The 45,308-nt window shown below is 55.8% G+C and carries 48 protein-coding genes; 37 read left to right on the forward strand and 11 right to left on the reverse strand.

The window, feature by feature from the left end; genetic code table 11:
* The first annotated feature begins 121 nt into the window (after positions 1-121).
* Entirely contained in the window at positions 122-340 is a 219-nt protein-coding gene (locus NP590_RS16060) for a hypothetical protein (RefSeq protein ID WP_256603640.1), read from the forward strand.
* A 1,324-nt stretch (positions 341-1,664) separates the two neighbouring features.
* Here NP590_RS16060 and NP590_RS16065 read toward each other — a convergent pair.
* The 3 genes from NP590_RS16065 to NP590_RS16075 form a co-directional block, all read right to left on the reverse strand.
* Complete coding sequence (locus NP590_RS16065; RefSeq protein WP_256603641.1) at positions 1,665-2,117, reverse strand: hypothetical protein; 453 nt, start codon at positions 2,115-2,117, stop codon at positions 1,665-1,667.
* Between the two features lie 400 nt (positions 2,118-2,517).
* The gene (locus NP590_RS16070) at positions 2,518-3,591 is read right to left on the reverse strand and encodes an alkene reductase (protein ID WP_256603642.1); all 1,074 of its coding nucleotides are present in this window, start codon (positions 3,589-3,591) and stop codon (positions 2,518-2,520) included.
* 41 nt (positions 3,592-3,632) lie between these two features.
* Positions 3,633-4,511: a pirin family protein gene (locus NP590_RS16075; protein WP_256603643.1), complete on the reverse strand. Its 879-nt coding sequence runs from the start codon at positions 4,509-4,511 to the stop codon at positions 3,633-3,635.
* Positions 4,512-4,616: 105 nt separating this feature from the next.
* Here NP590_RS16075 and NP590_RS16080 point away from each other — a divergent pair, with 105 nt between their 5' ends.
* The gene (locus NP590_RS16080; protein WP_256603644.1) at positions 4,617-5,522 is read left to right on the forward strand and encodes a LysR family transcriptional regulator; all 906 of its coding nucleotides are present in this window, start codon (positions 4,617-4,619) and stop codon (positions 5,520-5,522) included.
* Between the two features lie 255 nt (positions 5,523-5,777).
* On the opposite strand, the gene NP590_RS16085 is transcribed toward NP590_RS16080, so the two are convergent.
* Positions 5,778-7,412: a methyl-accepting chemotaxis protein gene (locus NP590_RS16085; RefSeq protein ID WP_256603645.1), complete on the reverse strand. Its 1,635-nt coding sequence runs from the start codon at positions 7,410-7,412 to the stop codon at positions 5,778-5,780.
* A 223-nt stretch (positions 7,413-7,635) separates the two neighbouring features.
* On the opposite strand from NP590_RS16085, the gene NP590_RS16090 reads away from it, so the two are divergent.
* The 18 genes from NP590_RS16090 (at position 7,636) to NP590_RS16175 (ending at position 22,033) form a co-directional block, all read left to right on the forward strand.
* Positions 7,636-8,172 carry an alpha/beta hydrolase gene (locus NP590_RS16090; RefSeq protein WP_256603646.1) on the forward strand — a complete coding sequence of 179 codons (537 nt, stop codon included), beginning with the start codon at positions 7,636-7,638 and terminating at the stop codon, positions 8,170-8,172.
* The gene (locus NP590_RS16095; RefSeq protein WP_256603647.1) at positions 8,159-8,332 is read left to right on the forward strand and encodes a rubredoxin; all 174 of its coding nucleotides are present in this window, start codon (positions 8,159-8,161) and stop codon (positions 8,330-8,332) included. Before NP590_RS16090 ends, NP590_RS16095 begins: the two co-directional genes overlap by 14 nt.
* Positions 8,333-8,475: 143 nt before the next feature.
* Positions 8,476-8,685 (forward strand): hypothetical protein, encoded by a 210-nt coding sequence (locus NP590_RS16100; RefSeq protein ID WP_256603648.1) that lies wholly within the window; start codon positions 8,476-8,478, stop codon positions 8,683-8,685.
* Positions 8,686-8,771: 86 nt separating this feature from the next.
* Positions 8,772-9,932: a D-alanyl-D-alanine carboxypeptidase family protein gene (locus tag NP590_RS16105; RefSeq protein ID WP_256603649.1), complete on the forward strand. Its 1,161-nt coding sequence runs from the start codon at positions 8,772-8,774 to the stop codon at positions 9,930-9,932.
* Entirely contained in the window at positions 9,932-10,771 is an 840-nt protein-coding gene (locus NP590_RS16110) for an aminotransferase class IV (RefSeq protein ID WP_256603650.1), read from the forward strand. The genes NP590_RS16105 and NP590_RS16110 overlap by 1 nt, the downstream gene beginning before the upstream one ends.
* Positions 10,768-11,034: a YbeD family protein gene (locus NP590_RS16115; RefSeq protein WP_256603651.1), complete on the forward strand. Its 267-nt coding sequence runs from the start codon at positions 10,768-10,770 to the stop codon at positions 11,032-11,034. The genes NP590_RS16110 and NP590_RS16115 overlap by 4 nt, the downstream gene beginning before the upstream one ends.
* A gap of 7 nt (positions 11,035-11,041) precedes the next feature.
* Entirely contained in the window at positions 11,042-11,656 is a 615-nt protein-coding gene (gene lipB, locus NP590_RS16120; protein WP_256603652.1) for a lipoyl(octanoyl) transferase LipB, read from the forward strand.
* Entirely contained in the window at positions 11,653-12,627 is a 975-nt protein-coding gene (gene lipA, locus NP590_RS16125) for a lipoyl synthase (RefSeq protein WP_256603653.1), read from the forward strand. The genes lipB and lipA overlap by 4 nt, the downstream gene beginning before the upstream one ends.
* A gap of 57 nt (positions 12,628-12,684) precedes the next feature.
* Positions 12,685-13,686 (forward strand): M14 family metallopeptidase, encoded by a 1,002-nt coding sequence (locus NP590_RS16130; RefSeq protein ID WP_256603654.1) that lies wholly within the window; start codon positions 12,685-12,687, stop codon positions 13,684-13,686.
* Positions 13,687-13,842: 156 nt separating this feature from the next.
* Complete coding sequence (gene rpsF / locus NP590_RS16135; protein WP_256603655.1) at positions 13,843-14,268, forward strand: 30S ribosomal protein S6; 426 nt, start codon at positions 13,843-13,845, stop codon at positions 14,266-14,268.
* A 23-nt stretch (positions 14,269-14,291) separates the two neighbouring features.
* Positions 14,292-14,522 carry a 30S ribosomal protein S18 gene (gene rpsR / locus NP590_RS16140; RefSeq protein WP_013818223.1) on the forward strand — a complete coding sequence of 77 codons (231 nt, stop codon included), beginning with the start codon at positions 14,292-14,294 and terminating at the stop codon, positions 14,520-14,522.
* 24 nt (positions 14,523-14,546) lie between these two features.
* Positions 14,547-15,458: a hypothetical protein gene (locus tag NP590_RS16145; RefSeq protein ID WP_256603656.1), complete on the forward strand. Its 912-nt coding sequence runs from the start codon at positions 14,547-14,549 to the stop codon at positions 15,456-15,458.
* 45 nt (positions 15,459-15,503) lie between these two features.
* Positions 15,504-15,950 carry a 50S ribosomal protein L9 gene (gene rplI, locus NP590_RS16150; RefSeq protein ID WP_256603657.1) on the forward strand — a complete coding sequence of 149 codons (447 nt, stop codon included), beginning with the start codon at positions 15,504-15,506 and terminating at the stop codon, positions 15,948-15,950.
* A gap of 4 nt (positions 15,951-15,954) precedes the next feature.
* Entirely contained in the window at positions 15,955-16,899 is a 945-nt protein-coding gene (gene rfaD / locus NP590_RS16155) for an ADP-glyceromanno-heptose 6-epimerase (RefSeq protein ID WP_256603658.1), read from the forward strand.
* A gap of 124 nt (positions 16,900-17,023) precedes the next feature.
* Positions 17,024-17,779, forward strand: coding sequence for a retropepsin-like aspartic protease family protein (locus NP590_RS16160; protein WP_256603659.1), 756 nt, complete (start codon positions 17,024-17,026; stop codon positions 17,777-17,779).
* Positions 17,780-17,906: 127 nt separating this feature from the next.
* Positions 17,907-20,300: a phosphoenolpyruvate synthase gene (ppsA, locus tag NP590_RS16165; protein WP_256603660.1), complete on the forward strand. Its 2,394-nt coding sequence runs from the start codon at positions 17,907-17,909 to the stop codon at positions 20,298-20,300.
* 68 nt (positions 20,301-20,368) lie between these two features.
* A complete protein-coding gene (locus NP590_RS16170) occupies positions 20,369-21,166 on the forward strand; it encodes a transglutaminase-like domain-containing protein (RefSeq protein ID WP_256603691.1) in 798 nt (265 codons plus the stop codon).
* Between the two features lie 6 nt (positions 21,167-21,172).
* Positions 21,173-22,033: a transglutaminase family protein gene (locus NP590_RS16175; RefSeq protein WP_256603661.1), complete on the forward strand. Its 861-nt coding sequence runs from the start codon at positions 21,173-21,175 to the stop codon at positions 22,031-22,033.
* A gap of 304 nt (positions 22,034-22,337) precedes the next feature.
* Here the strand turns inward: NP590_RS16175 and NP590_RS16180 are convergent, their stop codons facing one another.
* Both NP590_RS16180 and NP590_RS16185 read right to left on the reverse strand, forming a co-directional pair.
* Positions 22,338-22,778 (reverse strand): lysozyme inhibitor LprI family protein, encoded by a 441-nt coding sequence (locus NP590_RS16180; RefSeq protein ID WP_256603662.1) that lies wholly within the window; start codon positions 22,776-22,778, stop codon positions 22,338-22,340.
* Entirely contained in the window at positions 22,771-24,288 is a 1,518-nt protein-coding gene (locus NP590_RS16185) for a cyclic-di-GMP receptor FimW-related protein (RefSeq protein ID WP_256603664.1), read from the reverse strand. Before NP590_RS16185 ends, NP590_RS16180 begins: the two co-directional genes overlap by 8 nt.
* 129 nt (positions 24,289-24,417) lie before the next feature.
* On the opposite strand from NP590_RS16185, the gene lnt reads away from it, so the two are divergent.
* A complete protein-coding gene (gene lnt, locus NP590_RS16190; protein ID WP_256603665.1) occupies positions 24,418-25,941 on the forward strand; it encodes an apolipoprotein N-acyltransferase in 1,524 nt (507 codons plus the stop codon).
* Positions 25,942-26,042: 101 nt separating this feature from the next.
* On the opposite strand, the gene lpdA is transcribed toward lnt, so the two are convergent.
* Positions 26,043-28,190 carry a dihydrolipoyl dehydrogenase gene (lpdA, locus tag NP590_RS16195; RefSeq protein WP_256603666.1) on the reverse strand — a complete coding sequence of 716 codons (2,148 nt, stop codon included), beginning with the start codon at positions 28,188-28,190 and terminating at the stop codon, positions 26,043-26,045.
* A 232-nt stretch (positions 28,191-28,422) separates the two neighbouring features.
* Here lpdA and NP590_RS16200 point away from each other — a divergent pair, with 232 nt between their 5' ends.
* Complete coding sequence (locus NP590_RS16200; protein ID WP_256603667.1) at positions 28,423-28,929, forward strand: winged helix-turn-helix domain-containing protein; 507 nt, start codon at positions 28,423-28,425, stop codon at positions 28,927-28,929.
* Positions 28,930-28,957: 28 nt separating this feature from the next.
* Positions 28,958-29,917, forward strand: a complete 960-nt coding sequence (locus NP590_RS16205) for an alcohol dehydrogenase catalytic domain-containing protein (protein WP_256603668.1) — start codon at positions 28,958-28,960, stop codon at positions 29,915-29,917.
* 6 nt (positions 29,918-29,923) lie between these two features.
* Here the strand turns inward: NP590_RS16205 and NP590_RS16210 are convergent, their stop codons facing one another.
* Positions 29,924-30,427, reverse strand: coding sequence for a YgjP-like metallopeptidase domain-containing protein (locus NP590_RS16210; protein WP_256603669.1), 504 nt, complete (start codon positions 30,425-30,427; stop codon positions 29,924-29,926).
* A gap of 218 nt (positions 30,428-30,645) precedes the next feature.
* Positions 30,646-30,963 carry a hypothetical protein gene (locus NP590_RS16215; RefSeq protein WP_256603670.1) on the reverse strand — a complete coding sequence of 106 codons (318 nt, stop codon included), beginning with the start codon at positions 30,961-30,963 and terminating at the stop codon, positions 30,646-30,648.
* Positions 30,964-31,226: 263 nt separating this feature from the next.
* Between NP590_RS16215 and NP590_RS16220 the strand changes: the two genes are divergently transcribed.
* Positions 31,227-31,883, forward strand: coding sequence for a DUF1614 domain-containing protein (locus tag NP590_RS16220; RefSeq protein WP_256603671.1), 657 nt, complete (start codon positions 31,227-31,229; stop codon positions 31,881-31,883).
* 193 nt (positions 31,884-32,076) lie between these two features.
* Complete coding sequence (dctA, locus tag NP590_RS16225; RefSeq protein WP_256603672.1) at positions 32,077-33,375, forward strand: C4-dicarboxylate transporter DctA; 1,299 nt, start codon at positions 32,077-32,079, stop codon at positions 33,373-33,375.
* On the opposite strand, the gene NP590_RS16230 is transcribed toward dctA, so the two are convergent.
* Complete coding sequence (locus NP590_RS16230; RefSeq protein ID WP_256603673.1) at positions 33,372-33,662, reverse strand: DUF5710 domain-containing protein; 291 nt, start codon at positions 33,660-33,662, stop codon at positions 33,372-33,374. The genes dctA and NP590_RS16230 overlap by 4 nt on opposite strands.
* A gap of 351 nt (positions 33,663-34,013) precedes the next feature.
* Here NP590_RS16230 and NP590_RS16235 point away from each other — a divergent pair, with 351 nt between their 5' ends.
* Complete coding sequence (locus tag NP590_RS16235; protein ID WP_256603674.1) at positions 34,014-34,409, forward strand: DUF5658 family protein; 396 nt, start codon at positions 34,014-34,016, stop codon at positions 34,407-34,409.
* A gap of 83 nt (positions 34,410-34,492) precedes the next feature.
* Positions 34,493-34,987 (forward strand): ProQ/FinO family protein, encoded by a 495-nt coding sequence (locus NP590_RS16240; RefSeq protein ID WP_256603675.1) that lies wholly within the window; start codon positions 34,493-34,495, stop codon positions 34,985-34,987.
* A 35-nt stretch (positions 34,988-35,022) separates the two neighbouring features.
* On the opposite strand, the gene NP590_RS16245 is transcribed toward NP590_RS16240, so the two are convergent.
* Positions 35,023-35,730: a double zinc ribbon domain-containing protein gene (locus tag NP590_RS16245; RefSeq protein ID WP_256603677.1), complete on the reverse strand. Its 708-nt coding sequence runs from the start codon at positions 35,728-35,730 to the stop codon at positions 35,023-35,025.
* Between the two features lie 68 nt (positions 35,731-35,798).
* On the opposite strand from NP590_RS16245, the gene bioB reads away from it, so the two are divergent.
* The 10 genes from bioB to NP590_RS16295 all read left to right on the forward strand — a co-directional run bounded on the left by bioB (position 35,799) and on the right by NP590_RS16295 (position 45,268).
* Entirely contained in the window at positions 35,799-36,791 is a 993-nt protein-coding gene (gene bioB, locus NP590_RS16250; RefSeq protein ID WP_256603679.1) for a biotin synthase BioB, read from the forward strand.
* A complete protein-coding gene (gene bioF / locus NP590_RS16255) occupies positions 36,788-37,948 on the forward strand; it encodes an 8-amino-7-oxononanoate synthase (protein ID WP_256603680.1) in 1,161 nt (386 codons plus the stop codon). The genes bioB and bioF overlap by 4 nt, the downstream gene beginning before the upstream one ends.
* Positions 37,945-38,706, forward strand: coding sequence for a pimeloyl-ACP methyl ester esterase BioH (gene bioH / locus NP590_RS16260; RefSeq protein WP_256603681.1), 762 nt, complete (start codon positions 37,945-37,947; stop codon positions 38,704-38,706). Before bioF ends, bioH begins: the two co-directional genes overlap by 4 nt.
* On the forward strand, positions 38,703-39,500 hold the full coding sequence (gene bioC, locus NP590_RS16265) for a malonyl-ACP O-methyltransferase BioC (protein WP_256603682.1): 798 nt from the start codon (positions 38,703-38,705) through the stop codon (positions 39,498-39,500). Before bioH ends, bioC begins: the two co-directional genes overlap by 4 nt.
* The gene (bioD, locus tag NP590_RS16270; protein ID WP_256603683.1) at positions 39,497-40,162 is read left to right on the forward strand and encodes a dethiobiotin synthase; all 666 of its coding nucleotides are present in this window, start codon (positions 39,497-39,499) and stop codon (positions 40,160-40,162) included. The genes bioC and bioD overlap by 4 nt, the downstream gene beginning before the upstream one ends.
* 84 nt (positions 40,163-40,246) lie before the next feature.
* The gene (locus NP590_RS16275; protein WP_256603684.1) at positions 40,247-40,642 is read left to right on the forward strand and encodes a bacteriohemerythrin; all 396 of its coding nucleotides are present in this window, start codon (positions 40,247-40,249) and stop codon (positions 40,640-40,642) included.
* Between the two features lie 241 nt (positions 40,643-40,883).
* The gene (gene coxB / locus NP590_RS16280; protein ID WP_256603685.1) at positions 40,884-42,014 is read left to right on the forward strand and encodes a cytochrome c oxidase subunit II; all 1,131 of its coding nucleotides are present in this window, start codon (positions 40,884-40,886) and stop codon (positions 42,012-42,014) included.
* A gap of 55 nt (positions 42,015-42,069) precedes the next feature.
* Complete coding sequence (ctaD, locus tag NP590_RS16285) at positions 42,070-43,683, forward strand: cytochrome c oxidase subunit I (protein WP_256603687.1); 1,614 nt, start codon at positions 42,070-42,072, stop codon at positions 43,681-43,683.
* A 154-nt stretch (positions 43,684-43,837) separates the two neighbouring features.
* Positions 43,838-44,380: a cytochrome c oxidase assembly protein gene (locus NP590_RS16290; RefSeq protein ID WP_256603689.1), complete on the forward strand. Its 543-nt coding sequence runs from the start codon at positions 43,838-43,840 to the stop codon at positions 44,378-44,380.
* A 12-nt stretch (positions 44,381-44,392) separates the two neighbouring features.
* Positions 44,393-45,268 (forward strand): cytochrome c oxidase subunit 3, encoded by an 876-nt coding sequence (locus tag NP590_RS16295; protein WP_256603690.1) that lies wholly within the window; start codon positions 44,393-44,395, stop codon positions 45,266-45,268.
* Positions 45,269-45,308: the final 40 nt, after the last annotated feature.

Genomic DNA, 45,308 nt, shown 5'->3' on the forward strand with positions numbered 1-45,308 from the left:
TTATACCAATTTTCAAAGTCTCCAAAATGCTCTTCAGGAGATCTTTCGAAACTACGGTGCAGAATCAAAATACCAGGTTAATTTTGCGTGAGTACTTATATATGATCAGGAAATTAGATTTTTGGGTAAATTAACTTATCATGGCTCATATTTTGTTCTGGATTTGATTGGCAATAATAGTCTTTTTGGCGAAGTTAAAGTTAAAGCAATTATAGATCGGGAGTGTCCGAAAGATGGAGATGGTATCGAGCACTATGAAGGTAAGTTTGAGAATTTTTTTGCAAATACAGGTGATAAAAATTCTGGGTTAATAAATGCTTTTCGTTATCCAACCCACTAATATGCGCAGCCGGGTAGGGTGGGCACGGTTTATGTGCCCACGCGGAATCAAATGCTTGCATGAATATTGTTTCGCTATCGCGAAGCCTGATTTAACACCGGTTCGCGGACCGGCAACCGCGATACTTTCTTTTGCGTGGCCAAAAGAAAGTATCCAAAGAAAAGGCCAGCCCGATGCTGCTTTGATCCTGCGCGCCGGAGGGTTTGAGCGGGGTTTTCGGAAGGGCTGTCCTAGCCCTCCGAAAACGCGCGGCATCCTTGCCGCGCCCCTGTCGGGCTGATCCGTTCAAACCCTCCGGTGCTCGGCGCGGCATCAGGGGCGAAAAAACCCTCGGTAGTGGCGTAGGGCGGGCACGGTTTTTGTGCCCACGCGGAATTAAAAGCTTGCATGAAACTTGTTTCGCTCTCGCGAAGGCCGATTTAATGCCGGTTCGCGGACCGGCAACCGCGATACTTTCGCTACGAAAACCATCCGTGGTTTTCGCCCTGCGGGCCAGCCTATCGGCTGTTTAAATTCGCTCCCGGCGAATTTGTGTTTGGCCAAAAGAAAGTATCCAAAGACAAATCCGCCGGGAGCGGATTTGGACGCCAACGGCGCACGAAGTGCGAGCGCCCGGATGGCGCGAGTCAGCAGGCCACCCCATGCCGCGTTTATCCTGCGCGCCGAAGGCTTTGAACGGGGTTTTTCGAAGGGGCTTCCCAGCCCCCACGAAAAACGCGATGCATCCCTGCATCGCCCCGGCGGGCTGATCCGTTCAAACCCTCCGGTGCTCGGCGCGGCATCAGGGGAATAAAACCACTCGTGGCGCGAAGAATCGAACGAAATTAAGGGTCGTAGGATGTGCTGAACGGATGTGAAGCGCATCGTTCGCGATTTTCGAAGTTGTGCAAATCCAATAATTCGCTACCGCGAAGCCTAATTTAATGCCGGTTCGCGGACCGGCAATCGCGATACTTTTTCATCGCTCCCACGTTTCAACGTGAGAACGTCTGCCCAAGATACTCTGCGTCACATTGAAACAGTGATTCATTATCACAAGACATTTGGACGGTGCGAGTCACTACCTTAAACGGTGCACCTTGCTATTTCGGCTTCTGTAACTAGTTTGCGAAGAACAAAATCAGCAGCGTAGGGTATGTATCGCATACCATTTTCAAGGCTACCGATGAATCAAACGCCAGAAAAGGTACGCGGTGGGTAACCTACACGGCTTGTTTGAATTGTGGTGAGAGCAAATGCGGGTGATGTAGGGCGGTTTCGCGGTAGCAAACCGCCATTGTGCCTATTCTTGGCAAACCAATCGCAGTCCGCTTGCGCGATAGGCTTATCTGACTTTATCGCTGCGGATATTGTGCTGGCTTTCAAGGGATTCGGTCAGGTTATAGCCTTGGTCGTTGAACAGGTCGCCGACGAAAAACAGCCGCATGTCGATAATCCAGGCAATGCGTTTTTGCCGGTTGTTTTCTATGATGACGGTGGCAACTTTCTGATTGTTATCGACTATTTGACTCACAATCGTTTTCGGGTTGTTAGGGTCTTCCTTCAAGGCGCCGGAAATGATTCGTTGCGCGGTATCCATGGTCAGCACCGTGCGGGTGACGGGTATCGCCGCTATTTTGTCGTTTATCAGTGATTGCGCTTTAAACTGGCCAATGTCATAGGAGAGCTTGGAAATCAGGCTGATCAATATGGCCAAACCCCAAACGGACAGGCCGATTTTCAAGCGTCTTCTGACGCGGGGATGGGAAAGTCTTTTGACAAAAACGCTAAATTTCATTCTGTTGCGGTTCTATTGAGTAGGCGGCAAGGATAGCGAGTGGTTTCAATGTCGGTCTTTTCATTGAAGCGGGAGGTGTCGGCAGAATCTCCCCGCATATCGACAGGCAAACGGTTTTACGGGTGGATAAGGTGAAGACGATACCTGGTGTTTTTGCGTTGCCATTGACAGTGGCGTTCGGAAATCGGCTGTTTACCAGCGAGCGCCCGGTTTCGGTCTCCATTTCAACGGGCCGCAAGTAACCGGTGTTAACAGTTTGTATCTTTATGGCGCATTCTACCAAAACGCGCCTTTCAAGATAAGACTGAATCTGATGAGCGGGCAGGATGAAAATCGCGCCCGAAAAGGGCGCGTGGATAAGGTGGCGGGTATTGCCGGCGAATGTGCCCGAGCGGCGGCCTTATTCGCTCATATGACATGGGTAATCGGTGTAGCCTTGCGCGCCGCCGCCGTAAAAGGTGGCCGGGTTGGGGGCGTTTAGCGGAGCGCCGAGTTTGATGCGCCGCGGCAGGTCCGGATTGGCCAGAAAGCCCGCGCCGAAGGCGACTGCGTCCAATTGGCTGCCCGCAATGGCCGTTTCGGCTTCTTCGGCGCTGTAACCCATGTTGCCTATTAGGGTTCCGGCGAAATGTTCGCGGATCGGCGTCATGATGTCGCCGCTTTGTTCGGACAGAAAGTCGCCGCGCATCACGTGCAAATAGGCCAAGCCGAAGGGATTCAACTGTTTTGCCAGCCAGACCGAGAGACCTATGGGGTCGCTGTCCCGCATGCTGTTATAACTGTTCAGCGGCGAGATTCTCAGGCCGACACGTTGCTTGCCGATGGCGGCGCAAACCGCTTCGATGACTTCCAGCAGCAATCTGGCCCGCTTGTGCAGCGAACCGCCGTAATTGTCCCGGCGCTGATTGCCGCCATCGCGTAAAAATTGATCCAGTAAATAACCGTTGGCGGCGTGAATTTCCACGCCGTCGAAGCCGGCCTCGATGGCGTTCAGGGCAGCCTGGGTAAAGCCGTCCACTATGGCCGGAAGTTCATGTTCCGCCAACGGGCGCGGCACGGTATAAGGTTTTTTGCCGGCCGGCGTGTGTACCTCGTCGTTGGTAATGGCTAGCGCACTGGGCGCTACCGGTTGCGCGCCGGCGTTCAACAGCGGATGACAAGCACGGCCGCCGTGCCAGATTTGCAGAAAGATTCTACCGCCGGCGGCGTGCACGGCGTCGGTGACGAGGCGCCAGCCGGCTATTTGCGCGGCCGAATAGATGCCCGGTTCGGTGCCGAAGGCGGAATGCCCGGCCATCGCCATGGTGGCCTCGGCAATCAGCAGGCCGGCGCCGGCGCGTTGGGCGTAGTATTCAGCCATCAAGGCGGTGGGTACGTGTTCGGCGTCCGCCCGGCAACGGGTCAAGGGCGCCATTAAAATACGGTTGGGCAGTGTCAATTCGCCCAATTGCAAGGGCTGAAATAAGTTGTTCATGGTCGGTTTGCTCCCGTGGGCTCGGTTAAGGTTTTTTTCGGTCAGGCCGACGTCAGCCGGCCGGTTCTATAGTCATCGATGGCTTGTTGAATTTGTGCCGGGGTGTTCATGACGAACGGTCCGTGCTGCGCGATGGGCTGCCTTAGCGGCGCTCCGGACACCAGCAGGACGCGGCTGTCTTGCGGCGCCCGCATGCGGACGCCGTCGGCGGCGGGGTCGTCGGCTAAAATTGCCAGCCGGCCCCTGGCGACCGCTTGGTCGCCCACCGTCACTTCGCCCCGGTAGACCACGAAGAATGCCGTATGCGTCGCCGGCAAAGCTTGGCTGAAACCGCTGCCGGCCGGCAGGCTGATATCCAGGATCGTCGGCTCGGTGACGGGACGTTGTATCGCGCCGGCCAGTCCGTGGCTGTCGCCGGCGATGACTCGCACCGTCACGCCGTCAGCCGTCGCCAGTTCCGGCAACTGTTGCCGATCGACATCGCGGTAGGCGGGGGGCTGCATTTTGGCGTCCGCCGGCAAGTTGATCCACAGTTGAAAGCCTTCCAACAGACCGTCTTGCTGTTCCGGCATCTCGGAATGAATGATGCCGCGGCCGGCCGTCATCCACTGCATGCCGCCTTCTTGCAGCAGGCCTTGGTGGCCGGCGTTATCGCTGTGGCGCATGCGGCCGGCTATCAGGTAAGTCATGGTCTCGAAACCCCGGTGCGGATGGTCCGGAAATCCGCCGATGTAGTCGCGAGGCGAGTCGCTGCCGAAAGCGTCCAGCATTAAAAATGGGTCCAGTCTTTTTTGCAGTGCTTGGCCGAACAATCGGGTCAATTTAACGCCGGCGCCGTCGGCGGTTGTCTGACCGGTCAGCTGTTGTTCGATAATGCGGCTGTTCAGCACGCTGTCGGTGATGGTTTGGGAGTTGTTCATGGCGGTGTCCCCGGCTTGGTTGAAATGCGCTTACACTATATTCCGCTATAAAATAGAACGGTAGTCCGTAAAATGGATAACACTGTTCCGCTGAAGGAACAAACGATGCATATAGAACCCAACGATTTATGGCTGTTTGCCAAAATTGCCGACATCGGTAGCTTTTCCAAGGCCGGCGAGGCTATCGGTCTGCCCAAGTCCACGCTGTCGCGCCGGATTAGCGGTTTGGAAAAACAATTGGGCGAACGGTTGTTCCAGCGCACGACGCGACAGTTGAATCTGACCGAATTCGGTTTGAAATTGCTGCAACACGGCCGGCAAATCGGCGAAGACACCGACGCCGCAATCGCGCTGGCTCAGCATAGGCAATTGCAGCCAAGTGGGGTGCTGCGGGTGTCCATGCCGAACGACTTTGCCAATCTGGTGTTGCTGCCCTTGTTGGCCGGGTTCATTTCAAGCCATCCGGCCATTAGCCTGGAGCTCGATTTGTCGGCCCGGCGGGTGGATTTATTGGCCGAGCAATACGATCTGGCGATTCGGATGGGCGATTTGCCCGACGATACCGCCCTGGCGGCCAAGCCCGTTTACCGTTACAGATGGGGGCTGTACGCGTCCGCCGAATATCTGGCCCTGCATGGCGCGCCGCAACAGCCCGACGATTTGCGCCGGCACGGCATTTTGCAATTGTCGGCCATGCTGCGCGAGCCGCGGCCGTTTCGCTTGACCCGGAGCGACGAAATCTGGTCGGGCGCCTTGCCGGCCAAGGTGGCTGCCAATTCGCCGGAACTGCTGGTAAAGCTGGCCTTGCAACATTTGGGCATTGCCGCTTCGCCCACCGTGTACGCCGCTGTTTACGTCAAGTCCGGCCGATTGGTTAGAGTGTTGCCGGAATGGGAGTTTCCCGCCGTCACCGCCTGGGCGGTGTTTCCCGCCGGACGCTTGATGCCCGGCAAAACCCGGGTCTTGCTGGATTTTTTGGATGCCGGTTTGCGCGAACTGGGTCCGGGGTAAGGATTCCGTTCCATTGATACCCTTACCTTCTTCCGCGAGGTGAGTGGGGGTTTACGATAGCCTTCGGAGGAGGGTGTCGTAAAAATCGAAACAGTTCCTTCTCCCACCGGGAGAAGGTTAGGATGAGGGTATATAAAACAGTAGTTTACTGGTTTTCACCCCCTCTCCCTAACCGCGAGGAGAGGGAGCTTTTGCGACACCCTGCGGAGTGGGAGCAAAAGTACGGCAGTTATTTCGGGCGGGTTCTCAGGCGGTTTAAAGCTTGAATTTGCCGGCCGTGGCCCGCATGTGACCGGCTAGTTTTTCCAGGTGCTTGGCCTCGTCGGCGGTTTGCTCGGCGGCGGTATTGCTGGCTTTGGCCATTTTTGCAACCTGTTCGATATTGTCGGCAATATCGTTGCTGGCGCTATTTTGGTCTAGCAAGGCGGCGGATATGTTGTTGACCACTTCAACCACCTTGGACGATTCTTGTTTTATTTCGTTGATGGCGTCGCCGGCCCGCCGGGCGATCACTGCGCCATCGTCGGCTTTACCGACGGCATCGGTCATGGCGCTGATGGCAAGCTGGGTGCTCTTTTGCATCGACGCTATCATTTGGGAGATTTCCTCCGTGGCGTTGGTGGTGCGCTTGGCCAGATTGCGCACTTCATCCGCCACCACCGCAAAACCGCGGCCCTGCTCGCCGGCCCTGGCTGCTTCGATGGCGGCATTCAGCGCCAGCAGGTTGGTTTGGTCGGCAACGGCCTTGATGACCTGGACGACGGATGAAATTTGCTGGGATTGTTGTCCCAGCGCTTCGATGGTGCCGGAAGTTTTTTGCACGCTGGCGGCAATTTGCAGCATCGCGGCGGCGGCGTTATGAATGATGTCGCCGCCCTGGTGGGATAAGTCTCCCGATTTGCAGGAAATGTCCAGCGCCACTTGGGCGTTATCGCTTAACTGGCTGACGTTGGCATTGACTTGATCTATCGTGGTGGCTATCGAAGTGGCGGCACCGCTTTGCTGGCGGGAACCGACCACCGTTTGCGCGGAAGTGGCCGCCAGCAATTGCGCGGCCTGGGCAAGTTCGTCGGCATCTTCCAAAAGTTCTTTCAGCATCTGTTGCAAACTGCCGATCAAGCCGTTGAAGGTTGCGGCGGTTTCGGCTATTTCGTCGCGGCCGCCGGTATCGAGCCTGAGGGTAAAATCGCGGTCGTTCTTGATTTGCAGCATCATTTTTTGCATTTCCGCCAAGGGGCGGGTGACGGAGCGCGAGATCGTCAAGGCTACGGCTATCGTCACGGCCAAGGTCAAGGCCAATACCGTCCACAGTAGGGTGGTGGCGGCGCCGATTTGCCGGTTGGCGGCGGCTTCGTCCTCGGTCACCCGCAGGTTGGCGATTTGCACCACCCGGTCTATGCCGGCGCGATGGCTTTCGTAAGCTGCTTCCATTTTGGCGAGGGCGGAAGTGGCGGTCTCGCTATCGCCGTTATGCAGAGCGGGTATGAATTCGCCGAAGGCTATGTCGTAAAACCGCAGGGCCGGCTGATGGGCTTGGTTTAAAAATGTCTCGCGTAGTTGATCGTTCAGATTGGAACGGGTCCAAAAGTCATGGCGGGCGTTATACTCCGCTCGCAGCTTATGCAGGCGTTGGACTAGATCGGTCCTATCGTGTTTACCGCCGGCAAGCTGCAAGCCGACCAGATAGGATTCGATGATGTACTCGGGCGGCGGCAGAATGTCGGCGACCAGATCCTTGCCCTGCACGATCTGTCGATAGGTGGGACCGGTGATTTTAAGCTCGTTCAGGGTTTTGAAGGACCAGAGTCCGTATACGGCAAATCCCGTCACGACGCAGGCGATCAACAAGGCGAAACGATAAACCAGGCTGAGTGAGTTCAAAAAATTCATCACATTGTCCGCGATTAAAATTATTATCGATAGAGCTTGCGGCCCGGCCGCCAGCACTTGCATGGGGGCGCCGGCAGCAAGCGGCCGCGCGGGGTTCTTTGCCCGAAATCTAGTAAGCAGGTTAGGTATTATAGGATGTCTTTAAAAAAACATCCGGCCGCCGCTTGAACGCGATGCTTTCCGCCCGGTGCGGCTACGCAAGCAAATATTAGGAGTATGGTTTATGCAAAAACTGGTTATTTACAATCACGGCAAGGACAGCATTCCCTGGGGCGAAAAGCCCTTGGCCTTGGCCGAGGTGGCCCGTCGGCGCGGCTACCTGTTTCTAAGCCCGGATTACCGAGATAGCAACGATCCGGACGCGCGGGTCGCCAAGCTGTTGAGCCTGCAAATTTCCGCGTATGAGACCTTGGTGTTGGCCGGTTCCAGCATGGGGGCTTACGTGGCTACCGTGGCGGCGGAGCGCCTCGGGCCGGCCGGTTTGTTTCTCATCGCCCCGGCCTTTTATTTGCCGGGTTATGCCCTTAGCGATTTCCGGCCCGGCAGCGCCGAAATCGAAGTGTTTCACGGTTGGGCAGACGAGGTGGTGCCGCCGGAAAATGCCTGGCGGTTTTGCCGGGCCCAGCGGGCAACTCTGCATATGCTGGATGGCGATCATCGTCTGTTGAGCGGCTTGCCGCAAATGACCGCCGCGTTCGAGGCATTTTTAAGCCGCTGCGACCAGCGCGACAGCCAGGGGGATGCGGATGAGCGATTATAAGAAGTACCATTGCCTGGAATGCGAGCATATTTATGACGAGGCCAAGGGCGACCCCGACAGCGGCATAGCGCCTGGAACCCGTTGGGAGGACATTCCCGAGGACTGGTCCTGTCCGATTTGCGGGGCGCCGAAAAGTTTTTTCCAGCCTTTGCATTATTGAGTTGGAGCCGGTGGGGCGGCCGCGTCACGGCAATGTCGCGTCGCCGAATGATGGATGCATAAGGTATTGTATTGAAATATATTTATTGGTTTTGCATGCTGTTTGCTGCGGTTTTGCCGAAAGCCCCAGGCAGGAGAAACGTCATGAAAACCTACTACCAACAACATACCGAAGTTGCCCACGCGGCATTCCTGGACGCATTGAGCGGCGAATTCATCGCCCGTACCGGCTGCGGCGCCTATGTCTATCTGAATCCGTTCGATATTCACCAGATGTTTAAGGATTATCTGAAACACGGCACGCCGATTCGCGATTACGTTAAACATTACGTTAAAAGCTTTTTGTCGGCCTGAGGAATGCCGGTTTTCCAGCGGTTTTTCTAAGCGGGGCTTGACGGTGATACAATGGCGGCTCCCAGAATGACTTACCAATTGCCATCATGATGTTATCTTTCCGTTCAGCGGCGGGCCTGTTTGTTGGGCTATCGCTATTGCTGACCGCGCAGGCCTTGCGGGCCGCCGGTCCGATTTTTACCCCTGCGGCGCCCAGCGTGGCCGCCAAAAGTTTCTACCTGATGGACTTCGATAGCGGCCGCGTTTTGGCGGAGAAGGATGCGGATAAGCGTGTCTCTCCGGCTAGTTTGACCAAAATCATGACGGTGTATGTGGTGTTTCGCGAATTGAAATCCGGGCACCTGACCCTGGACGAGAAGGTCACCGTCAGTCAAAACGCCTGGGAAACCGGCGGCTCCAAAATGTTTATCGAGGTCAATAAACAGGTATCCGTGCAGGATTTGCTGCAAGGCGACATCATACAATCGGGCAATGACGCCAGCGTGGCGCTGGCCGAGCACGTGGCCGGCAGCGAACAGACTTTCGCCACCATGATGAACGAACAGGCCACCCGCCTAGGCATGGTGAACAGCCATTTCGAAAACAGCACGGGTTTGCCCATTTCCAATCACTACAGCAGTGCGCATGACTTGGCCTTGTTGGCGCAAGCCCTGATTAAGGAATTTCCGGATTATTACCGTTGGTTTTCGCAAAAAGAGTTCACTTTCAACAATATCACCCAGAAAAACCGCAATCAGTTGCTGTGGCGGGACGAGACCGTCGACGGCATTAAAACCGGTTTTACCGACGATGCCGGTTATTGCATGGTGGCTTCCGCCAAGCGCGACGACATGCGGTTGATTTCGGTGGTGATGGGTGCGGCCAGTCCCAATGCGCGCGCCAATGAAAGCCAGTCCTTGTTGAACTACGGTTTTCGTTTTTTCGAAACCCACAGGCTTTACGAAGCCGGCACGGCGCTGACCGAAGCCAGGGTCAGAAAGGGCGAAACCTCCAAACTGTCCGTCGGGGTGGCCGAGGATGTCTACGTCACCGCGCCGCGCAAGCATTTCAATGAGTTGAAAGCCGAATCCCAGGTGGATAAAACCATCATAGCGCCGGTCAACAAGGGCGATACGGTGGGCAGTCTGAACGTGGCGCTGGCCGGCGAGACCATACTCAGCCGGCCGTTGGTGGCGATGGACAGCGTGCCGGAAGGCGGTTTTTTCCGCCGCCTGTATGACGCCGTCGTGGTTATGTTGGAGAAGTGATGTCGGATACGGTTTATTTGAACGGCGACTACCTGCCGTTGGCGGATGCCAGGATTTCGGTAATGGATCGCGGCTTTTTGTTCGGCGACGGGGTTTACGAGGTGATTCCGGTCTATAACGGCCGCCTGTTTCGCTTTGAGGATCATATCCGGCGCTTGAACAACAGTCTGCGGGCGATTCGGCTGGAGCTGGAAAAAAGTCCGGACCAGTGGCGCGGGATATTCCAGCCCATGCTGGACGGCGACAAGGACCAGTACATTTATCTGCAGATTACCCGCGGTTGCGCGCCCAGGCGCGATCACGGCTTTCCCGAGCACGTGGTGCCTACCGTGTTCGCGATGTGTAACGACATCAAGCCCTTCGCCGGCCGGCTGACCGGGATCAAGGCCGTCACGCTGGACGACACCCGTTGGCAAATGTGCCATGTCAAGGCCACCGCGTTGTTGGCGCATTTGCTGTTGCGCCAGGAGGCACTGGATCGGGATTGCGCGGAAGCGATACTGGTCAGACACGGTTATGTCACCGAAGGGGCGGCCAGCAATTTGTTCGCGGTAATTGATGACGAATTGATCACGCCGCCCAACAGCCACGAGATCTTGCCGGGTATTACCCGCGATGTCATTCTGGAGTTGGCCCAAGCAAACGGGATTGCCTGTCGCGAAGACATTATCGCGCTGGAAGCGTTGCAAAATGCCAGCGAAGTCTGGGTAACCAGTTCAACGCGGGAAATCGTGCCGGTGGTGGAACTGGACGGTCAAACCGTTGGCGCCGGCACTCCCGGGCCGCTGTTTCACAGGATGGATCAACTGTTGCAAGCTTACAAACAATCCCAGGCATGAGCGAATCGCAAACTCTTTTGGAATTTCCCTGTCAGTTTGCCATCAAGGCCATGGGTAAAACCCGCGACGATTTCGATGCCATCGTGGTGGAAATCGTGCGCCGGTATGTCGGCGACATCCGCGAAGGCGCGGTCAGCAGTCGGCCCAGCAAGGCCGGTAACTATACCTCGGTGACGGTGATGATAGAGGCGACCAGCCGGGAACAGCTGGATGCCATCTATCAAAGTCTGTTCGACCACCCTGATGTGCTGATGACTCTGTAGCGCGACGATGAGGCGGCAAACCGTTCTCAGACAGTTGGGCTTGCGGGATTATGGCCGCGTTTGGCAAGACATGCGGGAATTCACCGCCGGTCGCAACGCGCAAACCGCTGATGAAATCTGGATTACCGAGCATCCGCCGGTATTTACCTTGGGTCTGAACGGCAAGCCTGAACACGTGCTGCGCCAGGGCGATATCCCGTTGATTCAGACCGACAGGGGCGGGCAGGTGACCTATCACGGGCCTGGGCAGCTGGTAGTGTATCTGTTGATGGATTTGCGCCGCTTGGCTTTCGGTCCTCGCCAAGCCGTCAGCTTGCTGGAAAATGCCATGTTGACCGCGCTCGGACAATACGGTGTGCGAGCCGCGGCCAGGGCGGACGCCCCTGGTGTGTATGTAGAGGACAGGAAAATAGGCGCCCTTGGGCTGAGAATCAGCCGGGGTTGCAGTTATCACGGTTTGAGTTTGAATAACGCCATGGATTTGACGCCGTTCAGTGCCATCAATCCCTGCGGTTATGCCGGCATGCAGGTGACCCAGCTAGCCGATTTAGGCGTGCGGGTAGACATCCACGAATTGGCGGTGCCGATTGTTCATCATATTATCAAGGTCATCGAATCATGAAACCGCATAACCCGCATGCCATCAATGCGCCGTCGCGCGCCACGCCCGAGACCCATCAGCGCAATGCCGACAAATTGTCGCGCATCCCGGTCAAGGTGGAAAAGCCGGAAACCTTGTTGCGCAAGCCGGATTGGATCCGGATCCGCTTGCCGGCCGGCGAAAAGGTCAATCAGATCAAACAGACCTTGCGGGAAAATCGCCTGCATACCGTCTGCGAGGAGGCCGCCTGTCCCAATCTGGGCGAATGTTTCAGTCACGGCACCGCCACCTTCATGATCATGGGCGATTTGTGCACCCGCCGTTGTCCGTTCTGCGACGTGGCTCACGGCAAACCCGCCGCGTTGGATGCGGATGAGCCGGAAAATCTGGCGGCAACCGTCGCGGCGATGGCGTTGAAATATGTGGTGGTCACATCGGTGAATCGCGACGATCTGCGCGATGGCGGAGCCGGACATTTTGCGGCCTGCATAGGCGCGATCCGACGTCTATCGCCCGACACCACTATCGAAATTCTGACCCCGGATTTTCGCGGGCGCATGGATGCGGCCTTGCAAATCTTGCAACAACAAGCATGCGACGTGTTTAACCATAATCTGGAAACCGTGCCGCGCCTGTATCCGGAAGCCCGGCCCGGCGCGGACTATCTGACTTCCTTGCGCTTATTGCAGCGGCATAAACAATTGTTGCCGGCGGTGCCGACCAAATCCGGCCTGATGCTGGGCATAGGCGAAACCGAAGCCGAGGTTGTGCAAGTCATGCGGGATTTGCTGGCTCACGGCTGCGGCATGCTGACCTTGGGTCAGTATCTGCAGCCCAGTAAGGAGCATCTGGCTGTGCGGGAATACATTCATCCCGATCAGTTCAAGCGCTATGCCGGGATTGCCCGCGAACTGGGATTTCAACAGGTGGCCAGCGCGCCGCTGGTGCGTTCGTCCTATCATGCCGATTTACAAGCGGCCGGCGTCTTTTAAACCTTAAACCGCTCGGGCGCGGGTCGAGATTGGTACTCTTAAACAAGCGATACTCACGTGCTTAAACAGTTTGAAACTTTGCCCGCCGGTCTGCTGGATATTACCGTCGACCAGCTTCATAGCTTGATTCCGGAGCCGGCCCTGTTTCATTTGCCGGGCAAGCGCCAGGACAGCTTGTTTGTATCCGTGCTGTTGCACGGTAACGAGCCCACCGGTTTTCTGGCGGTGCAACAGTTGCTGCGCAAATATCACGGTCAAGCGCTGCCGAGAAATTTAAGCCTGTTCTTCGGCAATACTCAAGCCGCCCGCCACGGGCTGAGACGCTTGGAGCATCAGCCCGATTACAATCGCATCTGGCCCGGTACCCCGTTGGCGGATTTGCCGGAAGCCGCCTGGGCGAGGCGGATTTGCGAGGTGATGAGTCGGCGCGAGTTGTTTGCCAGTGTCGATGTGCACAATAATACCGGGCTTAATCCGCATTACGCCTGCTTGAACAAGCTGGACGAGGCTTTTCTGCATTTGGGGGCTTTGTTTGGACGCTTGCTGGTGTATTTTACCCATCCCAAGGGCGTACAGTCTGGCGCTTTCGCTGAATTTTGTCCGGCGGTGACGCTGGAATGCGGTCGTCCGGATCAGCCGCACGGCGTTGAGCATGTGTTCCAATTTATAGACGGTTGTCTGCATTTGCAGGCGTTTCCGCTGCAGCCGGTCGCCAGACAGGATATCGATCTTTATCACACCGTCGCGCAGGTGACGGTCGACGAGCGTTTTAGGTTTAGCTTCGAGGACGGCGGGGCGGATTTATGTCTGGATCGCGAACTGGAACGTTTGAACTTCACCGAAATACAGGCGGGCACGGTATTCGGTAGGGTAAGCGGAACGCAAATGCCCGTGATTGCCCGCGACAATGAGGGCGGGATCATTACCCAGCGGTTTTTTGCCCTCAAGGACGGCCAGCTGCAAATAAGCAGACCGACCATGCCGTCGATGTTGACCTTGAACGAGCAGGTGATACGGCAGGATTGCTTGTGTTACTTGATGGAACGGCTGTCGGTTTGATGGCCGCCAGCCGGCCGAAGTCCGGCGGTGATTGAAAAATAAGTTTGCAAGAATCCTGCCTGATTTTATAATGGCCGGCTTTTGGGATGTTTCATCTCAAATCCTTGCTTCACCGTTCGCGCGAATGGGAAGCTTTTTAAACCGTAAGGAGAAATCATGCGTCATTATGAAATCGTCTTCCTGGTACACCCTGATCAAAGCGCTCAGGTGCCTGCCATGATAGAACGTTATAAAACCACCATCGAAGAGGCCGCCGGCAACATTCACCGCCTGGAAGACTGGGGCCGCAGACACCTGGCATTTCCGATCAAAAAAATTCATAAGGCACATTATGTGTTGATGAATATCGAATGCGATCAAGCCACTCTTGAAGAACTGGAAGCGGGCTTCCGTTTCAACGATGCCATCCTGCGCAGCCAAACCCTGCTGCAAAAAGAAGCCATTACCGCGCCTTCCGCCATTGCCACCAGCGGCAACGACGGTCAAAAAACCGCCGGCCGCGTGAAAGAAGTTGAGGAAGAGACCGAAGAAACGGATGCGGCTGAAGAAGCCGTCAGCGAAACCGAAGCGGCTTCCGAATAAACTTTAAACCCAAGAGAATCAATATGGCACGTAACAATATCAGACGTAAAAAAGGCTGCCGTTTCAGCGGTGAAGATGCAATCGTGATCGACTATAAAGATCTGGATTTGCTGAGCGAGTACATCACCGAAACCGGCAAAATCATTCCCAGCCGCATCACCGGTACCAGCGCGAAATACCAAAGACAGTTGACATCGGCTATCAAGCAGGCCCGTTTTCTGGCCTTGTTGCCTTTCTGCGACGCGCACAAATAATCTAAGGTAAGCCGGAGAGCGGGCGTGAGATTTTTGGCGGCCTATATCATGAAGGGACGCTTGCAAGCCATGACGGTTGCGGCTGCCTTTGCCTTGCTGTCATTAAAGTTTCCTCCGGCAAGTATCGTAAGTTCGGCTTCCGTTGCATTGGTCACATTGCGCCGCGGCGGCACGGAAGGCTTGTATGTGTTGGCGTGCGCCTGTTTGGCGGCGGCCATACTGAGCGTCTTCCTGGGTATCGGTTATCAATTTGCCCTGCTGTACGGCTTGGTGCTGTGGACGCCGGTTTGGCTGATATCCATTGTGCTGCGCGAAGGCAGAAATCTGGCCGTGGCGATAGAGATTGCCGTGTTGCTGGGCGTGGCGGCCGTGGTGGGTTTTTATGTCTATCAGGCGCAGCCGGCTCAGGTATGGGCCGGCGTGTTGTCGGTCATGATGCAACCCATGCTGGAAGCGAGGCCGGATGTACCGGTCGAACAAATCAAGCAATCGGCGCAAGCCTTTGCCCATTTCATGACCGGAGCCATTGCCGCCGGCAGTGTCTACGGTTTGTTGTTCGGGCTGTTTCTGGCCAGATGGTGGCAGGCGGCGCTCTACAATCCGGGCGGTTTCAGGGTCGAGTTTTTGGCCATGAAAAGCCATGCCAAGCTGGCCATGGCGACCCTGGTATTGCTGGCGGCGGCGGCTTTGTCGTCCGGAATGTTGGCTGAAGTCTGCTGGAACATGTTGCTGGTAATGTTCGTGCTGTATACCTTCATAGGCACCGCCGCATTGCATGCCTGTTTCGCGGAGATGAAGGGCAGCCGCTTCATGGTGCCGTTTCTGTATCTGACGCTGGTAGTCATTCCGCACATGATGGTAATCATAGCCGTGGTGGGCTTGCTTGATAACTGGTTGAACTTACGTAATAAAATTTCAAATAAAACGGCTGATTGAATTCGGCCATCATTCGACATCGGTCGATTAACGAGGTAAGTAAAGATGGAAGTCATTCTTCTTGAGAAAATAGCAAACCTGGGTAACCTGGGCGACAGAGTCACCATCAAGGCAGGTTACGGCAGAAACTTTTTGATTCCGCAAGGCAAGGCCGCCAAAGCCACCGCCGCCAAAATCAAGGAATTCGAAGAGCGCCGCGCCGAACTGGAAAAACAAGCCGCCGAGAAACTGGCCGCCGCCAATGCGCGCGGAGAAGCCATCGGCAAATTGAGCATTACCATCGCCCACAAAACCGGCGACGAAGGCCGTCTATTCGGTTCCGTCGGCACCCAGACCATCGCCGAGGCCATTACCGCCGCCGGCGTCAAGGTCGAGAAAAGCGAAGTGCGCATGCCTAACGGCGTGATTCGCCAAGTCGGTAGCTACGACATCGATATAAACCTGCATACCGATGTAGTGGTTAGTCTGCCGATCAAAATCGTCTCGGAATAATCCCGTGATCATCGTAACCGGTGGCGCCGGTTTTATCGGCAGCAATCTGGTACTGGGTTTAAACGCTCGCGGTTACGATGACATTCTGGTAGTCGACCATTTGGCCAACGGGGTCAAATTCAAAAATCTGGTCGATTGCCGGATAGCGGATTATATGGATAGAAGTGCTTTTCTGGACAAAATCCGGCAAGGCGCTTTTGCCGCCGAAAGTATTGAAGCCGTTTTCCATCAAGGTGCCTGCTCCAGTACCACCGAGTGGGACGGCCGCTACATGATGGACAACAATTATGAATACAGCAAAGTGTTGTTTCATTATTGCCAAAGCCACAAAATTCCCTTCATCTACGCTTCCAGTGCCGCTACATACGGCTCGGACCTGACGTTTAAGGAAGAATTGGCCTACGAAGGCCCCTTGAATGTGTACGGCTATTCCAAATTTCAGTTCGACCAATATCTGCGCCGGCATTTGTCCAAATTGACCGCGCAAGTGGTTGGCTTGCGTTATTTCAATGTCTACGGCCCGCGCGAAGCGCACAAGGGCGGCATGGCCTCCGTGGCCTTTCATTTGAACCAGCAGATCAAGGATTCCGACAGTCTGCGCCTGTTCGAAGGTTGCGACGGTTACGGCGATGGCGAGCAACGCCGCGATTTTGTCTATGTCGGCGATGTGGTGGACATCAACCTGTGGTTTTTGGACAGGCCGCTGGTATCCGGTATCTACAACTGCGGTACCGGCCGCAGCCAGACCTTCAACGACGTCGCCAATGCCGTGATCGAATTTCACCGTCGCGGCCAGATCCAATACATTCCATTTCCCGAACACCTGAAGGGTTGCTACCAAAGCTTTACCGAAGCCAATCTGGAAAAATTGCGCGCCGCCGGCTGCCAGCATCAATTCAAAACGGTTGAAGAGGGCGTGCGCTTGTATATGGAGTGGTTGAACCGCTAAGCCGCGGTCGTGGCGTTACCCGCCGTTCGGTATCCCTCAACCTGGTTCTCAATTGATAGGCGGACTTGGTGCGATAATCCGCGCATGATAACCGACGTTACTATTCAGCGAGGGCGATATGGGCATGCAAGACCGCGATGATTACCGGGAAAATTATCCGAAAAACGCCGGCGCCGGCCGGCCCGCTTGGTTGGCAAGCAGGCTCGACAGCGCCCGAAAGCGGCGTGGCCGTTCCGCCAAGACCGCCGGTTTGCGTTATCTGTTCTATTTGCTAATGATGGGGCCGTTATGGGGCGGCGCCCATGCCGATTATGCCCAGCCCCCCGGCCAGGATAACCGGGCGGCGTCACGCAACATCTCAAGCGATATAGGCCCCGAAGCGAAAGGCGTGATTATCAAGGCCGATGCCAAGGGGCATTTCAGGGGCGTGGTGCTGATCAACAACGTTCCCATGCCGTTTTTAATCGACACCGGCGCCACCGACACCGTGGTGCCGGCCAAAATGGCGGTAGCCGCGAAGCTGCCCTACGGCCGCTATGTTCAGGCCAGTACCGCCGGCGGCAAAGTCGCGATACGCGAGACCTCCATCAACAGCCTGAGATTGGGCAACGCGGAACTCAACAATCTGCACGCGCAATTGAACGATCACTTAAATGAGGTCCTGATAGGGATGAGCACCCTGAGGTATTTCAAAATCAATCAAGCCGGCGACACCATGACGCTGATTTCCGATATCCGTACCATCCCCGCGCAAAGCCTTTCCGGCGCCGAATTGCAAAACGAAACCTCCCGTGGCGCGGGATCGAAAACATCCAATATCAAGAAAACAGTGGTCTGCGACGAACGCAAGGTATGCATTACCAAATACAGCGATCGTTGAGCGGATAATGGCTGGTCCCGGGGTTTCAGGGTTTGATCCTATCCGCGCCATTCAAATCAGCGCTTGCCGATCCAGCCGCGCTTGCTTATGCTAAATCGTCGCATAATAACTAGCCAAGGAGCGCCGCATGTCCATTTCCACGCCATATATCCGCTGGTTTAACGAACTTACCCTAGACGATATTCCGTTGGTGGGCGGCAAGAACGCGTCCCTGGGCGAGATGTACCGGGAACTGGCCGGGCAGGGCGTGGTGGTGCCGAACGGGTTTGCGATTACCGCCGAAGCCTATCGTTATCTGTTGGATCGGGCCGGAGCCTGGGACAAACTGCATGAATATCTTGACGGCGTGGACGAAACCGATGTCGGCGATCTGGCCCGCCGCGCCCGCCAGGCCCGCGAGTTGGTGTATGCGGCACCCCTGCCGGAAGATTTGCAGCAGCAAATTCTGGCCGCCTTCGAGCAACTGCGGCAGCAGTACGGCGAAGATTTGACCGTCGCCGTGCGCAGTTCGGCAACCGCCGAAGACTTGCCCACCGCCAGCTTTGCCGGCCAGCAGGATACCTATCTGAATATTTGCGGCGGCCATGCGCTGCTGGATGCCTGCAAGCGCTGTTTCGCCAGCCTGTTCACCGATCGGGCCATCCATTACCGGTTGGATCAAGGCTTCGATCATTTCAAAATAGGCTTGTCCATCGGCGTGATGAAAATGGTGCGTTCGGACTTGGCGGCCAGCGGGGTGATGTTTTCGCTGGATACCGAATCCGGTTTTGACGATGCGGTATTCATTACCGGCGCTTACGGTCTGGGCGAGAACGTGGTGCAGGGCGCGGTCGACCCGGACGAGTTTTACGTGCACAAACCCACCTTTGCGCAAGGCTATCGGGCCGTGTTGCGCCGCAGCCTGGGGGCGAAAAAAATCAAAATGGTCTACAGCGACGGCCGCACTCGCGAGCCGGTGCGCAATATGGCCACCGCCAACAGCGAACGCGGCCGCTTTTGCATAGATGACGGCGATGTCCTGACGCTGGCCGATTATGCCTTGAAAATCGAACGCCACTACGGCCGGCCCATGGACATGGAGTGGGCCAAGGACGGCCTGGACGGCAAACTGTATATCGTGCAGGCCAGGCCGGAAACAGTGGCCTCGCAACGCAGCGGCAATCTGCTGGAGCAATACAGTCTGCGGGAAAGCGGCGAAGTCATCGCCAAGGGCCATGCGGTGGGTAGCAAGATAGCGGCGGGCGCGGCGCGGGTAATCGATAGCGTGGCCAACTTGCATGCGTTTAAACCCGGCGAAGTGTTGGTGGCGGATATGACCACGCCGGACTGGGAGCCGGTAATGAAAACCGCCGCCGCCATCGTCACTAACCGTGGTGGCCGTACCTGTCATGCCGCCATTATCGCGCGGGAATTGGGTGTGCCGGCGGTGATAGGCTGCGATAATGCCACCGCCGCCATCGAATCCGGCCTGGATGTCACGGTGTCCTGCGCCGAAGGCGATGTCGGCAAGGTTTACCGCCGCCGCTTGAATTTTGCCGTCCGGCATACCGATTTGGCCCGGATGCAACGGCCCAGGACCAAGATCATGCTCAATCTGGGCAATCCCGAACTGGCTTTCAAGCACAGCTTTCTGCCCAACGACGGCGTCGGCTTGGCCCGCATGGAGTTCATCATCACCGAGTATATAAAGGCCCACCCGATGGCCTTGATCCATCCGGAAAAAGTCGAAGATGCCGGCGAGTTGTCGAAACTGCGGGAACTGACCGAAAATTACCATAGTCCGGCGGAGTTTTTCATTCAGCGTCTGGCGGAAGGCGTCGGCACGATTGCGGCGGCGTTTTATCCCAAACCGGTGGTGGTGCGGATGTCGGACTTCAAAACCAACGAATACGCCACGCTGTTGGGCGGACGCTGGTTCGAGCGCGACGAGGCCAACCCGATGATAGGTTTTCGCGGCGCCTCGCGTTACGTGCATCCGGCCTACGCCGAGGGCTTTGCGTTGGAATGCGCGGCGATGAAGCGGGTACGCGAACAGATGGGGCTGAAAAACGTGGTGCTGATGATTCCGTTCTGCCGCCGAATCGAAGAGGCGGAAAAGGTGTTGGCTTATATGGCCGATTGCGGCCTGAAACGGGGTGAAAACGGCCTGCAAATCTACGTGATGTGCGAGATTCCGAATAACGTGATTCAGATAGACGCGTTTGCCGAATTGTTCGACGGCTTTTCGATCGGTTCCAACGATTTGACCCAATTGACGCTGGGAGTGGACCGGGATTCGGAAATCGTCGCCAACGATTTCGACGAACGCGATCCCGGCGTCAAGGAAATGATCCGTCTGGCGGTGGAAGGTTGCCGGCGCAACGGCAAACATTCCGGCCTGTGCGGGCAGGCGCCGTCGGATTATCCGGAAATGGCGGCGTATTTGGTGGAAATCGGTATAGATTCCATGAGCCTGAATCCGGATACGGTATTGCAAACCACCCAAAGCGTGCTGGAACTGGAGCAACGTCTGGGACGTTGAATATTTTAATGTGGCGGCGCTAGCCGCCGCGACCATCTGGTGAGAGCCTTGAAAGGAAAATTATTGTGATGTGGCTACGTACCAGCTGTGAAATACGTTTTGAAGTCAGCGTGCCGACGCCGTTCATTTTGATGCTGCGGCCGCGTAACGGCGCCAATCAATGGGTGGCGCGCGAGTCTTACATGATCAAGCCCAGCGTGCCGGTGTTCGAGTTTACCGACGACTACGGCAACCTGTGCCAGCGTCTGATCGCGCCACCCGGACTGTTTTCGGTGCATACCAGCGCCGACATTCAGACCAGCGAACACATCGATGTCTGCCCCGGCGCGCCGTTCGAGGAAGTGCAAAATCTGCCGACCTCCGTGTTGACCTATTTATTGCCGACCCGTTATTGCGAGTCGGACCGCTTTGTCGATCTGGCCCAGGAACTGGTAGCGGGCGTAAGGCCCGGCTACGATCAGGTGGTGGCGGTGAATCAATGGTTGCGCGACAACGTGCGTTTCAACCCGGATTCGCCTTATTTCCAAATGTCGGCGGTCGAAGTCAATCAGGCCAGGGAAGGGGTGTGCCGCGAACTGGCGCATTTGGGCATCGCCCTGTGCCGGGCCCTGTGCATTCCGGCCCGCATGGTGGTGGGCTATCTGTACGGCTTGCGGCCCATGGATTTTCACGCCTGGTTCGAGGTCTACGTCGGCGGTCGCTGGTACAGCTTCGATCCTACCCAGGCGGAAGCGCGCGGCGGCCGGGTGATCGTGGCTTACGGGCACGATGCCGCCGACGTGGCCATCTTTACCCAATTCGGTCCGGCCTTGTCGCCCATCCATATGGCGGTTACCGTCGAGCAATTGAGCGGGCCGCCGGAGTAATTTGCCATGCAGCGCTTGCGAATTCTGCATGTGACGGAATATCGGTTCTTCAACACCGTTACCCTCAACCAACATCAATTGCTGTTGCGGCCGCGGGAAGGCCACGACGTGCGTATCGAGTCGTCCAAACTGACCATCAGTCCGGCCTACGGCATCAAGTGGTATCGGGACGTGTTCGATAATTCGGTGGCGGTGGTAAATTTTCTGCAATCGGCCAATACGCTCAGCATAGCCAGCGAGGTGGTGATTCAGCATTACGAAGCCTCGCCGCTGAATTTTTCGGTGGCGGAATATGCCTTGAACTATCCCTTTGTATATCGGGAATCCGAGCGCATCGATCTGGCCGCATTTCAGCAACCTTTGTTTTTGAGCGACCAGCAAGCCGTCATGGCTTGGTTGCGGGAGATAGGCCTGCATGCGCGCAGCATGGAAACACTGTGTCTACAGGAAAAATTGAATCAGGCCATTCACGGCCGGTTCCGCTATCAAATGCGCGAAGAGGCCGGCGTGCAATCGCCGGCGCAAACCCTGCGTATCGGCAGCGGTTCCTGTCGGGATTATGCCACGCTGTTTATCGAGGCCTGCCGCTGTCTGGGGCTGGCCAGCCGGTTCGTCAGCGGCTATCTGCATGCGCCGGCCACCGAGGCCGGCAATGCCTCCACGCATGCCTGGGCCGAAGTATATCTGCCCGGCAAGGGCTGGCAGGGTTTTGATCCCACGGTGGGCGAAATCACCGGCAACCGCCACATCGCCGTGGCGGTGGCACGCAATCCGGAGTCTATACCGCCGGTTTCCGGCAGTTTCATCGGTCCGGGTCCCACCCTGCCGGTAATGTTGGTCAACGTGCGGGTCAATTTGCTGGACTGACGCTGGATGCGCGCGTCCCCGGCAAGGGGTTGCGGGACATATGACAACGAATCGAACCTTTAAGGATTTCGCCTTCGGTTCCTTCCCTCCGGAGGCGGTCGTAAAAATCGAAACAATCCCTTCTCCGGTCGGAGGGTGTCGTAAAAGCCATAACGGAACCCTCTCCCTCCTGGAGAGGGCAGGGTGAGGGTATAAAAATCTACGCCTTGCCTTGTTATTTCCCCTCTCCCCAACCCTCTCCCGCGAGGAGAGCGGCTTTTACGACACACTCCTCCGGGAGAGGGATATGAAAGGGGCGAAACCCTTAAGGCGATGCCTTGAATGGAAGCGATCCCGAACAAAGCTCGCCTTCTTCCACGCCGTCCAGCCATTTGCGCAATTGTCTGCTGCGTTCGCGGGTGAGTGAGGCCAGTTGACTGGCCCAACAAGCATTGAAAGCGCTGCCGTAATAGCCGGCTTCCGCCGCATGAGGATAAATTGCCGCCATTTCCGCGTCGCGCCACTTTAACCATGCCCGCTGAGCCAGCTTGAGATTGTCGGTAAAGGTTTTATCGCCGGCATGTTGCTTGATAACCGCTTGATAGATTTGGTTGAGTTCCCGATCCGCCGCCTGGTTGTCCGAATCGGCGCATTGGCTGATCCGCTGTTGGGTGTCTGCATTGTCCGGACAGGTTTGTTTGTCCTCGCTGGCCATGACCAGTGCCGAACACAGTAGCAGTATCAGTGGGAGGCGCATATCAGGCATGGTATTCCACGCTAAATCTGAAACGGGCGAAAAAGCCGTTACTCTCCATGCAGGCGGTCAGGCGCAATGCCGTGCCTATGGTCAATGGAATGCTGCTGTTTAAAGAGTATTTGCCGCTGGCCAGAAAAATTTGCGCATTATCCATGCCCTCGCCGACCATCAGCGCGTAAGAGCCCGAGGGAGCATTGTTGATGCTGTAGATGGTGCAGGCGCCGCTGATTTGCTCCAACAAAAATTGATTGGCATTGGACAACTCGTTGAAGCGCTGTTGACGAATGATGGCCAGCGAAACCGGGTGCTGTTCCTTGTAAAGCAAAACCAGGTCGCCGGTCGAACAGTCCAGCATGCGGCTTTCGGCAACGCAATAGGTTTTATTGGGGGTTTTGAGTAAATTCACTAGTCTGCCCAGGCTGGTTTTGTCGCCGAAAGGCTGTTCGGCATTGTCGAACACATTGCGATGATGTTCCAGCGGTACCAGCGACAAACCTCGGTTGATGCTTTTGGGGTCGCGAAGTTGGGCGCTGATTTGATTGATTTTCGACAGCTTGTTCAACTCCTGCAAATACTGACAGACACCGATGAAACCGGGAATCATTTTGGTGCGGGAAGGTATGCCCGGAATGATGGCATTGAATACCTGTTGATAATCGCTGAACAGCAAGGCCAGTTTGTTTTGATTGGCGGGGCTCAATTTGGTAACCACGGTACCCAGTTGCAGTGCGTGACTGATGGGTCGGCAATCGATGGGCATGCATTCCGCCGGCAAGGGACGGTTGCTTTTGCGTACCGGGTAGGGCGGCTGGTCTTTTAGCGTATTCCAATAAAAGCCAAAATCCCGCGATTCGCGCGGATCGCCGATTTCCAGCAGGGTGGCGCATTGATCGGCCAACTGGAAAAGCTGGTTGATTTCATCGGGTTTGTAAAGTAGCGGCGACATGATGCTGAACAGCAGATTACGTTTGAGCACCGTTTCTATGTCGGGCTGTGCTCTGAAATCAGCCAGTTTGGTCGCGTGAGGCAAATGAAGCGCTTCGGTTGCCAGCGCCAGCTTGTATAGCTGAGCGGTTTTTTTCCACAGCGTTACCGACGGTGTTTCGTAAAACAGGCAATAGCAGCGCAGGGCATGGCCGATGAGCTGCAAGGCATGATAGACGGCCGTATTCCGGTCGGCGGCTTCCAATTGCTTGCTTTCAATGATCTGGCAAAACAGCAAGGCCAACTGACGGGGCAATTGCATGCTCAGCTTGCCCAGTTTGAGGATTTTGGCGGATGAATCGGCGTCGTTGATGGCAGTCGTGGACAGACTGGCGGAAAATCGCAGGCACAACGGCGTCAAATTGACCAACAGCGGCAGGAGTTGGCCGGGAGTGCATTGCGGCTCTTTAAGTTGTTTTAGCGCCAGATTCAGTTTGTGGGCGGCTTGAGCATGCGGTAGCGGGCTTAAACCGTCCAGCCATTGAGCGAGCGAGTCGGTTTGCAATTCAAAAGGTAGGCTGTCGTCTGTAGTCATCGTTTTTTGTGGATCCGATGTTAATTTCCCTGCAAGTCTAGCTGAAATCGCACTCAGTATGAAAACTCGGCCTTAAGGCATGCCCATTCGCGGCATAATACAGCACGGATTTCACCTCTTTTAAGCAAAATGACCCGATTAGTCCATTGGAAATGGCAGTTATTGGCGCCGGCATGCGGCGTGTTGTTGACTTTCTCATTCGCTCCCTACGATTACAGCTATTTTGCCTTGCCGGCATTGGCGTTTTTTTATCGGCTTTGCATTGCGCCGGCAAGGCACGCCGCTTTGAGCGGCTATTTATTCGGCCTGGGCTTGTTCGGTTCCGGAATCTGGTGGGTGTATATCAGTATCCACCGGTTTGGCGGCGCGGATCCCTACAGCGCCGGCCTGCTGACCTTGTTGTTGGTGGCTGTCTGGGCCTTGTTTCCGGCCTTGACCGCTTATTTGAGCGCAAAATTATTGGCCATGGCCGGCGTTTGGTTTCGGATATTGGCGGTCGGCCTGACCTGGGTGGCCGTGGAATACTTGCGCGGCTATTGGTTGTTGAACGGTTTTCCGTGGTTGCAGATTGCCTATGGCCAGTTAAATACGCCGTTGGCCGGCTATGCGCCGCTGGTCGGCGTATATGGCGCGGGTTTTCTGTTGGCCGTTTCGGCGGCTCTGTGCGCCGAAATGTGGCGGGTAAGGCGTTTGCGCTTGTCCGGTCTGCTGGCTTTATGCGCCATTTGGGGCGGCGGGTGCTTATTGCGGCAGGTTCAGTGGACCCATGCCGTCGGCGCGCCGATAAAAGTTGCGTTGCTGCAAGGCAATATCGCCCAGGATCAAAAATGGCTGGAGGATCAAAGACAGCATACCTTGTCCCTATATTGGCAGCTGACCCAACAACATTGGGACGCTGACGTGATAGTCTGGCCGGAGACCGCAATTCCGGTGTTTTTATCGCAAGTCAAGGACTTTTATCTGGAACCCTTATCGGCCTTGGCGCGCGAAAACGGTACCGATTTGTTGGTCAGTCTGCCCAGCGAGGGCGAGGGTAAGTCTTATTACAACAGCGTCATGAGCTTGGGAGCGCGGGAGGCCTTGTATCACAAGCACCATTTGCTGCCCTTCGGCGAATACCTGCCCTTGCAGCCCTTGTCGGGTTGGGTGCTGGACCGCTTGGCCATTCCACTGGGTAACTTCGCCGCCGGCGCCGCCGAGCAGCCCTTGCTGGAAGCCGGCGGATACCCTCTTGTAACCACCATTTGCTACGAAGATGCCTTTGGCGAATTGGTCAGCCGGCAAGTCGGGCGGGCGGCATATTTGGTGAACGTCACCAACGACGCCTGGTTCGGCGACACTTCGCAACCTCATCAGCACATGCAGATCGCCCAAATGCGGGCTCTGGAAACCGGCCGCTATTTGCTGCGGGCCACCAACACCGGTTTATCCGGAATTGTGATGCCCAACGGCAAAATCAGCGCGCGGGCACCGTTATTTACCACCACCGCATTGACCGGCACGATTATCCCGATGGCGGGGCTGACACCCTACGCCCGCTGGGGCGATAGCGCCGTATTCGCCGGCTTGTTTCTGCTGGTGGGCATGGTTTGGCGTCTGAGTAAATTCCAGCCCGGCGGCTGGCGGCGGAACGAGCTTGATGGCAGCTTATGATCGAATTCGAACGGATATGGATATGGTTAAACATAACTGTGCGCGGGCAAAGGCGCAGTTGTCCAGCGGGTAGGAATCCCGCCTTGGCCGGCGTTCGATGGCTAGCCCCGGCGCCAGCCATGGTATCGACCCAGACAGGCCAATAACATTTTCGGCGCGTGATTGCGCTTCCAGACCCCGGCCACGTATTTATTGGCTTCGGCCATGGTCGGATAGATGTGCATCGTGGCCAGAATTTTATTCAGGCCCATGCCGTATTTCATTGCGAGCACGAATTCGGCGATCATGTCGGCGGCATGTTCGCCGACGATGCTGACGCCGAGAATCTTGTCCTTGCCCGGCACGGTCAGCACTTTGATAAAGCCTTGGGTCGCGCCGTCCGCGATGGCCCTGTCCAGATCGGCCATGTCGAAGCTGGAGATTTCATAAGCGACATTTTGTGCTTGCGCATCCTGCTCGTTCAGGCCGACCCGGGCCACCTCCGGATCGGTGAAGGTCGCCCAGGGAACCACGGAGTAATCGGTACCTAGCTTTTTGACATGCCCGAACATGGCGTTGACAGCCGCATGCCAGCCTTGGTGCGCGGCGGTGTGGGTAAACTGATACGGCCCCGCCACGTCGCCGACGGCGAATATGTTGGGATAGTTGGTTTCCTGGAAGGCGTTGGTTTGCAGGGTTCCGCGCGGCGACAAGGTAATACCGAGTTCATCGACGCCGTAGCCTTGCACATTGGCGATTCGGCCGATGGCGATCAAAACCCGGTCGAAGGGGATTTCGTCAATTTGGCCTTCGTGTTCCGCCCGCAGGATGTGTTGGCCGTTTGCGACAATGAATTCCTTGGCGGTATGCTTGGTTTTGACCGCGATGTGTTCCGCCAGGAAGGAGGCCTGGATAAGGTCCGATACCTCGGCGTCTTCGCGCGCCATGATGCGCGGGGCCATTTCCACCAGCGTGACCTTGCTGCCCAGGCGGGCGAAGGTTTGCGCCAATTCGCAGCCCAGCGGTCCGCCGCCCAGCACCAAAAGGCGCCCGGGTAATTCGCGCAGCCGCCAAATAGTATCCGAAGTCAGATAAGCGACGCTGTCCAGGCCGGGGATCGGCGGCACAAAGGGCCGGGCGCCGGCGGCGATGACGATGGCGCGGCTGGTAATGGTTTTGACGCCGTTGGCGCCGGTAACCGCCACCTGCCAGGGGGAGACGATTTTGGCCTCGCCGGCTATGACCTCCACGCCCAGTTCGGTATAACGTTCGATGGAATCATGCGGCGCTACGCTTGCTATCACCTGTTGCACCCGCTCCATCGCGGCGGCGAAATCGAATTCAGTCTCGGCGTTGGCGATACCGAATGCCCGAGCCCGTTTGAGTTGCGACAGCAGCTTGGCAGTGCGAATCAAGGCCTTGGAAGGTATGCAACCGGAGTTCAGGCAGTCGCCGCCCATTTTATGTTTTTCTATCAGGGTAACTTTGGCCTTGAGGGCGGCGGCGATATGGGCCGCCACCAGACCGCCGGCACCGGCGCCGATCACCACCAGGTTGGCGTCGAAGCGCCCGGGTTTGGGCCAGTTCGCATAAATTTTGCGTTGATTGAAATAATCCAGCGTCTTTCTGGCTGCCCAGGGAAACAGGCCGAGCAAGGCGAACGAGCCCAACAGCGCGGGAGAAACAATGTCGGCCAGGGAATCGATTTTCGCCAACTGGGTGCCGGCGTTGACGTACACCAAGGTGCCGGCCAGCATGCCGACTTGGCTGACCCAGTAGTAGGTGCGTACCCTGATGGAAGTCAAGCCCATGAGCAGATTGATCATGAAAAACGGAAATACCGGCACCAGACGCAAGGTGAACAGATAGAAAGCGCCGTCGCGGTTCATGCCGTCGTCGATGACCCGGGCGTGCTCGCCGAAGCGGGATTTGACCCAATCGCGCAACAAAAAACGCGCCACCAGAAACGCTAGGGTTGCGCCCAGGCTGGAGGCGAACGAGACGATCAGCGAGCCCCAAAACATACCGAACACCGCGCCGCCGGCCAGGGTCAATATCGTCGCGCCGGGCAAGGACAGCGCCGTTACCGCAATGTATAGCGCGGCATACCATGCCAGCGCCGCCATGGGCCGAGCCTGTCGATACTGATCGATGTCGGCCTGCCGGGCCTTAAGGTTGTCCAGAGTTAAATACTGCTGCAGGTCCAGGGCGAAAAAGGCCGAAACCGATAGGACGACAAACACCAATAAAGTCGCTTTCCAGATATTCATGGCAGGCCTCCCCGGGCGGGATTGTTTGAGCAATGTTTAGCATATAAACGCCGATGAAGGGCGGGTATTTTTATCGCTGCTGTCGATCATCGGAGGCCGGTGAGGAAGGAGGGGCGTGCGATGTCGGTATCGGTATCGGGAAAGCGAAGTATAGGAGATTGTTAACTGTCGGCACGGCTTTATTCCCGAATGGTTTATACTGCAATCTTTGTTTTTTTAGGGATAATTCGCCATGAAAAAGACCACCGCCCCCATTGAAACTCCGCTGGCAAAAGTTAAAGTAGAGCCCACTCCGGCGCCCAAGGCTGTTGCCGAAGCGGCGGCCAAGAAATCTTCCACCGCCACGCTCCCCGACAAACAGCCCGAAATCTCGGTGCCCGTAAGCAAGACCGAACCAGCCGCTCCGGCCGTTGCCGCCGATGCCGTGGTGAAGAAAAGCCCGCGCAAGACCGCCGCGCCGGCAAAAACCAAGACGCCAACAGTCAAAGCCCGGAAACCCGCGGCTCCAAAACCGGAGGCGGAAAAACCGGATATGCCCATGTTCGAACGGGTGGGTTTGGCGGCCGGCAGTGTCTGGCATTATTTGTCCGGTAACGGCGAAACCGCCGTTGCCAAATTGATCAAGGAGCTGCCGGAAGAGGAAAAAGTCGTCCAGCGCGCCATGGGTTGGCTGGCGCGGGAAGACAAGATCAGTATTGCTATCGTCGATAGGGTTGAGCTTGTCTCTCTGAAGGAATAGTCTTTATTAGCTGTCGGCCTCGTTTCGTATGCAGGCACTGGAACTTAACAACGCTTTGCATTACCGCCTGGATAAAGCCGTGCCGGACATTGGCGCCGGCGAGGCCTTGATCCGGATGACATTGGCCGGCATATGCGCGACCGACTTGGAATTGGTGAAAGGTTACGCGGGTTTTAGCGGCGTTATCGGCCATGAGTTCGTCGGCGTGGTGGAGGCGGTCGGTTCGAAGTCGGATTCGGTTTGGCTCGATAAGCGGGTAGTCGGCTCCATCAACATAGGCTGCGGCGATTGCGCCGCCTGTCTGGGCGCCGGTCCCGAGCATTGCCTTCAGCGCAAGGTTCTGGGCATTCGCGGCCGCGACGGCGCTTTCGCCGATTATTTGCGCTTGCCGGTCGCCAATCTTTACCAGGTGCCGGCCGGCGTGGCGGATGAAGAAGCGGTGTTTACCGAGCCTTTGGCCGCCGCGCTGCGGGTGGTCGGGCAATTGGAGCTTTTGTCGGTTGGCAAGGTGGCGGTGGTCGGGCCCGGCAGATTGGGTTTGCTGATCGCTAAAGTGCTGGCATTGGCCGGTTACGATGTCGAGGTGTTGGGCCGCTCCGAGACTTCGCTGGCTTTGCCAGCCCAATGGGGCTTGCGGACCGGCTTGACGCGGAGCGTTCCCGATAACAGCTATCACTTTGTGGTGGACGCCAGCGGCCAATCCGGCGGTTTTGCCGAGGCTTTGAGACTGACAAGGCCGCGCGGGATTGTGGTGCAGAAGAGTACTTTTTCGGCCGCCGAAGCCGTAGATCTCGGCAAGCTGGTGGTGGGGGAGTTGACGATAATGGGTTCGCGCTGCGGCCCTTTCGACGCGGCGTTGGCTTTGTTGGAGCAAGGAGTGCTGCCCTTGCGGAGCATGGTGGACGGGCGCTACCGCCTGATTGACGGCATGGCGGCCCTGCGTCATGCGGGCCAAGCCGGAGTGAGAAAAATCCTCTTGCAACCTTGAGCGTTATCAATATAACGGACCGGTGCGCTCCATCAGAGTCAGATATAGCCGTAGGTCGAATTCCAGCTGGTGATAGTCGGGTTCCATGTATTCGCAAAGCTTGTAAAAGGCTTTGTTATGCTGTTTTTCCCGGCAATGCGCCAACTCATGAACCGTAATCATGCTTAAAAACGCCGCCGGCACCGCCTTAAATACCGAGCCGATGCGAATTTCGTTTTTCGCCTTTAGATTGCCGCCCTGGACTCTGGAAACGTAGGAATGCAAACCCAGAGCCTGATGCAGTACATCGATTTTGTCGTCATAGATGATTTTGCTCAGCGGAGCGGATTGACGCAGATACCGATTTTTTATCGACATGACATAGCCGTAAAGCGCCTTGTCCGTCCTGATGTCATGGCGGGCGGGATATTTTTTTAGCAGCATGTCGGCCAATTTGCCTTGTTCCAGCAGTTGTCGAACTCGGTCGGTAACGGCGGCCGGATAACCGGACAAATATTTCAAGGCTGGCATGGGTTTAATTGAGTGGCAAAACCGAAATGGCGCTTTTCCAAAGTATTGAATTCAGGGCTAGGATTCCTCTCAAAATAACTTCCGCATTCTGTTCCCTCTCCCGCCGGGAGAGGGCTAGGGTGAGGGTATAAATAGGGAAGTTATTAGGAACGGAATCCTTGGCAAAAAAGCCGGTGTCGGCCGGCTTTTCGATTGCATAAGCTGGCGGCAACGCGGGTTTAGTGCATTTTTTTGTGGTCCATGGGTTTGTCGTGATGCATGGACATCATGTCCATGTGATGGGCTTTCATGAGTTCCAGTTGTTGGTCTTTCAAGGCCTGCTGTTTTTGCGGGTCTTGTTCAGCCAGGATTTTATTGGACAAGTCGTGCATGCTCAGCATGTGCTCCTGCTTTTGTTTCAAGTGCTCGGTCATTTTCGCGGGGTCCATGGCGCCCATGTCGTGGGTTCCCTTGCCGCCGCCCGGTTGTTGGGCGTTGCCGCTTGCACTCAGGCACAACAGGGCGCTGAATGCGAAGATTTTCAGTAAAGTGTTCATGGGGCCTTACCTCCGTTAGATGCGGATCGAATGGTGAATGTCGGGGCAAATTAAAACCGTGAACGCCGGAAAACTCAACTTTTTTGCATTTCGTTGCCAAAATCTGCGTGTTTTTGCCGGTTTTTTCAGCGTGGTCAGCGTCGCTTGGGCAGGCGTTTTGCCGATTGGGAAAACCGGAAATGCCGGCGACATTTTGCCTCGGTCCGTGCCATGATACCGCTGTTACAGAATCTATTTTTTGCTTGGGGCCAGGGGAGTTGTCCGTGCCGGTATTTTCATTGATGCTGTTTTTGCTGATGTCCATGTTTTTGGTGGCGATGCTACAGATTCATGTTTTTGAAATCGCTTTCAGCAAACTGGGGTTGACTCCCGAGGCGACGCTGGCGCTATTGATAGGCACCCTGCTGGGTAGCGGCATCAACTTGCCCATTTTTAAAATTAAGATCCGCGATGACGCACATTGGGTCAGGCTGCCGGGCCGACGGCCGGTTTGGGAATTGTTGCAGCCGGCCCGGGAAGGCAGCACCGTGATTGCGGTCAACCTGGGCGGTTGCGTGATACCGCTCGGTCTTTGCATTTATTTCGTATCGCTGCGCTTGATGGAACCCTTGCTGCTGAGTCTGTCGATCGCATTGATTGCCGGCCTGAGTTATCGCCTCAGCCGGCCCATTCCCGGCATCGGCATTGCCATGCCGCTGTTCATTGCCCCCTTGGCCGCGGCTTTTTTGGCGCTGCTGGTCGACCCGGAGCATGCGGCGCATTTTGCCTATGTCAGCGGGGTGTTGGGTGTTTTGATAGGTGCCGATTTATTGCATCTGAAATGTGTCGGCGGCCTTGGAGTGCCGGTGGCTTCCATCGGTGGAGCCGGGACATTCGACGGCATTTTTCTGACCGGTCTGCTTGCGGCGCTGCTGGCTTAGGATTCCGCCCCTATAACTTATTTTTATATCTCTCACCCTAGTCTTCTTCCGCAAGGGATAACGACCTATCTTTCTTCAAAACCTTTATGGATATTTGTCACGTAACATACAAGGGCACAGAGTGCGGAAGTTATCGTGGGCGGAATCCTTGGTCGGTGGGTCGCATGGACTATTTTGACTGAAAGGATTGCGTATGCGCACGACCAGCGGAGAGATGCCGCAAGGCTCCGGCCTAAAATCTCCGTCATCCCGTTTATATGCGGGGGTGTTGCTGGCGATTTTTGCCGGCGGGACCTTTGGGTATCTGGATGCCGGGCACGCGGTGTTATTGAAGCCCATCGGCGATGGTTTCATCAGTTTGATCAAAATGCTGATCGCGCCGGTGGTGTTTTGCACCGTGGTGCTGGGTATCGCCGGTGCCGGGGATATGAAAAAAACCGGCCGGGTCGGTGTAAAAGCCTTGATTTATTTTGAAGCGGTTTCCACCTTGGCCTTGGCATTGGGTATGTTGGTTGCCAATCTTTTGCGGCCGGGGCGGGGATTTAACGTCGATCCGGCCAGTTTGGATGCGCGGGCGGTTTCCGCTTATGTGCAGCAAGCTGGCCAACGAAGTCTCGCCGATTTCCTGCTGCATATCATCCCTAAAACCTTTGCCGATGCGTTTACCGGATCGGGCGATTTGCTGCAAGTGCTGTTGGTCGCCATATTATTCGGTTTCGCCTTGCAGCAAATGGGGGATACCGGGCAAGTGGTTTATCGCTTCATGGACGAGTGTTCGCAGGTGTTTTTTGCCATGCTGAACGTCATCATGAAACTGGCACCGTTGGGCGCCGGAGCCGCCATGGCCTTTACCGTGGGAAAATATGGCGTCGAGGCGCTGAGACCGCTGGCGGCATTAATGGGTTGTTTTTATCTGACCTGCGGCCTGTTTGTGGCGGGCATTCTCGGCGGCATAGCGGCCATCGGCGGTTTTAATATTTTTAGACTGCTGCGCTACATCAAGGAAGAATTGTTGTTGGTGCTGGGTACATCGTCATCCGAAACGGCATTGCCGCCGCTGATGAAAAAATTGGAAAAACTGGGCTGCTCGCGTTCGGTGGTCGGATTGGTGGTGCCGGCGGGATATTCGTTCAATCTGGATGGCACCAATATTTATCTGACCATGGCGGCCTTGTTCGTTGCCCAGGCCTTGAATATCGAGTTGACGCTGACCCAGCAATTAACCCTGTTGCTGGTTGCCATGTTGACCAGCAAGGGCGCCTCGGGAGTAAGCGGGGCCGGTTTTATCACGCTGGCGGCGACATTGGCGGTGGTGCCGGCGGTACCGGTGGCCGCGTTGTCGCTGATACTGGGTATCGATCGTTTCATGTCCGAAGCGCGAGCCATTACCAATGTGATAGGCAATGCGGTGGCAACCATAGTGGTATCGCGCTCGGAGCGCGAATTGGACCTGGAAAAATTGCAAACGGAGTTGCGCAAGCCAAGGTGCTAATCCCAGGGCGGCTGCTCGCCGTCATAGGCAACAAAGTCAGCGATAGTCGGATAAGTAAAAACGCCGGACGCCTGGCCGGCGGAGGCTTCGCTTGGGCGGGGAGCGGGCTTGGCGGCAGGCTGGGCCGTCGATATTGGTGCCCCGTTCAGCCAGCGCGCGAAGGGTTCGATGTCCTTGCCGAGCGGCGCGTACCATTTTTTGTTGGCGGCATCCCAGCGGGCGCCCAGGGCCTTTGCTTGATCTTTTTCCGCGTAAGGGACGTTTAAGTAAGTGATTGTTTTCGCCATCTGGGTATGCAAGCCGGATTGATTTACGCACTATTTTAAACGATTGCGCGCCAATTGCCGCCGACTAGCAGGGTGAGTTTGTCCCGAAACTACGACAAGATTGAGTTGGGCGGCGTTGAAGAGGGTGGATAATTGTTTTATATCGAGAAATAAATAATCATCTATTGACTGTATTGTAAACCATTTTCAAAGCGTTATAGTTGAGCCGCATCCACGCTTAAAACCTGAATCCGCTTCAGGTGTTGAGCGCGCTTGCCAAGCAGGCGGTATGAACTTGTCGCAACGCTTTTTCCGGTGGCGATATTTTTATGCTCGTTCCCATAGCGTGTTACCCGTTTTAAGGAGAAGGACATGCGACCCGTCAACTTATGTAAGCTTCTGAACGCTTGGGCAAGCGGTATCTTGGAGCCCAACCAATATTGGTTGGCCCAGCCTAAACAGGTAGTCAATGCGCTACTGATTCTTTTCTTCGCCCTGTTGCATATTGCCGACGGCGTGATTACCTATCTGGGTTTGAGTTTTGCGCCGGTGGACGAGGTCAATCCGGTGCTCAATTATGTTGCCGGCTTGTGTGGTCTGGGGCTTGCCATTGCATTGCTGAAACTCGCGATACTTTCGGCTATAGCCTGTATTTTTTTCGGCCGGCATACCATCAAGAGTCGTTGGGGCACGGCAACATTGGCGTCGGCCGATACCTTCTATAGTTGGGTGGTGACGAACAACGTCATCCTGGTGGTGGCCTCGTAATAAAGTTTACGGCTTATATAAAATGGCATGGTCCGGGTTTAATTTCGCCATCGGCTTGATAAAAGCGGGCGGCGGGGAATAATATGTTGTCTTATTTTTATTTCGGGCGCGAATACATTATGGGCTTTGAACAACTGGCGGCACTCAGGGATGAATTGGCTCGGCAAGCCGAGGCGGAAAAATCAAGCAAGCGGCAACAGGCCGCTTCGTCCGCCAAGAAATCCGCCAAAGTCGATCCGATTGTACTGGTCATAGGGCAACTGCAGAAGAAGTTTCCGCTGGCTTTTCCTAAAAGCCCCGCGCCCAAACAACCTTTAAAAATTGGTATCCACAAGGATATTTTCGAGTATTCCGAGCAATGGGGAATCGATAAAAACCAATTGCGCGCAGCCATTAAAACCTGGTGCTGGGGCAAGCGTTATTGGGAATGTCTGACCGAGGGCGCGGACAGGGTTGATTTGGATGGCGCCCCCGCCGGCCAAGTGACCAAGGTAGATGCCGAGCAGGCAAACAAGCTGAAACACGGACGGCGTCCGGCGAAAAAGAACCCGGCGGAGCCGGATACGCCGGCAAGCTGAACGGACCGGCCCCCGCAAGGTCTGCATTTTTTATCTCAAATCGATCCGGCTCGGGCGCAAACCCACACATCGACCCGGCTCACTCCCTGTTTTCGCAAAGTCTCCGCCAGGGCCGCCGCGGTGGCGCCGGTGGTCATCACATCATCCACGATGGCGACGTGCCGGTAAGCTGGGGCATGCTTTACCGAGAAGGCCTGTCGCATATTCCGTCTGCGTTGCTTGGCTGCCAAATCGGTCTGATGGGCCGTGTCGCGATGGCGCATGCAACTATCCACATCCATGGGCAGCGCAAGCTGTTCGGCCAGATGCCTGGCTATTTCTATCGACTGATTAAAACCGCGTTCCCGATAGCGTTTCGGATGCAAGGGCACCGGAATGATGCATTCCGCCAGTTCCACGTTATCCGCCAGATAGCGGGCCAGCAAGGTTCCCAGCAGGCGGGCGTGCTTGAATTGCCGGTTGAATTTGAGGCGGGTAATCAGAAAGCGCAGCCCGTCGTCGTACAGATAGGGGGCATGGGTCTCATCGAAACCGGGCGGTTTTGTCAGGCAGCGGCCGCATAATTGCGGAGCCGGCATCGGCGATGCGAAAGGCTCCGCGCAGCGGTAGCAGCAGGAGGCGTTCCGCGGCAGCTCGTTAAGACAGGCCGGACACAAGTCCATATCGCCCAAGCCGGGCTGTCCGCAAAACATACAGCGCGATGGCAGACATTTGTTCTGTATAATATTCAGCCAGTTGTTCACTTTGTATTTTTATTAAGGTTGATAAGCGTCCGTTTGCTGTTTGCCCGCACCGTTTGGAGATTACCAGAATGTCTGTTATGCCGGAACCCATTCAAATCAAAGCGCCGTTGCGCCACGACTGGCTGTTGAGCGAAGTCGAAGCGCTGTTGCTTATGCCGTTCAACGATCTGCTGTTCAAGGCACAGACCGTGCATCGGCAGTATTTCGATCCCAACGAGATTCAAGTCAGCAGTTTGTTGAGCATCAAGACGGGTTCATGCTCCGAAGATTGCGGCTATTGCCCGCAAAGCGCGCGTTACGATTCCGACCTGAATCCCGAAGCCTTGATGCCGGTCGACGCGGTATTGAAGGCCGCCGGCCAAGCGAAGGCCGAGGGCGCTTCCCGGTTTTGCATGGGCGCCGCATGGCGCAGCCCCAAGGACAGGGATATCGAACGGGTGGTGGAAATGGTGCGGGGCGTCAAGGCTCTTGGCATGGAAACCTGCGTCACGTTGGGCATGCTGACCGACAGGCAAACCCAGGCTTTGAAAGACGGCGGTCTGGATTACTACAATCACAATCTGGATACCTCCGAGGACTATTACTCCGAGATCATCACCACCCGCACTTACCAGGACAGACTGGATACCTTGGAGCGTGTGCGCGACGCCGGCATCAATGTCTGTTGCGGCGGTATCGTCGGCATGGGGGAAACCGAAACCGACCGGGCCAAATTGTTGTTGCAACTCGCCAATATGCCCAAGCATCCGGAAAGCGTGCCCATCAATATGCTGGTGCGGGTGGAGGGAACGCCATTGCACGGCGCCGAAGCGCTGGATCCCTTGACCTTTGTGCGCACCATCGCCGCCGCGCGAATTTTGATGCCGCAATCGCGGGTGCGTTTGTCCGCCGGGCGTAAAAGCATGAGCGATGAAATGCAGGCCTTGTGCTTTTTGGCCGGCGCCAACTCCATTTTCTACGGCGACAAATTGTTGACGACCGATAATCCGATGAGTCAGCACGACAAACAGTTGTTCGATCGCTTGGGCGTGCGCATGGGCGGATCCAGTTACGCTGGATGAGCGCGGATTTCTACGATTTTTCCGAACAGTTGGCACGGCTGAAACAGCAGGGGCTTTATCGCGGCCGGCGCGTGGTCGATGGTCCGCAAGGCGTATTGTTAAGGGTCGACGGCAGGCCGGTGGTGAATTTTTGCGGTAACGATTATCTGGGTTTGGCCAACCATCCCGAAGTGGCGTCCGCGTTTAAACGGGCGGTAGACCGTTATGGGGTCGGCAGCGGTTCGGCCCATCTGATCTGCGGGCACGGCAGTGCCCATCACGCCTTGGAACAAGAGCTGGCGGCGTTTACCGGCCGCGAACGGGCCTTGCTGTTTTCCACTGGCTATATGGCCAATCTGGGCGTGATTTCGGCATTGGTCGGCCGTGGCGACGCGGTATTCGAAGATAGGCTGAATCATGCCTCCTTGTTGGATGGCGGCCTGCTGTCGCGCGGGCAATTCAAGCGCTTCCGCCATCGCGATATCACGGATTTGGCGGAAAAATTCGGCGATCGGGCGAATAAAGTCTTGATCGTCAGCGACGGCGTTTTCAGCATGGACGGCGATCTGGCGGATTTGCCGGCCCTGGCGGCCCTGGCGAAACGGCAACGGGCAGGCTTGTTCATCGACGACGCCCACGGTTTCGGAGTGCTGGGTAAAAACGGCGGCGGTATTGTCGAACATTTCGGTTTGACGCCTTGCGATGTGCCTATTCTGATGGGTACCCTGGGTAAGGCCTTCGGTACCTTCGGCGCGTTTGTGGCGGGTTCCGAGGAATTGATCGAAATGCTGATTCAAAAAGCCAGAAGCTATGTGTTCACCACCGCATTGCCGCCCGCCGTCGCCGAGGCCACTCGCGTCGGCCTGCGCCTGCTGCAAACCGAAAGCTGGCGGCGGGAAAAACTGGCCGAGTTGGTGGCGCGGTTCAGGGCCGGGGCGCAACAACAGGGTTTGCGCTTGATGGATTCCTTCACGGCCATTCAACCCATCCCGATGGGCGATAGCCGGCGAGCGCTGGCCGTCAGTCAGGCGCTGCTGCACAGGGGCTTCTGGGTGTCGGCGATTCGGCCGCCGACCGTGCCGGCCGGAACCGCCCGCCTGCGGGTGACATTTTCCGCCGAGCATGACTTACAACAAGTCGATGGCTTGCTCGATGCCTTGATCGGGGTGATGGCATGAGCTATATCCATGCCGAAACTTTCGGCCAGGGGCCGCCCTTGGTGATGATACACGGCTGGGCCATGCACAGCGGCGTTTGGCGGGATTTTGCCCGTCGACTGGCGCTGCATTACCGGGTGATTTGCGTGGACCTGCCCGGACACGGTCGCAGCGAGGCGCTGGAAGCGTTTAAGCTGGAAAATATTGCCGAAACGGTTCTTGCGGCGATTCCGCAACGGCGGTTTTTCCTGCTGGGTTGGTCTTTGGGGGCGACGGTGGCGATGGCGATGACCAGTCGGGCGCCGGAGCGCGTCGAGCGCTTGTTTGTGTTGGCCGGAAATCCGCTGTTTGTCCAAACCGGCGACTGGCCGGGGGTGAAAGCCGAGACCTTGGACGCCTTTGCCGAACTGTTGCAAACCGATGTGCAACAAACCCTGCTTCGGTTTTTGGCTTTGCAAGTCAACGGATTGGCGCACGGAAAAACCTTGTTGCAATCCTTGCGTTGGGCTCTGCTGGAATGTCCGCCGCCGGCGGCGGAGGTGTTGCGGGCGGGGCTGGATGTGCTGAAAAATACCGATTTACGGGCGTTTATGCGGGAAAACCCGGTAAGCACCAGCATGATTCTGGGTGAGAAAGACACCCTGATACCCGTCGGCTGCGGCGCTGCCGTGCAAGGACTGAACCCGGAAGTGAAGCTGCAAATCCTGTCGTCCGCCGGTCACGCGCCATTTTTATCTCACCCGCAACAGCTGGTTTCCGCCGTAACCGGAGTGTCATGACAATTGAAGTGTTGTTGGATAAAGGCAAAATCAGGCGTTCGTTCGCGGCGGCCGCGCAAAGTTATGACGGCTTGGCCGCGCTGCAAAGACAAGTCGGCTTGGAATTGTTGCGGCGCTTCCCGCCGCGCAATGGCACCGGCCCGATATTGGATGTGGGCTGCGGAACCGGGTTTCTGACCGGTCACTTGGCTGCGGCCGGTTCGGAAGAGCACTTGCTGGCGCTGGATATAGCCATGCCGATGTTGGCTGCCTGTCGCGGCAAATATCCGCGCATGCGCGCCGATTACATCTGCGCCGATGCGGAAAAGCTGCCCTTTGCCGCGCACAGTATCGACCGTATTTATTCCAATCTGGCCTTGCAATGGGCCGTGGATTTGCCGGCCGCCTTGCTGGAGTTGAAGCGGGTATTAAAGCGGCCGGGCAGTCTGGTATTCGCCACCTTTGGTCCGCGCACCCTGCTGGAATTGAAACAGGCCTGGGCGACCGTGGACGACTATGCCCACGTTAACGAATTCCATGCCGCCGGCCGTATCGAAATGTTTTTGCGGGACGCGGGTTTTAACGAAATCGATCTGGCGAGCCTGCTGTACAGGTCCGAATATCCCGATGTCGAAAGTTTGATGCGGGAGTTGAAGGGCATGGGCGCGCACAATGTCAATCGGGGGCGCAAACCCGGACCGACCACCAGGACTCAGTTGCAACAGATGATTAAGCACTATCCAAGGCAGGATTCCAGGCCCGGCATTACGGCCGGCTATGAAATTATTTTTGTACGGGCGGTGGCGCGGGCATGAGTAACGGTTTTTTTATTACCGGTACCGACACCGATGTCGGCAAGACCTGGACAACCCTGGCATTGATGCGCGCCTTGCAGATGCGTGGACTGGCGGTTAACGGCATGAAACCGGTGTCGGCCGGTTGCGCTTGGATGCAGGGCGGCTGGAAAAATGCCGATGCCTTGTTGCTGCAGCAACACGCTTCCCGTGCGTTTGATTACCAACGTATCAATCCGTATGCGTTTCAGTTGCCGGTGTCGCCGCACATTGCCTGTGGCGACAGCAAAGTTGAAATGGCAGTCATTTTGCGCGGCTTCGAATATTTGCGGGACAGGAGCGATTGCGTGCTGGTGGAAGGAGCGGGGGGCTGGTTTTCGCCCCTGTGCCGGGATTGGGACAATGCGCATTTGGCCAAAATCATGCGTTTGCCGGTCATTCTGGTGGTGGGCATGCGCTTGGGCTGCATTAATCACGCCCGGCTGAGCGATGTGGCGATTCGGCGGTCCGGTTGCGAGCTGGCCGGTTGGGTGGCGGTGCGGATAGACCGCGATATGCCGGAATTTCAGGCGAATCTGGATTTTTTGCGGGCCGGTATCGAGGCGCCTTTGCTGGGGGTGTTGCCGCATATGTCTCGGCCCGATTTCGCTTATCTGGCATCGAGGCTGACCATTCAAAACTGAAAATTTGTTGATCCAAATCAAGATTTGCCGCCTCTTTTGTCATGACAATGCGACCTCCACAATAAAAATCACTGGAGGTAAGCTATGGCGTTAATCACTTGGACTGCGGAACAATACGGCACCAATGTCGGATTTGCCGATCAGGAACATCAAACTTTGTTCGGATTGCTGAACAAATTGTACGATGATGCAACCGGCGGCGCGGCGCGCGCCACGATAGGCGCATCGCTGGATGCCTTGATTTCCTATGTGGTGGATCATTTTGCCCACGAGGAAAAAGAGATGGTGGCCAAGGGTTTTGGCGGTTACGAGCGCCACAAAGCGGAACATGATGCCTTGGTGGGCATTTGCGCGGATCTGCAGAAAAAGTTTCATGCCGGCGAGGCCGACGTAACCGATGAAGTGGGTCAGATGGTCAAAGGCTGGCTGGACAGTCATATCCCTACTTTCGATAAGGCTTATTCATCGGCATTACAGTAATAAATAGTTTTGTTTTAAGAAATAAAGGCCCGCGAATAGGCATATTCGCGGGCCTTTTTTATGTTATTTGACACATCGGGAAAAGCTCTTCTGGTTAAGCGAAGAGTCATAGGTTAAAATTAACCGGTTAATTCGTGATAAATATCGGTAAAAGGAATAGTTGTCTGCCTGATTGCAGGCCGCAAAATTACAATAAGATATACGCATACAAGTTTATAACTACAACCGAGGAGGCTGCTCCGTGAAGAAAACAAAGCAACTGCTCGCGTGTTTGGTTTTGATGGCCTTGGGTCTCGGGACTGCGCATGCGGACTACACTCTTAACCTGGTACAAGGGGTGACGCAACTCAGTCATGAGTTGTACGATCTGCATATGCTGATCCTGTGGATTTGCGTGTTCATCGGTATCGCCGTGTTCGGCACCATGTTTTACTCGATTTTCCATCACCGTAAATCCAAGGGGCATCAAGCCGCCACCTTCCACGAAAACACCACGGTGGAAATCGTCTGGACCATCATCCCAACCTTGATTCTGGTAGGCATGGCCATTCCGGCCACCAAGGCCGTGATCGATCTGGACAAGGTGCAGGAATCCGAGATGAGCATCAAGGTCACCGGTAAGCAATGGTACTGGGATTACGAATATCTGGATAACGGCATTCATTTCGAGAGTCATCTGGACGAAGCCAGCGAGAAAGTTCATCGCCAAAAAGATGGCGATCCGCGCACGGTTGCCAATTACTTGTTGAATGTCGATAAGCCTCTGGTCGTTCCGACCAAAAAGAAAATCCGTTTTCTCTTCACGGCGGCCGATGTCATCCACTCCTGGTGGGTGCCCGATTTGGGCTGGAAAAAAGACGCCAACCCCGGTTTTATCAACGAGGCCTGGACCTATGTCGAAAATCCCGGCGTTTATCGCGGTCAATGCACCGAGTTGTGCGGACGCGACCACGGCTTCATGCCGGTGGTGGTGATTGCGATGGAGCAGGATCGTTATGATGCCTGGGTCAAGGAAACCCTGGACAAACAAAATCAGGCGCCCGATCTGGCCGAACAAAGCCGCTCGGTATTGATGGCCAAGGGCGAATCGGTTTATTTGAAAAACTGCGTGGCCTGCCACCAGATCGACGGTAAAGGTATCAGTGGATGGTACCCTGCCTTGAGAGGCAGCGAAAAAGTCACCGGCAACATGGATCAGCTGATTGGTTTCATCCAGGCCGGTACCAGCAAAATGCCCGCTTTCCGCAAATTGCCCGATAATGAATTGGCGCAGCTGATTACCTATATCAGAAACGCGCCGGAACTGGGTAACAACGTGGGCGACGAAATTCAGCCCGATAAAATCACTCCTAAATGGGACGATGACGAGTAAGCTCCCAAGCTTTTCCCGTCCAACTCATTTTTCAATAGTTATTGAGGTATAAAGTATGTCTGCTGTCGTAGCTGAACATGATGATCACCACGATCATCACGATCACGGCCCTCAGAAGGGCGTTTTAAGATGGATAATCACCACCAACCATAAAGATATAGGCACGCTGTATCTGGTGTTCGCGCTGGCGATGTTTTTCGTCGGCGGTACCATGGCTCTGATCATTCGTTCCGAATTGTTCGAGCCCGGTTTGCAATTCGTCGATCCCAACTTCTTCAACTCCATGACCACCATGCACGCGCTGGTGATGGTGTTCGGGGCGGTGATGCCGGCCTTCGTCGGCTTGGCCAACTGGATGATTCCGATGATGATAGGCGCGCCGGATATGGCTCTGCCGCGCATGAACAACATGAGTTTCTGGATGCTGGTGGCCGGGGTTTTATTGCTGGCCAGCACGCTGTTCATGGAAGGCGGCGCGCCATCGGCCGGTTGGACTTTATATCCGCCGTTGGTGTTGCAAACCGGTAAGGCCTTTCCGTTTGCCATATTCTCGGTCCACATGCTGGGAATTTCGTCCATCATGGGTGCCATCAATGTGATTGCGACCATTTTCAACATGCGCGCCCCCGGCATGACGCTGATGAAAATGCCGTTGTTCGTCTGGACTTGGCTGATCACCGCGTTCTTGCTGATCGCCATCATGCCGGTATTCGCCGGCGCGGTAACCATGTTGCTGACAGACCGTTTCTTCGATACCAGTTTCTTCGATGCGGCCGGCGGCGGCGATCCTGTGTTGTATCAGCATATTTTCTGGTTCTTCGGTCACCCTGAAGTGTACGTGATGATTCTGCCGACTTTCGGCGTGGCTTCCACCATCATTCCGGTATTTGCCCGCAAACCCTTGTTCGGTTATTCTTCCATGGTTTATGCGACCGGCGCGATTGCCTTCCTGTCTTTCATCGTTTGGGCGCATCACATGTTTACCGTCGGTTTGCCAATTGCCGGCGAACTTTACTTCATGTACGCCACCATGCTGATTGCGATTCCGACCGGTGTGAAAGTGTTCAACTGGACCGCCACCATGTGGAAGGGCTCCATGACCTTCGAAACGCCGATGTTGTTCTCCATCGCCTTCGTGGTCCTGTTCACCATGGGCGGTTTCACCGGCTTGATGATGTCAGTGGCTCCGGTTGACTTTCAATACCACGATACCTACTTCATCGTGGCGCATTTCCATTACACCCTGGTACCGGCTTCCATCTTCATTCTGATGGCGGCGGGTTATTACTGGCTGCCTAAATGGACCGGTAATATGTACAACGAAAAAATCGGCCAGCTGCATTTCTGGTTGTCGGCGATTTCGGTCAACATCCTGTTTTTCCCGCAGCATTTCCTGGGGTTGGCGGGCATGCCGCGCCGGATTCCGGACTATGCGATTCAATTCGCGGATTGGAACATGGTGTCCAGTATCGGTGCCTTTATCTACGGTTTCAGCCAGTTGTTGTTCGTGTATATCGTGATCGACACCATACGCGGCGGTACCGGCAAGGTATCCGCGGAGGTTTGGGAGGATGCCAGCAAGCACAGTCTGGAATGGACCGTGCCTTCTCCAGCGCCCTATCATACCTTTACAACGCCACCGGAAAGCATTCCGACCGAGCATTTTTAAGCTTGTACATCAATAGAGGCAGATTCCCCGCCCCCGATAAGGCGGGGAGAACTGAGTAAATGGATACCAAGAAAAAAAATATCCTGACGGCTGTAATTCTGATTGCGGTAGCGTTAACGATTTACGTAATGGCGGTGATGAAGGCCATGTCGCAATGAGCGAAGACTTGAAGCGGAAGAACACGAAACTGGCGCAAAAACTGGTGTTCGTGGCGCTGCTGATGTTCGGTTTCGGTTATGCATTGGTACCCATCTACGACGTGCTTTGCGACATTACCGGGCAGAATGCCAAATTGAAGGAAGCGGTCGAGGCCGATCAAGCCTTTGCGGTCGATGAAAGCAGGGAAGTGAACGTTGAGTTCATTACTTCGGTGAATGAATCGACTCCGCTGGATTTCCGCGTGGAAACACGCAGCATGAAGGTTCATCCGGGGCAGTATTACACGGTGAATTTTTATGCAAAAAACAATCTGGCGGTGCCGCTGAAGGCGCAGGCCATTCCCAGCATAACGCCGGGTCTCGCGGAAGAATTTTTTAAAAAAGTACAGTGTTTTTGTTTTGAGTTACAAACCTTCGCGGCGCGGGAGGAAAAAACCATGCCGGTGCGGTTCGTGGTGAATCCGCGGCTGCCGGAGCGTTATAAAACCATTACATTGTCTTACACTTTTTTTGATAGAACTAATAACACTGAAAATTGAGAGGGGAAGGTTATGTCTACACACGGCGCTTATTACATCCCGCATAAGGCGGTCTGGCCTGTTTTGGCTACTGCGGGCCTGATGCTGATGCTGGCTGGGTTTGCCAATCATTTGAACGGTTCGGGCATCGGTTCGGGCATGATGCTGACCGGCTTTGTGACTTTTCTGGTCATGCTGGGCTTCTGGTTCGCCCTGCAGTCGACCGAAAGCGAATCCGGCATGTATAACCACGGGGTGGGCATTTCCTACCGCATGGGCATGATGTGGTTCATTTTTTCGGAGGTGATGTTCTTCGCCGTATTCTTCGGCGCGCTGTGGTACGCGCGTAACATTTCCATACCGCATCTGGGCGAGGGCGGCATGCCGAGCGGTCCGGGCCGATCCACTCACGATGTATTATGGCCGGCGTTTCAGGCGGTATGGCCGACCAATGGTCCCGGCAACGTCGGCGGCGAGTTCGAACCGATGGGCGCCTTTGGTCTGCCGTTCATCAATACCCTGCTGCTGCTGTCCAGCGGCGTCACCTGCACCTGGGCACATCACGGATTGTTGGCTAAAAACCGCGACCAGTTGATCAAGGGTCTGCTGGCGACAGTGGGTCTGGGCTTTTTGTTCGTGGCTTTCCAAGCTACCGAATATTACGAAGCCTATCACGAAATGGGTCTGACCCTGGGCTCCGGCATCTACGGCTCGACATTCTTCATGCTGACCGGTTTCCACGGTTTCCACGTATGCGTGGGTGCCATTATCCTGTCGGTGGTGTTATTCAGAAGCTGGAAGGGGCACTTTTCTCCGGAAAACCACTTTGCCTTTGAAGCTGCTGCCTGGTATTGGCATTTCGTCGACGTGGTCTGGTTGGGCTTGTTTATCTTCGTTTACATCATGTAATCGCGAATCGGCCGAAAAAAGCGCGCTCCGGCCGGAGCGC

It is taken from the genome of Methylomonas subterranea (genome assembly GCF_024505185.1).
Classification (GTDB): Bacteria; Pseudomonadota; Gammaproteobacteria; order Methylococcales; family Methylomonadaceae; genus Methylomonas; species Methylomonas subterranea.

What these genes read in the sequence shown, in the direction of transcription:
- NP590_RS16065 (WP_256603641.1), bottom strand. Translation starts at nt 2,117, where the DNA reads ATGAAATTTAGCGTTTTTGTCAAAAGACTTTCCCATCCCCGCGTCAGA.
- NP590_RS16070 (WP_256603642.1), bottom strand. Translation starts at nt 3,591, where the DNA reads ATGAACAACTTATTTCAGCCCTTGCAATTGGGCGAATTGACACTGCCC.
- NP590_RS16075 (WP_256603643.1), bottom strand. Translation starts at nt 4,511, where the DNA reads ATGAACAACTCCCAAACCATCACCGACAGCGTGCTGAACAGCCGCATT.
- NP590_RS16080 (WP_256603644.1), top strand. Translation starts at nt 4,617, where the DNA reads ATGCATATAGAACCCAACGATTTATGGCTGTTTGCCAAAATTGCCGAC.
- NP590_RS16085 (WP_256603645.1), bottom strand. Translation starts at nt 7,412, where the DNA reads ATGAATTTTTTGAACTCACTCAGCCTGGTTTATCGTTTCGCCTTGTTG.
- NP590_RS16090 (WP_256603646.1), top strand. Translation starts at nt 7,636, where the DNA reads ATGCAAAAACTGGTTATTTACAATCACGGCAAGGACAGCATTCCCTGG.
- NP590_RS16095 (WP_256603647.1), top strand. Translation starts at nt 8,159, where the DNA reads ATGAGCGATTATAAGAAGTACCATTGCCTGGAATGCGAGCATATTTAT.
- NP590_RS16100 (WP_256603648.1), top strand. Translation starts at nt 8,476, where the DNA reads ATGAAAACCTACTACCAACAACATACCGAAGTTGCCCACGCGGCATTC.
- NP590_RS16105 (WP_256603649.1), top strand. Translation starts at nt 8,772, where the DNA reads ATGATGTTATCTTTCCGTTCAGCGGCGGGCCTGTTTGTTGGGCTATCG.
- NP590_RS16110 (WP_256603650.1), top strand. Translation starts at nt 9,932, where the DNA reads ATGTCGGATACGGTTTATTTGAACGGCGACTACCTGCCGTTGGCGGAT.
- NP590_RS16115 (WP_256603651.1), top strand. Translation starts at nt 10,768, where the DNA reads ATGAGCGAATCGCAAACTCTTTTGGAATTTCCCTGTCAGTTTGCCATC.
- lipB (WP_256603652.1), top strand. Translation starts at nt 11,042, where the DNA reads ATGAGGCGGCAAACCGTTCTCAGACAGTTGGGCTTGCGGGATTATGGC.
- lipA (WP_256603653.1), top strand. Translation starts at nt 11,653, where the DNA reads ATGAAACCGCATAACCCGCATGCCATCAATGCGCCGTCGCGCGCCACG.
- rpsF (WP_256603655.1), top strand. Translation starts at nt 13,843, where the DNA reads ATGCGTCATTATGAAATCGTCTTCCTGGTACACCCTGATCAAAGCGCT.
- rpsR (WP_013818223.1), top strand. Translation starts at nt 14,292, where the DNA reads ATGGCACGTAACAATATCAGACGTAAAAAAGGCTGCCGTTTCAGCGGT.
- rplI (WP_256603657.1), top strand. Translation starts at nt 15,504, where the DNA reads ATGGAAGTCATTCTTCTTGAGAAAATAGCAAACCTGGGTAACCTGGGC.
- NP590_RS16160 (WP_256603659.1), top strand. Translation starts at nt 17,024, where the DNA reads ATGCAAGACCGCGATGATTACCGGGAAAATTATCCGAAAAACGCCGGC.
- ppsA (WP_256603660.1), top strand. Translation starts at nt 17,907, where the DNA reads ATGTCCATTTCCACGCCATATATCCGCTGGTTTAACGAACTTACCCTA.
- NP590_RS16170 (WP_256603691.1), top strand. Translation starts at nt 20,369, where the DNA reads ATGTGGCTACGTACCAGCTGTGAAATACGTTTTGAAGTCAGCGTGCCG.
- NP590_RS16175 (WP_256603661.1), top strand. Translation starts at nt 21,173, where the DNA reads ATGCAGCGCTTGCGAATTCTGCATGTGACGGAATATCGGTTCTTCAAC.
- NP590_RS16180 (WP_256603662.1), bottom strand. Translation starts at nt 22,778, where the DNA reads ATGCCTGATATGCGCCTCCCACTGATACTGCTACTGTGTTCGGCACTG.
- NP590_RS16185 (WP_256603664.1), bottom strand. Translation starts at nt 24,288, where the DNA reads ATGACTACAGACGACAGCCTACCTTTTGAATTGCAAACCGACTCGCTC.
- lnt (WP_256603665.1), top strand. Translation starts at nt 24,418, where the DNA reads ATGACCCGATTAGTCCATTGGAAATGGCAGTTATTGGCGCCGGCATGC.
- lpdA (WP_256603666.1), bottom strand. Translation starts at nt 28,190, where the DNA reads ATGAATATCTGGAAAGCGACTTTATTGGTGTTTGTCGTCCTATCGGTT.
- NP590_RS16200 (WP_256603667.1), top strand. Translation starts at nt 28,423, where the DNA reads ATGAAAAAGACCACCGCCCCCATTGAAACTCCGCTGGCAAAAGTTAAA.
- NP590_RS16205 (WP_256603668.1), top strand. Translation starts at nt 28,958, where the DNA reads ATGCAGGCACTGGAACTTAACAACGCTTTGCATTACCGCCTGGATAAA.
- NP590_RS16210 (WP_256603669.1), bottom strand. Translation starts at nt 30,427, where the DNA reads ATGCCAGCCTTGAAATATTTGTCCGGTTATCCGGCCGCCGTTACCGAC.
- NP590_RS16215 (WP_256603670.1), bottom strand. Translation starts at nt 30,963, where the DNA reads ATGAACACTTTACTGAAAATCTTCGCATTCAGCGCCCTGTTGTGCCTG.
- dctA (WP_256603672.1), top strand. Translation starts at nt 32,077, where the DNA reads ATGCGCACGACCAGCGGAGAGATGCCGCAAGGCTCCGGCCTAAAATCT.
- NP590_RS16230 (WP_256603673.1), bottom strand. Translation starts at nt 33,662, where the DNA reads ATGGCGAAAACAATCACTTACTTAAACGTCCCTTACGCGGAAAAAGAT.
- NP590_RS16235 (WP_256603674.1), top strand. Translation starts at nt 34,014, where the DNA reads ATGCGACCCGTCAACTTATGTAAGCTTCTGAACGCTTGGGCAAGCGGT.
- NP590_RS16240 (WP_256603675.1), top strand. Translation starts at nt 34,493, where the DNA reads ATGTTGTCTTATTTTTATTTCGGGCGCGAATACATTATGGGCTTTGAA.
- bioB (WP_256603679.1), top strand. Translation starts at nt 35,799, where the DNA reads ATGTCTGTTATGCCGGAACCCATTCAAATCAAAGCGCCGTTGCGCCAC.
- bioF (WP_256603680.1), top strand. Translation starts at nt 36,788, where the DNA reads ATGAGCGCGGATTTCTACGATTTTTCCGAACAGTTGGCACGGCTGAAA.
- bioH (WP_256603681.1), top strand. Translation starts at nt 37,945, where the DNA reads ATGAGCTATATCCATGCCGAAACTTTCGGCCAGGGGCCGCCCTTGGTG.
- bioC (WP_256603682.1), top strand. Translation starts at nt 38,703, where the DNA reads ATGACAATTGAAGTGTTGTTGGATAAAGGCAAAATCAGGCGTTCGTTC.
- bioD (WP_256603683.1), top strand. Translation starts at nt 39,497, where the DNA reads ATGAGTAACGGTTTTTTTATTACCGGTACCGACACCGATGTCGGCAAG.
- NP590_RS16275 (WP_256603684.1), top strand. Translation starts at nt 40,247, where the DNA reads ATGGCGTTAATCACTTGGACTGCGGAACAATACGGCACCAATGTCGGA.
- ctaD (WP_256603687.1), top strand. Translation starts at nt 42,070, where the DNA reads ATGTCTGCTGTCGTAGCTGAACATGATGATCACCACGATCATCACGAT.
- NP590_RS16290 (WP_256603689.1), top strand. Translation starts at nt 43,838, where the DNA reads ATGAGCGAAGACTTGAAGCGGAAGAACACGAAACTGGCGCAAAAACTG.
- NP590_RS16295 (WP_256603690.1), top strand. Translation starts at nt 44,393, where the DNA reads ATGTCTACACACGGCGCTTATTACATCCCGCATAAGGCGGTCTGGCCT.